Genomic DNA, 54135 nt, shown 5'->3' on the forward strand with positions numbered 1-54135 from the left:
ATCCGGCTGAATATAATGGTTTTAAATTAGCTATTGATTTTTCTGAAACTTTGGTTAGTGAGAGTATTCAAGAGTTAAGACGAATAGTTGAGAATGAAGATTACAAGCAAGCTGATACACCGGGTAAAGCCGAAAAACAGGATATTCGCCAGGCATATTTTGCTGACTTACTAAAAAGATTACCCATTAGTAAAGAATTTAAAGTTATTGTTGACCCAAGCTGTTCAACGGCCGGGGTAATTGCCCCAGATTTACTGAGACGAACAGGATGCAAGGTAGTAGAAAGTAATTGCGAACTAGATTCCTCTTTCCCTTTAGGCGCGCCAGATCCAACTGGACTTACTGTTGCCCAACGCTTGAGAGAACGAGTGTTGCAGGAAAAAGGAGATATCGGTTTTTCATATGATGCTGATGGTGATCGAATTGGAATAGTTGACGACAAAGGAAATATTATCTGGAATGATGTGCTGGTGGCACTTTTTGCGATTGATGTTTTGAATGATTACCCTGGAGCAACGATAATGTATAATACGCTTTGTTCAAAAGTTGTTGAGGAGACAATTTTAAATCATGGCGGCAAGCCCTTTATGTGGCGGACTGGCCATTCATTTTTAAAGAAAAAAAATCAAGAAATTAAGGCAGCATTTATTGGAGAACTTTCAGGACACTTCTTCTTTTCCGCTGATTTTTATAATCATGATGATGGACTTTATTCAACTTTGCGTTTGCTAAAATATCTGGCAAAAACTAATCAGTCGCTCTCGAATGCCATTGATTCACTTCCTAAATATATATCGAGTCCAGAAATAAAAATATATTGCGCCGATGAAAAGAAGGTCGCGCTGATGGAAAAAATTAGCCTGGTGCTTAAAAAAGATTTTCCAGAGGCTAAAGTTATTGATGATGAACGAGCCGGCGATGGAATCAGGCTTGATTTCACCAATGAAATGTTTGTCATTCGTTATTCCCAAAATGCCCCCTATCTTACAGTCAAATTTGAAGCAAAAACAGGAAATCGATATAATTATCTGAAAAACTATATTAACAAATTACTCCATAGTTACGAGGAAATAAACTGGAATTCAAAAATAAATTTAAACCTCAAGGCGCTTGAAGAATAAAGTTTCAAAATAGGTTCAAACAAAGCCCATTTTTTTTCTGACATTTTCCATAGTAGAGACAGCTAAAGCTTGGGCTTTTTTTGATCCTTGGTTAAGGACTTCTTTTACATAGACTTCTCTAGAGAGAAGCTCTTGCCTTTTTCTTCTAAAAGGCTCTAAAGAATTCACTAATAATCTTATCAAAGATTTTTTGAGTTCTGCATAGCCTTTATTTTTGAAATCTTTTTCTAATTGTTTAATCGGTTTTTCACTAAAAAGATGATAAACAGTTAGGAGATTAGAAATGCCTGGTTTTTTGATGGGGTCATATTTTATAACTTTTCCGGGATCAGTAACTGCTGCCATCACCTTCTTTTTAATTCCATCAGGTGTGTTGAATAGTCCGATGCATCCCCGAGGATCGTCGGTTTTGGACATTTTTTTCTTGGGGTTTTGCAAAGACATAATTTTTTCTCCAATTTTTGGCAATAGCGATTCAGGTTCTTTGAAAACTTTCCCAAATTTATTATTGAAACGACGGGCAATTTCTCGGGTTAGTTCAACGTGTTGTTTTTGATCTTTACCAACCGGAACTAAATCTGTTTGATAAAGAAGAATATCAGCTGCCATTAAGAGGGGATAGTTTAAGAGACCAGCATTAATATATTCTGGGTGTTTTTTTGCCTTTTCTTTAAATTGGGTTATTCTATTTAATTCTCCCAAAGGTGTAATTGTTCCCAACAGCCAAGCTAACTCGGTATGTTCTTTTATTTCCGACTGAACGAACAATATACATTTTTCTGGATTGAGACCCGCAGCTAAATAAACAATAGCTAAATCTTGAATGTTTTTTTGCAATTCTCCGGGCTTATAGGGCGTAGTCATAGCATGCAGATCAACAATACAAAAAACACACTCTGCTTTTTCCTGGAGTCCAATCCATTGTTTTATTGCTCCTAAATAATTTCCGATATGAAGTTCGCCGGTTGGCCTAATGCCACTAAATACCCGCATGTTTTTTCGCCCTCTCGGGCTCAGTCAAAATTGAATATTAAAGATAAAAAACAAATATGTAAAAACTGAAGAATTTTTACGTTTTGTTTGTTTTTATTTTTGGTTTTTTATTTTAGCAAAGCGTTTATACCTCTATAACAACGGGAAGAATCATGGGGCGTCTTTGTGTTTTTGTGTATAAGAATTGCCCGATTTTATTTCTGATTTCATCTTTTACATAAACCCAATTAACAGCCTTTCCAGATCCAGCCGTTTGATTGACAATAGCAATAACCTTTTTGCGCGTAGCAGCTAACAATTCTTTTGACTCTCTTAAATAAACAAAACCTCTTGAGATTATGTCTGGGGAACCTCGAACTTGGCCAGTTTGTCTATCAATTACAGCGACGATAACAAACATTCCATCTGTAGCTAGTGTTTGGCGGTCTCTAAGAACTACCTCTCCAACGTCTCCGACACCCAAACCATCAACCATAATATAATTTGAGGGGACAGTCTTTTTTGTGATAAAAGCCATTTGCTGATTTAAGTTAATAATCTGGCCATTTTCAGCTAGAATGATATTTCTTTCTGGAATTCCTTGAGATTTAGCTAGATTAGCGTTAGCAATCAACATAGATAACTGTCCATGAACTGGAAAAAAGAACCTTGGATTCATAATCCTGATCATTTGCTTTAATTCTTCTTGCTGGGCGTGACCGCCGGCATGGATATCCATCATTTGGTAATGAAAGACTTCGGCTTTTTGACGATAAAGTCCATCTTTTAAGATTTGGACCGTTCTCTCGTTTCCGGGAATAACCGACGAAGAAAAGATAACAGAATCTCCTTTTTTCAGGCGCAAGATGGGATGTTCTTTGTTGGCAATTCTCATCAAAACTGCCTGTCCTTCGCCCTGGGCTCCGGTGCAGATAATGGTTATTTTGGAATCAGGCCATTTTATTAAATCTTTAGTCTTCATTAAAGTTCCTTTTTTTGCTTTAAAATAACCTAAGTTTCGGGAGATCTCAATATTTGTTTTCATTGAATAACCCTCGACCGCTACTTTTCTTCCGTATTTTTCAGACAAAGACACTATTTGCTGGATTCTATTAATAAGAGAGGCAAAAGTAGCAGCAATGATTCTGCCTTTTGCTTCTTTAAATATTTCATCTAAATTTTTTAAAATTAGACTTTCAGAAAGAGAATGACCTTTTTCCTCGGCCCCCGTTGAATCAGACATTAGAAGCAAGATTTTTCGAGAACTCAATCTATGTAATTTTCTAAAATCGGTCGGCAAGTCATTAACTGGGGTAGAGTCAAATTTAAAATCAGAGGTATGCAAAAGATTTCCAATAGGGGTTTGGATAAAAAGACCCAAGTTGTCGGGAATATTATGATTTTGGCGGAAAAATTCCACCCCAAAAGGGCCAAGTTTTATTCTTGAGCCGTTTTTGACAGTTTGGATTTCCAGCTTTTTTCGAATCGGGAAATCTTGTTGTCTTTTCAAGATAATTCCTCGTGCCAAAGGAGAGGCGAAAAGAGGCGGATAACCCAACTTTTCTATTAAATAAGGAACCGCCCCGATATGATCGTAGTGACCATGGGTGAACACTACCCCTAAAATATTTTTTTCTTTTCCTTTCAAATAAGAGATATTCGGTATAATATAATCGACTCCTGGCATATCTTCTTCTGGCATTCGAAAACCCATATCAATAATTAAAATCTTTCCTTGCCATTCCAGAACTATCATATTCCGGCCAACCTCGCTTAATCCTCCCAGGGGGATTATTATAAGATTTGATTGTTTAAATGTTTTTTTCATAGTTAAAATGATACTGATAAGAATCCGGCACTGAAGCGAAGCCCAGAACCAGAGCAGAACTCGGTTTTGGGCTGTCCCGAACTTCGTTCTGGTTCGGGGCTCGGTGCTGGATTGGTCCTGCACCGAACGAAGTTTTGGTGCGGGAGATTTGCACTCTTTTATTTCTATTATGGGCAGGGAGGGGGTCGAACCCTCAAGCCTTTCGGCATACGACCCTGAACCGTACGTGTTTACCAGTTTCACCACCTGCCCCTACAAAATAGGTTTATTTATTCCGCCATGCCCGTCTATTTCAGACCCCGCACTAAATTTCGCAAACTGATTTTGAAGGTAGCCCGCTTCCCCGAACTATTCCTCGCTTCGCTCGTAAAGTACGGGGCATAGCGTCCAAAAGAGAAGGATGAGGCTACCTGCCCCGTATAATCCCGAAGGGATTTATATGGGGTTCGCCACACGCGGGCTACAGAATGTTAAAAATAAAATTCTATATTTAATTATTCATTCCGCGGCGAAATTAGTGCGGGGCAAGGAAATCCAAATTTTTTGGCATTTTCTTTAAAGATTTTTTAAATCGTAACTTCGGCACTTTCTTGTAATTTTTATTTTTTATCCAACCAGACCTTGTATAGTAATAACAAGCTCCCTGCCTTTTTTCGAATAGATTATAAGAATTTTTACATTTTTTAGAAATCCAGTTAGCAATTTTTAATTCTTCTTTAGAAGCATTAATAGTTATATGGCCATAATAAGGAGGAACGATAACAATAGCACCGATTTTAGCTCTAACAGCGTAAACATCTTCAATTGTCTTATTTCTATATTTCTGAAACAGAAAAATCGCTTTTCCTTTCAATACTTTGTAAACTTCCTGAAAGGTTTTAAGATGTTCGTGTCCTTTTGTTTTGGGGAATTCTTTTCCCAGCATTTTAGTTTTTATTTCTGTGATATCATACCTTAATTCACCTTTTGTTTTAATGCCCCGATACATATAATAAATCTCAAAATTGGCAGTTTTTTTTAGCCATTCTTGATCGTAGACCACTCTCTTCATGTCGTTTAAGAAACGGATTTCTGGTTTTTTTCTTATTTCCATGACCTTTTAGTTTTAATGTACCAATTTTCAATGTCGATAAATCTTTTCGAGGGATCAGCCACTATTTTTGTTTTTATTCCTTTAATCTCTTCAGAAACCAGATAGAGATAGTCCGGAGAATATAAAAATACAGCCGGAGCATCTTTAATTATAATATCTTGGAAAATGCGATATTTTTCTAATCTTTCTTTTTCATCCAAAATTTGTCGAGCCTCTTCAAGAAGTTTATCAGCCTCTTTGTTGCCATAAAGGGAAAGATTTAACCCTGGCTCTCTTTTTTGAGTAGAATGCCAGAAAGGGTAGGGATCTGGGATTAGACCCATTATTTTTCCAAAAAGAAGACTTTCGTAATCTCGAGGGTTCCAGAAATCTTGCTCCAGACTTAAGAGAGAAACTTTCTTAACCTCCAATTGTACCCCCAGAGCCTCCCATTGTTTTTTGATTAAATCAGCCGCTTGGCTGAGTTCTTCTTGGTCAATCGTTACTAAAGAGATTTTTAGTGGCAAAACTTTTTTGGGAGCATCGACACAAACTTCATTTAATTTAGCTCGAGTTGTTTTACTGACAATTCCTGTTCCTTGTGCAAATCCCCAGGGTTCTAAAATATCTTCAGAATATTTCTCTTGAAACCTAATGACCGCTTTTTGGGTTTTTTCGCCAAAGTAACCAGTTATTTCTCCTTCTGGATAAACTTGCGGATCTTTACTAAGACAACTTTGGAGATTTCTAACATCTTCGTCTTGGCTTCCTTTTTTAAGGTCTTTCTTAAATAAAATTTCCACTGCTTCTTGGATAATTTTCTCTCTTTTTCCGTCCCCATCTTCGTCCCGCCAGCCAGCTTGTTGTAAAATCTCTTTTCCTTTTTCTAAGTCAAACTGATAACCATCGGGAGCCGAGATGTTATAGATTCCCGGCACAAAAGGAGACTCTACTATTTTACCGTAACCCAAAAGAATTTCTTCCAGAAGAGCTTTTTTATTTATTCCATAGTTCAAAGCCTTCCTTACTGATTTTTCTGCCAAAATTTCAGACTTCTCTGGATTGAAAGAAATATCAAAATAGCGAGGGAAAGAAAAATTATAAACCTTAAAACCTTCACTTTTTATAGTTTTAAGATTTTTTGGAGAAACGTAATCCAGGCCTTTAATTTCTCCTCTTTGAAGGGCTTTAATTGAGTCCTGCTTATTTTCAAAAAAATGAAACGAGATTTCTGTTAGGTAGGGTTTTTTCCCAAAATAATTAGAATTCTTAACAAGAGTTAGGGAAGTGATATAGCCCGTTCTGTCATTTTTTTTCAAGTCTTTAAGCCTGAAAGGGCCTGTTCCAATTGGTTTAAAATTATAAATAGCCAAGGGGAAATTTTCAGAAGAGATATCTTGCCAGATGTGTTTTGGTAAAATTTTAAAGGTTAAGGTTTCTAAAAAAGGAGCATAGGGGTTCTTTAATTTAAATCTAACCTTGAAGTTATTTATTTTCTCTACTTCTACTCCGAATAAAGAAACCCTCAGTTGTTTGCTGTTATAATCTGGATCTTGGATTATTTTGACTGTAAAAACTACATCATCGGCTGAAAAGATCTCGCCATCATGCCAGTAAACATTTTCTAACAGATCAAATTCATATACTTTACCGTTTTCTTTAATGTTAGGGTATTCTTTGGCCAAATCCGGTACGATATCTCCGTCAGAATTATATTTCATTAAACCCGAGAAGATGAGTTCAGTTAAATCTCGATCAACATCATTGGCCGGGGCATAAATTGGATTAATGAATCTTGGTTGGCCAATTAATCCCTCACTATAGCTTCCTCCCGAAGTCGGCCGGAATTCAGTATTTTGAAAATAGAAGCTTAAGCCGAGAAAAATACCAGACCCTATAAACAAAAAACAAAAAAGAAAGAAAGCTATCTTTTCTCTCCTTTTTAGAATTTTAAAAAATTGCTTTAATTGAAAAAAAGCTGGGAATTTTCGTCCTTTTGAAAATTTTAAAGTAGCTTTTAGATTTTTGAGATTCAAATTAAAAAAAAGAGAAAATTTTCTTTGACAAACTGATATTATTAAACTTTAAGCAAGGATCAACCTCGAAAGGGCCAGAATGATAAAGAGGGCTCCAGTGATTATTGTTACCCAAAGAAGTTTTTTCTGAATACCTCTCCTGGTGCCATAAAATGCTCCTTCTCCCCCTCCCCCTCCGCCGCTACCGAAAATTGAACCCAAAGCCGTTCCTCTTTGTTGGAGTAAAATAAAAATAACCAAACAAATACTAACTATAATTTGTAATAAGAGTAGAATTTCTTTCATTTAAGATAATGTTGAGTTTAAGATTATTTTAAGAAAGATTTTTTAGGCTTAGGAAATAAAATTGAAACAACAAACCCAAGCCCCCAAATAACAAGGGTTGTCCAGAGAAGAGGTATAATTAACGGAATGGTCAGTTCAAAAAAAATAAGATCCACTGTCCAGATAATCAGCATATTAATAATTAAACTAAAAAGCCCGAAAGTCAACAGCCTTAGCGGAAGAGTTATAAAATTCAGAATCGGTTTTAAAAAGAAATTTAAGAGCCCAAGAATTAGTCCGGCTAAAAGGAGGTATTTATTCTCTCCGACAAATTCCACCCTTGGAATAAACTGAATGACCAGCCAAAGTCCTAAAATTCCGGAAACAATCTGTAAAATTAACTCTCTCATTATTTAAATATATCAAAATTTAGGTTTAAAGTCAATTTCGTCGCTCCGATCCTTAGACACCTTCGGTTTCTAACGGTCGCCTTTAGCGACCTGTTTTTCCACCACGAGAGGAAACACCAATGCGTTTCCCCCGATCCCTCCTCTGGGAATTGCCAAACGCAATTTCTCTTAATTTTCTATGATAAGCAAGAGCAAAACGGTGGGCTTCGTCGCGGAGTTGCAAAATTAAATTAAAGATTTCTCGAGGAAGACTTTTTAATAAAATCGGCTTCCCCACACCAGCCTTCGTCCCGAGGTCCTCGGCTGAGCTCGGTCGAATGCCCTCAGGCCGAGGGGAAATTTTGTTCAGGTCTCGGACTGGTCCGGCCCCGTGCCCCGAACCAGAAACTTTGTTTCGGTTCAGGACTGGTCCAGCACCGAGCTTCGCTCTGGTGCTGGGCTCGGCTCTGGTGCTGGGTTTCCGATTTTCTACAAATAGCTCGTTTTTTTTCTTCGCAAGAGCAATAACAGGAATTGCTAATTGTTGATTGCTAATCGTTGATTGAACAGCATTTAATTGGGCCTTGCCACCGTCAATTAGAATTAAATCTGGAAAGCCCCACTCAGAGTGTTTTAATCTTCGTTTAATGATTTCTTTTATCATCGCAATATCATTTGGTTTGTCTGTAATTCTAATCTTAAATTTTCGATAACAATTTTTATCGGGTTGACCATTAATAAAAGTTACCATTGAACCGGTGGCTAGTTTACCCTGAATATTAGAAATATCGTAAGCTTCGATCCGAGATATTTTTTTCTTTATTTTAAGGAGATTTTGAAGAACTTCTTGAATTTTTAGCCAGTTTTTCTCTAAACTTATCGAGATTAATTTCTTTTCCCTAAAGATTTTAGCGCGTCCTCCCAAATCCCGCCCTCTCTGGAGAGAGAGCGGGACTAGGTGGGTATGAGCAAAAACTCTTTCTATGGCGTTAATTTGGTCTCTAATTCTGGCTGCTATTTCAAAGTTTTTTAAGGCAGAAGCATTTTTCATTTCTTTTTGCAATTTTTTTAAAACCAACTGTTTTCCTCCTTTCAAAACAGTGATTAGATTTTTAATATTTTTTTTATACTTTTTTAAATCAGGGTTGGGGCCGGGGCAGAGATTTAATTGACACCAAAGACATAAAGTTTCGGGGTGCCGTTTTACGGTGTAATAGGGGAAAATTTTTCTGAGGATTCTTAAAGTTATTTTAAGGGCAGAGCCCTCTACAAAAGGCCCGATGTAAATAGATTTTGGGCTTGTCCGCCCAGTCCCGCCTCTTTTGGAAAGGGGCGGGATTTTGGCGGGTTGGTGGGTTAAGAAAACTTGGGGGAAATATTCCCCAGTTATTCCCACAAAAAAATAGTTTTTGTCGTCCCGCCACAGAATATTATATTTTGGCTGATATTTTTTGATTAGTTTGGCTTCTAAAATCAAAGCCTCAATTTCTGAGCCTGTTTTCAAGTAACCAATCTTTCGGATTTTATTTATAAAAAGAGGACTCTTGAATCCTGGCCTAGAAAAATGATTTTTTACCCTTTTTCTGATATTTGAAGCCTTGCCAATGTATAAGAATCTGTCTTTAGTAGAACCTTGATTCTTTGCTTCGTTCGGAAATAAGAACCTTGACTTCGTCAAGGACCTTGAATACTTCATATTTAAAAATTCCCTATCTTTTTTTTCGCCTACGCTTGTTGCAAGCGAGCTTCGGCGGATCCGCCGTAGCTCCGACTTTGTCGGAGCAGAGGCGGAAAAAGCATAAACTCCGGGGCCTTTTGGCAGTTCCGAGATTTTATTTTTATCTAAAAATCTAAATTTTTTCATAATCTATTTATTGTAAAATATAACTTTTGATTTTTCAATTTAAATCAAAAAAGCCATCCAATATGAAAGTTTATATCCAGACGCTAAAGAATAAATTTTAAGGAGATCGATTTATTATGGAGGTGATATTGGGAACCCCCAACTTACAAACTGGGGTGTTAAATCCACCCCCGCGTTTCCGCTTAATAAATGAGCAAAAAGCTCTACTTTTTCAAGATCGGTTGCTGGTGGAGATTCAGTTAAAGTCGCAAAATCCCGAAAAGTTTGCCGAAAAGGTTCCCAACCAATGTCTTCCTTTAATAAATAGAGAAGCCCCGTATAAGCGTCGCCCGACATATTCTGCCAGTCAGTACGGCTAGAATCTATCCAAGGGAGTGCATAACCTTCTACAAAATATTGATACGAAAATTCTCCGATAGGGACATAGCCTACAGGGCCTTGATAAAATGTTGCGGTAGGGTAGGTATTAGAAAGCACATCAGCCACATAAGTTAACTTAAAATTTGCCCAGTGTTCAGAGTTTATGGGGCTACCTCCCGCGTAGTGTTGAGATAATGCGTCAAGATCGAAATCATGGCTTAATTCATGAATCGGACCGAAGCTTAAATCGTTTTGAGTATTGATTGCTTCAAGGGCATCAGGAACATAATCTCCAAGCCAGAGAATTGGATTTCCTGCGATCATGAGACCTCCGGCATAATTAACAATTTCCTGTATTAATATTTTGTCACCATTATAAGGAGTCTGTCCAGTAAGATTATGAAGAGCAAGGTAGGCGTCGTCAAGTTTCTGAAGCCAACTGTTTGGGTCTGTTAGTAATGAACGGTGCTCAGGCAAGAAGCATATAACCACATGTTGTCCCCCAAAAGGAGGGTCAAGCTTTTCAAATGACATATCATCAAAAAAGACAGTTCCCGTGACAAGCGACCAACTATATCCGATCCGAGCAGCAACAGTTACAGTGTCTGATGCTATAGAACAGAAAAACAAGCTTTCTTCTATCCAGTCTTGAGTCCCCCAGATTCCTGGCGAACGATTAAATGATAAATAAACGGAAAGGTTAGCTCCCGTGCTCCAGCCGCCGGGTGTATCAGATAAAACAACATTTTCAGTTTTTATCCACCCCTTAAATAGATAAGAGTTATAAGGCTCTACTGAAACATTCTGTATCCACATGGCATCGTTGGGGACTGATGAAGTAATTTTAGCCGAACCCACCCCACTTCTTACAGTAGATCCGTCTGAAATCCACTCAAAAGAAGAAGGTCCGTTTCCGCCCCACTGGTTTATTGTCCAACCAGTAGGCATGCCTCCTGAGCCACTTTCAAAACCAGGATTTGCTACAAGTGAAAGGGTCGCCTCTGTTACCGTTAAATTATAAGTTACTGTTCTGGTCAGGGCAGTAACAGTAATTGGAAAGGTGCCAGCAGGAGTGTCAGGAGAGGTCATAATGGTCATTGTTGAAGAACAGGTAGGATTGCAAGAGGTTGGAGAAAAGGAGATATCCACTGTTAGGTCAACCATTATTGGCTCAGCCGAGGCAGAAAAGCCAACAGATTCAGAAGTGCCCGAAATTAAGGTGATATCAATAGGGACGGAAACTGAGTTACCTTGAATTACTGAGGTAGGGGCAACGGAACTGACCGAAAGGTCAAAAAAGAAAGGGTGAATAATGGCCAAAGTGTAAATAGCAGTTTTAGTTAATGTTCCGCTAGCACCAGTGACGGTGATATCATAAGTTCCCTCAAGAGGGATACCATCAGCAAAGGCGTTAATAGTCATGGTCGAGGAACAGGGAGATTCACAACTAGTTGGGCTTAAAGAACCCGTAGTTCCTGGAGGAAGGTCGAAAGAGAAATCAACGGTTTGAGCAAAACCACCCATAGAATCAACAGTGACCGTAGTTGAGATTGAATCACCTTCAGTCACTGTGCCAGAATTTGGACCGACCGAGAGACTAAAGGCAGGAGTAATACAGCTTTCATCTGCTTGGCATTGCTGGCCAGAGGAACAGCCACAAGTACTACAATTATTTATTAAGATTCCATTTTGGCAATATAATGGTTGATTAGTTGAACATTGGTTGTAGGAAGTACCGTCTGCACATATTAGGGCAGTGCAGACACCTTCACTGCAAGCCTCATTTGATGTGCAATCATCATAAACACTCCAATCGTCCCATTGTAAGGAACCGTCGCAGTTCGCTGAAATTCCAGAACAGTATCTATCTTGATATTTTATTCCAACATCATCTCCAAGATCGCTTCCCCAAGGACAACCGTATTCTACATTAACATTATTTTGACATTGGTAAGTGGAAGGCCTAAAGGTATTTGTCGAAGTATCGCAACAAGACCCAGAAGTACATTGAAGAGTAGCAACGTTTATGGTTACCCTGTCCTCGGTGGTCAATCCGCCTCTTTCCACAATAACCTTAGCAGTGTAGGTTCCTTCTGATGGGTAATTGCAGACATCCGTATAAGAGCTAGTGAAAACATAATCTATTCTATTATTATAACCAGGCATAACATCTGTTCCCGCATCAGAACGGTCACAATAAAAAATATAATTAGCTGGCCCAGTATCTATTCCGGAAACTTGGGCAGTAAGCTCAATATCTAAAGGGGCATTGCCGGACGAAGGATCGACAGATAAAGAAACTGAGAAGGTAGGAGTAACACAGCTTTCATCTGCTTGGCATTGCTGACCAGCGGGACAGCCGCAAGAGCTACATTTGTCAATTAGGTTACCATTCTCGCAATATATTGGTTTTATTGAGGAGCATTCGCTATAAATTGTATTATCATCACATCTTTGTATGACCTCATATTCACACTTTGAATCTTTTGTTAAAGGATTAAGACACTTATCAATGGTTTCAGAGTTCTTATCATCACAATCTACGTCTGAACAACATTCATAATTTTTACATTGGCGATTTTCGACATATTTACAATAATCACATATTATTATTTGACAAGTATTACTATCACAGACTTCATTTTCTTTGCAATCATTGTGATCTAAGCATTTTATCGGCTCAGGTGGTTCTATCGGTTCTGACATTTGTTTTGCAAGGTAAAAATATAACCCTCCGGTTATTAAGCCAGCAACAACTATAACAAAAATTATACCGATTAAAAGTTGTCCTTGATTATGAAATCTAGATTTTTCCATTTCGGACTTTTTATATAAATTTCAATATAGATTCTGTGTCTTTTCATTGTTATGATATAATAAAATTGACTTAATGAAAAATAAGAGTATAGAAAATCAACAATTTTCTTCATTACCCCCTCAGCCTGAAATTTCTTCATTGCCGGGAATTGGTGATTTGTTCAGTAGAACCTGGCAGATTTATAAGGAAAGAATTTGGGTTTTTCTCGGGATAATGATTTTACCCGTTTTTATCAATCTCGGGATTGCTTTATTCTCGGGTGGCTTATTTATATCTGTATCAGAACCAGAGCGATTATCTCCATTATTGACAATCTGGCTACCAGTCATGCCCATTTTTGTTTTAACGGCTATTATTATTAACCTTTGGGCGCCTGTAGCCTTACTTTATGCCACCAAAGAAAGAGAAGAAAAAATCAGAATTAAAGAATCTTTTGTCAGGGGTTGGCATAAAATAATTTCTTATTCTTGGATTTCTTTTTTAATGGGAATAATTATTTTTTTTGGTTTTTTGCTTTTTATTATCCCTGGTATTATTTTTATTATTTGGTTTAGTTTGGCGACTTATGTTTTGGTTGCCGAAGATTTAACCGGAACAAAAGCTTTATCGAGAAGCAAACAATTGGTTAGCGGAAATTGGTGGAAGGTTTTCTGGCGATTTTCGGTAATTACCATAATTGCTATTGTTATTTCCCTCATTATTAATTTTATTAGCAGATTAGCGGGAATTCCTCGAGAGATTGATATTTTTTCCGTAATTATTTTACTGTTCTTTGTTCCTTTTGCTGTAACCTATACCTTTCTTATCTATGAAGACTTAAGAAAACTTAAAGAAAGCGTTCCTATTTAGATTTAGCCATTGCTCAATTATTGTTTAACGTCGGGTGTTCAACATGGGCGGCCCAGCTAAGCTGGGTCGCCTTATTGATTTTTCTGAAAACTTAGAGTATGATGTAAGACTCAATATGTCCCAAGATTTTATAAAAATCAGAGGAGCTCGAGTCCATAACCTAAAAAACATTGACGTCGATATTCCTAAAAATAAATTGGTGGTTATCACCGGTATTTCAGGTTCTGGCAAATCGTCTTTAGCATTTGATATCTTATATGCTGAAGGCCAAAGAAGATATGTTGAATCATTATCTGCTTATGCCAGGCAATTTTTGGGAATAATGCAAAAGCCTGATGTGGAAAAAATAGAAGGGATATCACCTGCCATTTCTATTGACCAAAGAAAATCAGCCCATAATCCTAGATCTACCGTTGGCACAATTACCGAAATTTATGATTATCTAAGACTATTGTTTGCTAGGGCCGGTAAACCCCACTGTCCAAAGTGTAAAAAATTAGTTGCCCGTCAAACCATTGATCAAATAGTTGAACAAATCCTGAAATTGTCTAAACCCAGCACCAGAGCGAAACCCAGCACCAGAGCCGAGCACGGTGCTGGACCAGCCCGAGACCCGAACAAAGCATCTGGTGCGGGGAAAACCGAAATTACTATTTTAGGCCCAATTATTCGCAGCCAGAAAGGCGAGCATCGAGGCTTAATAGAGGAAATTCAAAGAGGAGGATTTATTCGGGTGAGAATTGATGGTATCATTTACCGAACAGAGGAGGCCTTAGAAAAATCATTAGACAAAAAGAAGAAACATGATATTGAGGTGGTGGTAGATAGATTAATGATTGAGAAAAGTTTGGATAAATCTCGGTTGGTTGATTCATTAGAGACAGCCTTGAAATTAGGAAAGGGCATCGTAATAGTAAATCAGAAACTTTTCATTGCGAAGCAATTGCCCATTGTTCGCACACAGCAAGGAGCGGAACGATTGGTTCATAAATCTAAAAATCTGAAATCTAATGACTTAATTTTCAGCGAGCATTTCGCCTGTGAGGAATGCAGTGTTTCTTTGCCGGAATTGGAGCCCCGTCTTTTTTCTTTCAATTCTCCTTATGGAGCCTGTCCGGCCTGCCATGGATTGGGGGAAAAATTAGAAGTTGACCCAAAATTAGTTATCCCTAATCATAATTTAACAATTGCTGAAGGCGCTATTAGGCCCTGGATGAAGGCTTCTCATAAGATAGGGAGACAAAGTTATTTCTGGTGGAAATTATCTGATTTGGCAGAAAGGCTTAAATTTTCTTTAACAGATTCCGTTAAAAATTTACCTCAAGAAATCATTCAGATTATTCTATATGGCGATGAGGAGTTTGAGGGAGTGATTCCTTCGTTGGAACGAAGATATCGAGAAACTGAATCAGATTACACTCGGGAAGAGATTAAGCAATACATGATAGAAAAGAAATGTGAGCAGTGCCAGGGAAAAAGGTTGAAGCCGGAAGTTTTGGCAGTAACAGTCGCTGAAAAATCAATTAATCAAATAGTTGAGACAAGCATCGAGAGATTAAAAGTGTTTCTCAGCGGGTTGTTAAGCTCTAAGTCTCGTGCCTCAAAGCCTGACGAGATAAAAATCATCCAACCAATTATTAAGGAAATTATAAATAGATTACAATTTCTGATTGATGTTGGGCTTGGTTATTTGACCCTGAACCGTAAAGCTGGCACTTTAGCTGGAGGCGAGGAACAGAGAATAAGGCTAGCCACCCAAATTGGATCAAAGCTTACCGGGGTTTTGTATATTTTAGATGAACCATCGGTAGGCCTTCATTCCCGAGACCAGGACAGACTAATTAAAATATTGAAGAAATTAAGAGATACGGGCAATACCATTGTAGTTGTTGAACATGATCCCCGGACAATAAGGGCAGCTGACTGGATTATTGATGTTGGTCCTGGGGCCGGGAAACACGGGGGAAGAATTATCTTTAAAGGCACACCAAAAAAGCTGCTTGAAGCCCATACTTTGACGGGGGATTATATGTCCGGGAGGAAGAAAGTGAAAATAAGTCATGGTAGTCAAAAAAGCCATAAGAGTTTTACAGCTGCCACAGCTCCTATGGCTCAATATCTCATAATCAAAGGCGCGCAAGAGCATAACCTTAAGAATATTGATGTGAAGATTCCTCTTGGTAAATTTATTTGTATTACCGGAGTTTCAGGGTCTGGCAAGAGTTCTTTGATGAATGATGTTTTGGCCCGGGCTTTATTGAAAAAGTTTTATAGAGCCAAAGAAGAACCAGGCAAACACAAAGAAATCTCTGGAATTGAAAATTTAAATAAAGTAGTTTTAATTGACCAATCACCAATTGGCCGTACTCCCAGGTCAAATCCCGCAACTTATACGGGATCTTTCTTTTTCATTAGAGAGCTTTTTTCACAAAGTCGGGAGGCCAGGATTAAAGGATACTTACCCGGCCGATTTAGTTTTAACGTTAAAGGAGGAAGATGTGAAAATTGCGAGGGACAGGGTCAAATTAAGATTGAAATGTATTTTTTACCGGATGTATATATTCAATGTCAAGAATGTCAGGGGAAAAGATTCAATAAAGAAACCCTAACCATTGAATATAGGGGAAAGAATATTGCCGATGTCTTAAAAATGACAGTAGAAGGAGCTTTAGATTTTTTTAAAAATATTCCCGGACTTTATCTAAAACTCAAAACTTTGAATGATGTTGGTTTAAGCTATCTTCAACTAGGACAACCTGCCCCTTCTTTGTCGGGAGGAGAAGCTCAGAGAATTAAATTAGCTGCCGAACTCTCAAAAAAGGGGACCGGCAGAACTTTATATATTTTGGACGAACCAACAACTGGCCTTCATCCAGACGATATTAAAAAATTACTTTTCGTCTTGAAAGAGTTAGTTAATAAAAACAATACTGTTCTTTGTATTGAGCATAATTTAGATGTAATAAAAAATGCTGACTGGATTTTAGATTTAGGGCCAGAGGGAGGTGAACAAGGAGGATATATCGTGGCCGAAGGAGACCCAGCTAAAATTACAAATAATAGAAAAAGCCACACCGGAAGATATTTAAAGGCCGTACTTAATGCTTAACCCTTCACCTTTCGCTAAAGGTGAAGGGGCTGATCCCGTAGAGAAGTCCCGCACTGAAAGAACTTTAGTGCGGGACTGCGCCTCCTTCGTCGCTTGTTATTCGAAACCTGCCCCGTAGTGAGCCCCGCACCAGAACGAAGTTCGGTGCGGGACTAGTCCAGAACCGAGCTCTGCTCTGGTTCTGGGCTTGTTCTACTGCGAGGTTCTTCTACCGTGATTGACAAATTATTTAAAATAAATTAAGCTTTATAGAGTATTAATCTAAACTTTCAATAGTTAACAGTCCTTAAAAGATTTTTAATATTATTTATTATTTACTGTTCACTGCTGTCTGTTTATTAATTTATGAGAATCAAACCCTTATCAGACCATATTCTTATTGAGCCAACAGAGCGAAAAAAGAAAACAACAGAAGGAATTTTACTTCCTGAAACAGCAGAAAAAGATAAACCGGAACAAGGTAAAGTGATTGCCGTGGGTCCCGGAAAAAAAACTGATTCCGGCAAAGTTGTCCCTCTCAACGTTAAGCCGGGAGATATTGTTTTGTTTACACAATATAGTCCTAATGAAATAAAAGTCGACGATAAAGAATATTTAATTGCAAAAGAGGAGGATATTTTAGCAATCATTGAATAATTATGGCTAAACAAATAAAATACGACGAAAAAGCTCGAAAACAATTAAAAGAAGGCGTTGATAAATTATCAAACGCTGTTAAAGTTACCTTGGGTCCCAGAGGACGTAATGTTGTTTTAGATAAAGGATTTGGTAGCCCAACTATTACTAATGACGGAGTAACTATTGCCAAAGAGATTGAATTAGAAGATAAGATCGAAAACCTGGGAGCCGAAATTGCAAAAGAGGTGGCCGAAAAAACTAATGATGTAGTTGGAGACGGAACTACTACTGCCGTGATATTGATTCAAGCTATGGTAACAGAGGGTTTTAAGGCCATCGGTGTCGGATTTAACCCTATGGATATAAAAAAGGGAATAGAAGATAAAGTTAAGGCAATAGTAGGAACGCTCAAAAAAAGTTCGAAAGAAATCAAGACGAAAGAAGAAAGGGCCCAAGTGGCAACTATTTCTGCTGAAAACTCAGAAATAGGAAATTTGATTGCCGAAGTAATGGAAGAAGTTGGTCAAGACGGAGTAATTACAGTTGAAGAATCAAAAGCCTTTGGCCTTCAAAAGGAGATCGTAAAAGGACTTCGTTTCGACAGAGGATATATTTCTCCTTATATGATTACTAACCCCGAAAGAATGGAAGCAGTTTATGAAGATTCTTATATTTTAATAACCGACAAAAAGATCTCGGCTATTGCAGAAATTCTCCCGCTGTTAGAGAAACTTGCCAAAACTGGAAAAAAAGAGTTAGTGATTATTGCCGATGAAGTTGACGGAGAAGCATTGGCTACTTTGGTTGTAAACAAACTAAGAGGAGTGTTTAATACATTAGCCATAAAAGCTCCGGGATTCGGGGATAGGAGAAAAGAGATGCTGCAGGATATCGCGACAGTCACCGGAGCCCAGGTAATTTCTGAAGAGGTTGGTCTAAAATTAGAAAATATCGAGTTAGATATGCTGGGATCGGCCAGAAGAGTTATTGCTACCAAAGAGAATACTACGATTGTTGAGGGGAGGGGGAACAAAGAAAAAATTGACGCCAGGATCAACCAAATCAAAAAAGAACTCAAAATTATAGAATCTGACTTTGATAAAGATAAATTACAAGAAAGATTAGCTAAATTAGCTGGCGGTGTAGCGGTCATTAAGGTTGGAGCGGCTACCGAAATTGAACAGAAAGCAAAACAACACAAAATTGAAGATGCCCTGTCTGCGACAAGATCAGCGGTTGAAGAAGGAATTGTACCGGGTGGTGGAATAGCCCTAGCTATAGCTTCTGGAATATTAACAAAACTAATTATAAAAAAGAGCTTTGAAGAAAAACCTGTCGGTAAAGAATTGTCTGCACAGGAATTAAAAGGATATATGGTGGGTCAAGACATAGTGACAAGGGCTTGCCAGGCACCGTTAAGACAGATAATAAAGAATTCCGGCGCTGACGAAGTGATTATTTATAGAATCGCCGAGGAAAGAGCAAAGGCAGGAGAAAGAACGGGAGTCATGGACTGGGCCATAGGATATAATGCTACCACCGGAGAAATTGGCAATATGTTTAAAGCTGGAATTGTCGATCCGACCAAAGTAGTCAGATCAACACTTCAGAACGCAGCTTCGGCAGCGGCAATGTTATTAACTACAGAGTGCGTAGTTGCCGAACTGCCAGAAAAAGAGACAAAAATGCCTCCAGCTAATATGCCTTCAATGCCCGAAGGATATTAAGTTTCCTGATTATTTTACCCCGCCCCCGCTTAGCGGGATGGGCGGGGCTGCGTCCCCCACGCCAACCTTTGGTAGTGGGGCTTTTGTTTTGGGGCTTATTGGCCTGCCCAGCCGCACAATCAAGTTGTGCGGCTGGGTTTGTATTTGGAATATTTTGAGGTATAATATAATCAATGATAAGATTCGGTGGAAAACCTGTGGGGGATTCAGATCCTTCGAGTGAAAAATCAAAGATTGCAGAGGTCATTTCAATTACTGCTCATCAGTTAAGACATCCGATATCAGTGATAAAAAATTATCTCGAGGCTTTGGGTTCGGAAGATTTCGGAGAGTTGAACCCGAAACAGAAAGAATACATCGGAGATGCCCTCGAAAATGTTAAACGCATGACAGAAACAGTCAATCATCTTTTAGATATCTCCAGGGTTGAAGAAGGGAGATATGAACTTAAATTAGAGCCCATATCTTTAGTAGAAGTTACTGAATCTGTAGTTCGGGAATTGGGTTTTTGGGCCGAGGCTTCTAATTGTAAAATTGTATTTCAACAACCAAGAGAAATTTTACCGTCAGTTCTTACAGATCCTTTGAAGATTAAACAGGTAGTGGAAAATTTAATTACTAATGCTATCAAATATAAGAAAGCAGGACAGGAGATAGTAGAAATAACCTTAATGAAAAAAGGGAAAGAAATGGTTTTCTCTTGTAAAGATAATGGAATAGGTATTCCCAAAGAGGATTCCAAAAAGGTCTTCTCAAAATTTTATCGTTCAGAAGAAGCAATGGAAATAGATCCTACCGGTGCCGGGCTCGGACTTTATTTAAATCAGGCAATAGTTGAGGCTAGTGGAGGAAGAATCTGGTTTTCTAGAAATAGAGATTTTGGAATGACCTTTTCTTTTAGTCTTCCTATTTTTTCAGCCTCTGTCTTTATCACCAGAAAAACTTATTAGTTTGTTTGATTTCATTTCATTCAATTATGTCTCATAACAAACCAAAGTATTAATGGTTGAGGAAGACTCCGGCACCAGAACTCACTCCGTTCGTTCGGTGCGGGGCAAGAATAAGAACTATAATACTTTTGTCTCATTTACCCATGTCTAACCCAAAGCTAAAAATCTTAATGGTTGAGGAAGACCGATTTTTAAGAAAAATCTATCGGGATAAATTCTCTCGGCTAGGTTTTGAGTTTTTGGAAGCAACCAACGGAGAAGAAGGTTTAAATAAGGTTATTTACGAGAAACCCGATTTAGTCATATTAGACTTAATGTTGCCCAAGAAAAATGGTTTTGACGTTTTAATCGATATTAAAAATAACAAAAATACCCAAAAAATCCCGGTAATTATTCTTTCTAATCTTGGCCAAGAGTCTGATATAAAAAGAGGTTTCTCTTTGGGGGCTGCAAGCTATCTAGTGAAAACTGAAGTCAGTCTATCTGGGATAGTAGAAGAAGTGAAAGAACAAATAGCCAAAAATAGATAGTTTTCTGTTAGATGATAAAAATAACCGAACAATTTCTAAAAAAAATTTTAGTAAAACCAGATTTAATTTCAAAAAAGGATTTTAATTTAATCAAGAAAAAGGCCCTGGCAGAAAAAGAATCTTTAATTGAGGTGATTCTGGACCAGGGCCTAATTTCTGATGAACAATTTGGTCGTTTAGTCGCCGACGAAATTAAATTTTCTTTCGTTGATCTCAAAAAAATAAAAATTAAAAAAGAGATACTTAATATCATTCCTGAGATCATGGCTCGCCATCAAGAGATTATCGTTTTTGAGAGGACTAAAGAGGGTTTGAAAGTTGCTCTCACTAATCCTCAGAACTTAGAATTAAGAGAATTTATTGAGAAGAAAACCGGAGAAAAGGTTTTGCCTTATTATACAACCAAAAAAAATATTCAAGAAACTTTAAAATATTACAAGAAAGAAATTCAAGAAATTTTTAATGAACTAATAGATAAAGCCTTAAAAGAATCGAAAAAAACCACCAAGGCCGAACCATTGCCTATAATTAGAATGGCCGATCTGATTTTAAATTATGGTTATGAAAATCGGGCTTCCGATATTCACTTCGAACCCTATAAGAAAAAGGCTATTTTAAGATATCGTATTGACGGGGTTTTGTACGATGTTTTAACTGTATCAAAAATTATCCACGGTTTTTTAGTATCTAGAATTAAAATTATTTCTAAACTTCGCACTGATATTCATGAGGCCGCCCAAGACGGCCATTTTTCATTTTCTGTTCCCCAAGAAAAAGTTGATGTCAGAGTTTCTATTGTTCCAATTGAAGAAGGAGAAAAAGTGGTTTTAAGACTTTTATCAGAAAGAGCTCGGAGATTCGAACTGGAGGGCTTGGGAGTGGAACAGAGAGAAATAGGAATTATCAAGAAAAATATTAAAAAATCTTGGGGAATGGTTTTAGTTTCTGGTCCGACCGGATGTGGAAAAACCACAACTTTATATGCCATTTTAAAAATTTTAAACACTCGCAAGGTTAACATTTGTACTATTGAAGATCCTATTGAATATGATATTGAAGGCGTTAATCAAATTCAGGTTAATTTCAAGACAGGCCTCACTTTCTCTAAGGGTCTAAGGGCAATAATGCGTCAGGACCCAAATATTATTATGGTTGGCGAGATTAGAGACCAAGAGACCGTCAAATTGGCAGTAAATGCGGCAATGACAGGTCATTTAGTTTTATCTACTTTTCATGCAACAGATGCAGCTACCACCTTACTCCGGCTTTTAGAGATGGGAACTGAACCGTTTTTAATTTCTACAACTCTAAATTTAATTATTGCCCAGAGACTGGTCAGGAAAATCTGTTCTAAATGTATTGAAAGTTACGAAATTTCCTTTGAAGAAGTATCTCAATTATTGGGCAGACATCTTGCCTCAAAATTTCCAAAAACAAGAGGAAAAAAAATTCGCCTTTTTCGAGGACAAGGATGTTCTCTCTGTCAAAACACAGGATACCTTGGCAGAACAGGCATTTACGAGGTTTTAGAAATGAAAGAACCAATTAAAAAGTTGATCATAGAAAGAGCTACCGCAGATCAACTTAGAGCTAAAGCTCAAAAATTAGGAATGCAGACCATGATTGAGAATGGCTTAAAGAAAGTAGAAGACGGAACTACTACTTTAGAGGAAGTCTTGAGAACTATTAAGGAATAAATAATCCTACCAATTACGAATAAACCGAAATTAACATACGAATCTACGAATGAACAGTTTTGGCTACGGATTAATATATTATTCGTAGCGGGCAGCCCAAATTCGTAAATGGCTTTCCGTGTATTCGTAATTTGAAAAGATTCGTAATTCGTATAGAAATTATGGGAGTTTCTCAAAAAGAAAAATTTTTCTTTGTCGAACATTTATCTTTAATGATTAAAGGAGGAATACCAATTTCTGAAGCCATAGAGACTCTTCGAGATGAGGCAAAATCACGAACTTTTCGAAAAATTTTATCAGATATTTCAAGAAGAACTTTAGAAGGCGGAAGTTTAGAAAAAAGTTTTGGAAAATATCCTCGGGTTTTTGATCGATTTTTCTTAAGTGTGGTAAAAATTGGTGAGACAAGCGGAACTTTAGATACAAATCTTAAATATCTTGCCTTACAACTTCGTAAAGATTACGAGTTGCGGAAGAAAATTATTGGAGCCCTTTTATATCCTTCCCTTGTTATTATTTTAGCGACAATGGTTATCTTGGGTACAATTTTTTGGGTTTTACCGAAAATAATTCCTGTTTTCCAAAATCTTCAGGCCTTGGGAATTGCTGGTGAGCTACCCTTAGCTACTAAGATTTTACTGAACCTAAACATCTTTTTAACAAAATATTGGTTTTTAATTCCTATAATCCTGATTTTGTCTTTTTCCGTTTTTAAAATTCTTCAGAAAATAAGATTTATCAGATTTTATTTTGATAAAATGGTTCTTTTACTTCCTGTCCTGGGAGGCATCTTTAGAAATATTAATTTAGCCAGATTTTCTTGGAGTTTTTACACTCTATTGAAAAGCGGCATGCCAATCTTAGAGGTTTTAGAAATTTGCTCTGATATTTCACCGAGTGAAGTTTACCGAAGGAATTTAATTTCAGTTAAATCTGAAGTGGAGCGAGGAGAAAAAGTTAGCTTTGGCCTCAAAAAAATTTCCAAAAATTTTCCACCAATTTTTTCGGAAATGATTTTGGTTGGAGAGAAAACAGGCTCTTTAGAAGAAAGTTCTTTATATTTAGCTCAATTTTACAGCCAGGAGACAGACTCTGCCATTCAAAATATTTCTGACCTCATCGGGCCAATTTTATTAATTTTTATTGGAATTTTTGTGATTTTAATCGCCTTATCAACGATTGTTCCTATTTATCAATTTATCGGAGAAATTCGTGTCCGCTAAAATCTTATCATAGACAATGAAAGGACTAAGCTTAATCGAGGTTTTATTGGTGACGATGGTTATTATGATTCTTTTTGCCTTGATTTTACCTTTTGGTTTAGATTTTTATAAAAGTCAACAACTAGAAACTCATACCCAAGGAATTTTACAGACCCTAAGAAGGGCTCAGATAAAAGCCATGGCCACCGAAGGAGATTCAAGTTTTGGTATTTATATTACTAATGATAATTACACTTTATTCAAAGGGATTTCTTACCAGAATCGCGATCCTCAATACGATGAAGTTTTTGATTTACCAACCGTCATTACCATAAATGACCAGCCAAAGGAATTTGTCTTTTCTAAATTTGAAGGAAAACCCTCACTAATTGGAAATATCGTTTTAAATAGCAATGATGAAAGTCGGATAATAAGTGTTAATAAATTTGGCACTATTTCTTTATTAATTCCAGCCGTTTCGCCATCTCATCCTTACCTTGCCCAGCTTCACTATCGCTGGAGAAACGACGATGGGATTGAATAAATCTTAGATAAATTGCTAAATTGTTACATTGCTACATTGTTACTAAAAGTCAGTTTAACAGTTGTGGTCTCTAAAATTGCTCTGGCAATTTTAGAAAGAAAACAATATAACAGTTTAACAATATAACAATGAATAAAGGACAGATATTAATTGAACTCGTGGTTGCTATGGGAATATTCGTTATTGTCGCGAACGTTTTATTTTTTTTGATTCTTGACAGTTATATTGCAGGTCGTTTGTCTGAAGAAATAACTATAGCAAATTTTTTAGCTGAGGAAGGATTAGAAGCAGCCAGGTCGATTAGAGATAATAATTGGACAGACCTTGAAAACGGAGACCATGGCCTGATAATCTCTGCTCCGGGAAATTGGCGGTTTTCCGGCACATCCGAGATGATTGATGGAAAATTTACCAGAATTATTAATGTGGGGGAAATTGATCTCAATAGGAAACAAATTATTTCTCGGATTATTTGGCAATTTACTGAAGCTAAGCCACAAGAAATTCGGTTAATTACCTATCTAACCAACTGGGCAGAGCCAATACCTCCTTACCTTGCCCAGCTTCACTATCGCTGGAGAAACGACGATGGAGGGGAGTAATATGAGGAGAATAAAAATATGTCACGTAGAGAAATTATCAACCATTCGTTTTGCTCCTTGTAATTATTTTATAATGAAGCGAAATGCGCCCTCGGCGCAGAAAGAAGCGGGGGCATAATAAAAAATTAAAATTAATATTAAGAATTTCGAGTAAACTAGATTAGCAACATCTAATTATTCGAAATTCTTCTAAGGGGGCATGAAAAGAACTATTAGAAATAATTTAGAGCATTTCTTAATTATTTTCATCATTTTTCTAATGGTGGCAGGTTGGATTTTTTCTGGCTGGCCGAAAATTTGGCAAAACCCGCCGATTCCGCCGGAGGTGAAAAAAACCCAGGCCCAGTCAGCCATCACATTAACTCCAGATGCTGACCTGGCCACCGGCACATGGGGCCTAACGCCACTTTTCTCTAAAGTTAATGAGGATATTGATAGCCCAGATGGGATTACTATCTCAACTACGTCCAGGAAAGATACCGTGAAATTCGGCTTGACCGATTCTTCTGCAGATGTAGGCACGGTCACGGCGATCAATATCCGGGTGCGCATATCAGCAACCCCGGACACCTACCATAATTTGGACACTTTCGTTAAGTCTTCTGACGGGGCTATCACCTTTGCCAGTTTCTCTTTTGACTCGTTATCTCCCACCATGACTAGTTTGACATCTGGCGATATCGCTGTGTCGATGACTAAAGCCCAGATGGACGATGCTATTTTTGAAATCAAGTCGGCTGACAAAGGAAAAGCCGATCCCGGTGACTGGGTTATTGATGCCACTAACCTTGACATTACCTACACCCCAACAGCCATCTTTCCAGCTACCTGGAGAGAAATAGAAGATACCCCAACTTCTGGTGTTAATAAAAACGAGAATATCCGTTTGAGAATTGAGGTAGCCAATACCGGATCAGAGGCCATAGACTACGATTATCTTTTAGAGTATGCCTCAAAAGTTGGAGCTGCCTGCGGGGATGATGAAAGTTTTAGCGTTGTTCCACTTTCCCCTACTATCGAGCATTTTGTGATGAGTACCAGTACTTATGTTGCTGATGGTCAGGATGTTACTGCTCAGTTGCAAAATTTGGAGGAATATACTTTTGTTACCGGTCAAATAGTTGCTGACCCTTCCAATTCCTCAGGGAACATTACTTTATCATTTGAAAATTATACTGAAATTGAATTTGTTTTTCAAGCTACGGTGAATGCTACCGATGGCGGTAGTTATTGTTTCCGGGTAACAAACGCTGGAGTGGTTTTAGATGAATATAGCGTGTTTCCTGAGTTACAAATTGCCGGGCCTTAAGATACAAACCAGTCGTCGCTTCGCTCCTCCTTGTAATTGCTACCGCAATTAAGCAAACCAGTCGTCGCTTCGCTCCTCCTTGTAATATTTCGTATTAAGACAGTATTATGAAGAATAAAGGTTTCACCTTAGTCGAACTTATAATTTATATTGCGATTATTGGAACAATATTCATTGTAATGACGGGATTTTTATGGAACGTTATTCTCGGGAACATAAAGGAAACCGCCTATCAAGAAACTCAACAAAATAGTAGATTTGCCATGATCAAAATAACTCAGGAAATAAAGAAAGCTACCGGTATCAATATCCCTCTTCCTGGTAATTCTGCAAATTCCCTTTCTCTGGCTATGTCAGCTGCCCATCTAAATCCTACAGTATTCGATGTGGTGGGAGGGAAGTTAAGGATCACTCAAGGCATTAGTGGGCCCCATGAATTAACCAGCGACCAGGTGATAGTAAGCAACCTTCAATTCGATAATCTTTCTTATCCGGATACTCCTGGGACAATCAGGATAGAAATGATTGTTGACCATATTAACCCTGGTGCTCGGGTCGAATACGAAGCTTCGATTAGTTTAAGATCAAGTATTAGTTTGATTCCGGGTGGGGCAGAAGCTCGGCCTTACCTTGCTCAGTTTCATTATCGCTGGAGAAACGATGATGGGGGTGAATAAATATTTATCCACGCACCAGAAGATCACGGGTTTTCTTGTGATGGGTGATGATTTTCAGTGCGGGATTCCGCCCCGCGCACAAGCCGGTGGGGAACGAGATCTCGTAACCATGGATATTATACGCTTGTGCCCGGAGTTTCATATTTTCAATGAAAGGTTTCATTGCCTTGATGGCAGTTTTAATAATTTTAGGTATAGTTCTGATGATTGGATTAAGCATTAGTTTCCTTAGTATTGGAGAAGTTAGTATGAGCCTGCAAAAAAGCCAGTCTTCCCAGGCTCATTATCTGGCCAGTCTTTGTGCAGAAGATGCTTTAATGAAGCTAAAAGAAGACCTTAATTATCCCGGAGGCGAAACTATTAACATTGAAAATGGGAGCTGCCAGATTCTATCGATTGAAGGTAATTGGACCATAAAAGTCTCAGCCAGTTTTCAAAATCAAACAAGAAAAATAGCAATAATGATAAACCAAATTAGTCCGGAAATAATCATTGATTCTTGGCAGGAAGTAGCCGATTTTTAGTATGCGAATAGCGTAGCTTCCCGAGCGCCGAGCACATAATACTTTATGTTCTCCGGTGCTTCGGTCAGCTTATACGAATAATGTTCAATTTTTTTAAAAAAACGATCTTTGGATTAAATATTTCCGATTACTCTATTAAGATAATTTCTTTGGAAGATCCCATTAAAGAGCCTAAGCTTTTGGCCATGGGAGGAGAAATTCTAGAACCGGGCATTATTAAAAGCGGAAAAATTATTGACAAAAAAAGGTTCGAGATTATTCTTAGATCTTTGGTCGAAGGCTTAAAATTTGGCAAGACAAAGACAGGAAAACTGATTTTCACTCTGCCGGAATCAAAAACCTTTATTCATTTTTTCGAATTACCAAAAGCTTTGGGAAGAGAAAAAATGAAGAAAGAAATAGAGCTTCAGGCCATTAACAATTTCCCTTTTTCCTTGAGCGAGCTCTATTTTGATTCTAGGGTTAGAAATAAGGGAGTTCTTTTGGCGGCCATCCAAAAAGATATTGTTGAGGATTATTTAGAGATATTTAAGAAATTAAAACTTTGGCCAATAGTTTTAGAAACAGAATCAATGAGCCTGGCTAGAGCTCTTATTGGCGAAAGCCAAAACACTATTTTAATCACAGATATTGGAGCAAGAACTACTAATTTCAGTATTTTTACTGAAAACTTTCTCAAGCTAAGTATTTCAATTGATATTGCCGGAGATAAATTCAGCCAGGTCTTAATGGAAAAATTAAGTATTCCTTTTCAGGAGGCCGAAAACATGAAAAAAGAAATTGGCCTTGATCCAGAAAAAAAAGAAGGCAAAGTTTTTTTAATTTTGCAAAAAGAGATCCAGGAAATCACTTCGGAGATTAAAAAAATTGAAGAATATTTTCAAAATAAATCTGGCAAAGTTATTGAAAAGATAATTTTAACCGGAGGATCCGCTGCTCTTCCTTATTTAACTGAATATTTTACAGAGAACTTAGAAAAACCTATTTCTGTTGGGGATCCTTGGAATAAAATCAATATTGATATTCTAAAGACAAAAGAATATTTCAAAGAAGCCCAAAAAGTCAATCCGATTTTATATACCACAGCCATTGGTTCGGCTCTCCGGGGACTAATGAAAAACCCGAAGATGATTGAAATAAATTTATTGCCAAAAAACTAAAATTTAGAGGGTTTAGTTTTCCACAAGACCTTTAATCTAGGAATTGGTATAATAAAAAAAGAAAAAAGGTCAAATCCCTCGCCACTTTTAGCCAAATCGCGTTTCGCAGTATTTAACCTCTCTAAAAGTGGTGGGGGAAAAGGTCGACTTTTAAAAATTTAAACTTCAAGTCGAAAAATGAAAATTTTTAATAAGAAAAGAGGGTTTACACTGATTGAATTATTAATAGTAATTGGTATTATTGCCGTTTTGATGGCCATAGCTATTGTAGCCATAAATCCTGCCCGTCAATTTGCCAAAGCTAATGATGCTAAACGTTGGGGAGATGTTTCTGCTATTGCCAATGCCATTTCCATAAAAATAGTTGACGAAAAAGGAGGTTGGAACACAACTGGCAATTGCGAAAATTTACTTGCCTTTACAAGTACCGACATTGCCCTTGCTTGGGATGGTACCGGAGCTGATGCCGCCGCTTTCGATATTTGCGATTGCATTGTTCCAGATTATTTGGGCTCTATGCCCTTGGATCCGTCAAATGGAGTAACACCAGATACGTTGCCTTGCGGCACTGCTTCTTATGATACAGGTTACAAAATTTCCAGAAATGCAGCTGGCCGAATTACTATTTCTGCTCCAGGTTATGAGTTCGAAGGTCCAATCTCGATTGGTCGCTAATAAATTTTCCCTAAATTAAAAGCGCTCCCCAGAAAGGAATTTTTCAATCCGGAGCAAATTTTGATTTTTTGATTAATGTGCAGAGCTAAGCTCTGCACATTTTGTTTACCCCCACACCATAACGAGCACTGACGCCGGAGGCGTAAAATACGAAGTATGTACTCGTTTGGTGTGGGGGTTGAAAAAATCCAGGAACAATCTATCATAAACGAAAGGTCGCTGAAAAAAGATAATTTTATTATTATGATTTCGACTCCAATTATTTTATTAGTTATTTCAGCAGTTATTGTTCTATGGGCGATTTTAACTTATAATCGTTTAATCACTCTTCGCAGTCGAACAAGGGAAGCCTGGTCGGATATTGATGTTCAGCTAAAAAGAAGATATAACTTAATCCCTAATTTAGTTGAGACAGTCAAAGGTTATGCCACCCATGAAAGAGAGGTCTTTGAAAAAGTGACCGAAGCCAGAGGCAGGGCAATGGGAGCTCAGACAATCAAAGAAAAAGGAGAAGCTGAAAATTTTCTTTCCAATACTTTGAAGAGTCTTTTTGCCGTAGCCGAAAATTACCCACAATTACGGGCTGCTGAAAACTTTTTGGAGCTTCAAAGAGAATTACGCGACACCGAAGACAAAGTTCAGGCCGCTAGAAGATTCTATAATGGAAATGTTAGAGATCTAAACATCAAAATTGAGAGTTTTCCAGCAAACGTAATCGCCAATACTTTCCGATTCACTAAAATGGACTTTTTTGAAATAGAAGAAGCTGCGTCTCGGGAACCGGTATCCGTTAAATTTTAAATCCGAAATGCTAAATTCTAAACAATATCTAAATTCGAATTTCGAATAAAAAAAGTTTCGAATTTTGGTTATTCGAATTTGTTTCGGATTTCGATATTCGAATTTCAGACTTTAAGAGGCTATGCCGACATTATATTCTCAGGCTGAATCCAACACTAGAAAAACTTGGCTTTATTTAATATTTTTTTTACTCTTTATAACTGGTTTAGGTTGGTTTTTCAGCTACTTATTTGACAGTCCGGTAATTTTGATTTTTGCTGTAATCTTCAGTGTCTTTATGAGTTTTGGCAGCTACTGGTATTCTGATAAGATTGTCCTGTCTTTGAGCAAAGCAAAACCGATTAAGAAGAAAGACAACCCCGAGCTTTATAGAATTGTCGAAAATTTATCTATTACCGCCGGTCTTCCTTTGCCCAAGATTTATATCATTGAAGAGGCCCAGCCCAATGCTTTTGCTACCGGTCGTGATAAAAATCACGCCGTTGTGGCTGTAACCCGGGGGCTTCTGGAAAAATTAGACAGAGCAGAATTAGAAGGAGTAATTGCTCATGAACTTTCTCACATTGGCAACAGAGATATTCTTTTAAGCACCATTATTGTTGTTTTGGTCGGAACAGTGGTTATCCTTTCTAGTGTGTTTTTAAGGATAAGTTTTTTTGGAGGAGGGAGAAGAAATAATAGGGGATCTGGAGGAGTAATTTTATTGGTTTTGGGGATTGCAGCTGCCATTTTAGCTCCCATTGCTGCCACTTTAATTCAGTTGGCAATTTCCAGAAAGAGAGAATTTCTAGCCGATGCTTCAGGATCTTTGCTAACTCGTTACCCCGAAGGCTTAGCCAGAGCTTTAGTTAAAATTTCTGCCGATCCCCATAATTTGAGAGTAGCCAATAATTCGACTGCCCATTTATACATTGCTTCACCCTTCCGGGGTAAAGAAAAAACTTCCCGGTTCCGCCGACTTTTTTTGACCCATCCACCGATAGAGGATAGGATAGAAGCACTCAGAGGGATGAATGTGTGAAATAATTAAATTGTTTACTTGCCCCGTAGTTAAACGAAGTTTATACTTCGGGGTGACACATCCTTCGATAGAGGAAAGAATTAAGGCCCTAAGGGGAATGAAAGCATCCGAATAACGGCAACCCTCGCCTTCATTTCATTTAGGCTCGGGGTATCCGAATGCGTCCATCCGAATATTTATTCGTAGCATTCGGATAATATTCGCCCCGAACCAATCCTCGCTTCGTTCGGATGGTACGGGGCGAGCACCTCTCGAAATAAAGCAAATATTTAAGTATTATTGGCCCCGTACTCAAATCCAACAGGATTTGTAGTACCGGGGTAGATTAGGATTATATTTTTATGACTTGTCCTTTTTGTCAAGAAAGTTTAGAGAAAACAATCTTTTATGGAGCAGAAATAGACTATTGCCCAAAATGTCTTGGTTTATGGTTTGAAGAGGATGAGTTAAATTTAGCTAAAGACAAGAAAGACGAGGGTTTAAGCTGGCTGGATATCGATCTTTGGAAAGAGAAGAGAAAATTTAAAATATCCCGAGATTCAAAGATTTGCCCTTTTTGCCGTTTACCTCTCTATAAGGTTAATTATGGAGATTCGAATATTAAGATTGATCTCTGCAACTTATGTCATGGGATTTGGCTGAACAGGGGAGAATTTAAGAAAATAATTGAGTATTTAAAAAAGAGAAAGGATTACGAAATTTTTAACAATTTTAATAAGAGGGCGATTAAAGAATTCTGGGAAATTTTCGTTGGACCCAAAGGCTTAGAAGAAGAGATTTCTGATTTTTTAGCAGTTCTGAAAATTTTAATTTATAAATTTTCTGCCCATCATCCTGCTATCATCAAAATAATTGCTAATTTGCCTCTAAAGTAGAAAGAGAGATCAGGAGAGGTCGCATAGTGGACTAGTGCAGTTGCTTGGAGAGCAACCGAGCCTTAACAGGTTCCGTGGGTTCAAATCCCACCCTCTCCGCCATCCTTCGCTAAAGCTACGGACTGGCTAAGCCCCGTAGGTTTGGCAAAGAAAGATGAGAGTGAATAGGTATTCCGAAGTCTTGACTTCGCCCAAACGACACCGCCTTGCAAAGGTTCGAGTTTTACCCCGCATATAAACTAAGTTTGCTGTGCGGGGCCCACCTCCTTCGCCTTCTATCAATTATTAACTAAAATAAAACTATGATCTTCCAAAACATCGATCTTCAAAACATTCTTCAAAGTTTAATTGTCTGGCTTTCATCCCATGGTATAAAAATCATTTTAATCTTAATTGCCGCTTATTTTGTTAATCGGGTCTTGAGAGTTTTCATTGAAAAAGCAATTAAAAGAGCAATTACAGATAAACTGGACGGAGCTGGAAAAAAAAGAGCGGAAACCTTAATTGGTGTTTTTGGCGGAACTTTAAAATTTATAATTTGGGCGGTAGCCCTTTTGACGATTCTTCCTGAATTTGGAATAAATATTGCTCCGATATTAGCTGGTGTTGGTCTAATGGGATTAGCCGTGGGTATGGCATCCAAAGATATAATTTCAGATTTTATATCTGGCCTTTTTATTCTTTTAGAAAATCAATACCAGATTGGGGACAAAGTTAAAATTGCCGGAGTGGAAGGAGTCATTGAAGAAATAACTTTAAGAAGAACCATTCTAAAAGATTCAGAAGGCGTTTTGCATTATATTCCCAACAGTCAAATAAAAGGAGTAGCCAAAAAATTAAAAAAGACTTAACTTATGAATTTACCTGCCTTTCTTACCCAGCAGAACATTCTTCAAAATTTGATGCCTTGGTTTTTATCCCACGGTTTGAAAATAATTTTAATTTTAATTGGGGCTTGGTTAATTAACCGATTTGCCAGAATGTTCATTTCCAAGTTAGCGAAAAAATTTGTTGGGCGGACTTATAAAATCAGGGACGGACAGGCCCAAGAAAAAAGAGCAAAAACCTTAGAAAGTGTTTTGGGTTCTGCCCTAAGCGTTTTAATCTGGTTAATGACAGGCCTAATGATTATTTCTGAGTTTGGCGTAAATATTGGGCCACTCCTGGCAATAGCTGGAGTAGCTGGCATAGCTTTTGGTTTTGGCGGCCAATATTTAATTCGAGATTTAATTTCCGGATTCTTCATTATTTTAGAGGATCAATATCGAGTAGGGGATGTGGCCTGTGTGGCAGATACCTGCGGCTTAGTGGAAGATATAAATTTAAGAAGAACAATTTTGCGAGACTTGGACGGAGTAGTTCACTATATTCCCAATGGAGAAATTACCAAGGCCTCTAATCTAAGCAAACAATTTTCCCGAGTTAATCTAAATATCGGGGTAAGCTATAGCTCAGACCTTGAGAAAGTGATTAGAGTGGTCAATAAAGTCGGTCAAGAGATGGCCAAAGACCCAAAATGGGCAAAAGATATTCTAAAGCCGCCTCAGTTCCTGAGAGTAGATGATTTCGCAGATTCTGCCATTACTATTAAGATTTTGGGCGATACCAAACCCTTAAGACAATGGGACGTGACCGGCGAGCTTCGCAAAAGATTAAAAATCGCTTTTGATAAAGCAGGAATCGAAATTCCATTTCCTCAAAGAGTCATTCATAAGGCCAAAGACTAAAACAAAGTTTTCCGAAATCAAAAACAAAAAAGCCCTTTAAAGGGCTTTTTTAAAATTAGATTATCTACTTAAGATTTCTTGATAGACTTTTTCGTAGCCATCAACCATTTTCTCAATAGTAAAATTTTTTTCAACTCGTTCTCTGCACTTTTTTCTGTTAATTTTATCTATATCTTTAATTGCCCCGGCCATTTCCAATGTATTTTTAACAATAAATCCTGTCTCATTATTTTTCACTATTTCGGGAACACTCCCTTGGTTAAAAGCAATCACCGGACAACCGCAAGCCAAAGCCTCTATCATTACCAGCCCAAAAGGCTCTTCCCAGGAAATAGGGTAAAGCAAGGCTTTGGCATTTTTTAAGAGTTTAACTTTCTTTTGGTAGTTAACCGGCCCAATAAAGAATATTAATTTATTATCGATTTTAGGTTTTATTTCTTTTCTAAAATACTCTCGGTCTCTGGGATTAACGGTGCCGGCAATAACTAATTTGTTTTTTGTTTTTTTAGCCACTTTAATTGCTTCCAATAGTCCTTTTTTCTTTGTAATTCTTCCTAGCCAGGCTAAATAATTTTGATGCTCTTGAGAGAAAGGAAAATTTTCTATTGGCACCCCGTGATAGATAACTTTCAAAAAGTTTAATTTTGTTTTAACCTGATTTTTCTGGCTTTTAGAAATGGCTGTCCAAAAATTTTTCTTATATTTTTCTAAAATTAATTTCTCTATTCGACTTCGTTCGGCTGTAGCGAAATCCCCGTGATAAGTAGTAAGAACGGGAGTTTTTATTAAAGACGAAAAGAACAGCCCATAGTAATGAAAGTGATTATGAATAATATCAAATTGACTAGCTTTCTCAAAAGGCAAAACAGCATGATAAAGAGAGGGGAGAGCATGGGCCCAAGAAAGTTTTTGTGCTAATCCAGAAAGCAGATTTTTCATCATCCCAAGGCCCAAAGCTTTCTTAAAAGCATATTCTAAATTAGCCGAAGTTTTCGAATTCTTAGTGGCAAATAAAGTTACTTTATGTCCCCTTCGAACTAATTCTTTAGTGAGATTATAAACTACCAATTCTGTTCCACCATAAGTTTTCGGTGGCACATTAATAAAAGGGGTAGAGAGTTGGGCGATTTTGAGTTTTTTTGGTTTCATGTTTTACTTCTAATTTCTTTATAAGCTTTTTCATAATTTTCCACCATTTTTTTTAAGCTAAAGTTTTTTTCAATATGCTTTCGGCAATCTCGAGGATTTATTTCATCAATTTTGTTTAAAGCTTTTTTCAACCCCTCAATACCTTCTTTTGGTTTGACCACAAAACCGGTTTTTCCATTAGCTACCAGTTCAGATACTGCGCCCCTATCAAAACCAATAACTGGTGTTCCACAACTCATACTTTCTGCCACCACCAAACCAAAGGGTTCATACCAGTTGACTGTCATTAAAAATGTTTTTGCTTTTTGCATTAATTTCACAACCTCCTTTTTGCTTAGGGGCTGTTCAGAAGAGATGGGGCCTATCCATTTAATTTTATTGTTCAAATAGGGTTTAATATCTTTTTTAAAAAATTCTGGGTCTTCAACGTTGCCAGATAGCAAAAGCCTTGAATTAGTTTTTTTAGCCAATTTAATCGCCCATCTTACTCCTTTTGGGTCTAAGAAATTTCCTCTTTTGTCTTTAGCTTTACTTAATCTTCCGATCCATAAAAGATAATCATCTTTTTTTAGAGAGAAACGATAGAGATTTGTATCTACTCCATTATGAATGACTTTCCATATTTTAGTCTTTTCGGCTAATTTTTTATGGGCATAAGAAATAGAAATAAAATAACAGTTTTTTAAGTCATTAAATTGAGACAGAACTTCATCTAACTGGGGAGTCATTTGGGCATGAATAGTGGTTAAAACGGGTACTTTTAATTTGTCTATCACCAAGAGGTTTATAAATTCAGGATAGCTGTGGTTATGGATAATATCGAATTGATTACCGATTTTCTCCAAAATTTTAGCCTGCTTTACTAAAAAACCAGTTTCAGCATAAAAAGGATTTTCAAAAGATTTCAGCTCGCCAAAAGCCTTGGGAATTATTGGAATAATTTTTGCTCCTGAAACAAAGCTGTTTTTTGTCCCCAAAATTGAAACCATATGCCCAGCCTTAATAAGTCCTAAACTTAAATCAAAAATAACCCTTGGTCTTGCGGCTGTGATTTCGGGTCCAACTTTCCTTTTTAAGGGGGCAACAATAAGAATTTTCATAAAAATTTCTCCGTTTTATTTTATTCTTTTATTATTGCTACCTATTTTTCGGTAAAGGCGATGAAATTTAAAAGCTATTTTCTTCCAGGCAAATTTTTCTTCAACTATTTTCTTGGCTGCTTCCCCCATTTTCTTTCTTAGCTCATCGTTTTCTAAAAGTTTATTACAGGCTCCGGCAATTTGTTTTGAATTATGGGGTCTGACAAAAAAACCATTAACGCCTTGTTTAACTAAAAGGGGAATACCTCCTTTTCTGGTAGCTACTACTGGAGTTTTGGCGGCCATTGCCTCTAAAATTGTTAGGCCCAGAGGTTCGTCCCAAACAGATGGAGCCACAAAAACATCAGCTCGATAATAAAAATTAATTAAGTCTTGACCGCTTAAATATCCTATAAGATGAACGTTTTTTAATTGTTTTTTGGCGGTAAGGTCTAAAAGATATTGTTTTTCTGGCCCTTCCCCTAATAAAAATATTTCACCCTTAATATCTTTTGCAGCATTAACTAGGTAGCGCGCTCCCTTATGAGAAATAAGCCTGCCGGTAAAAAGCACAACCTTTTTATCCTTAATTTTATATTTTTTATCCATAGCTGAGGTGTCTAACTTTAGGGGAAAAAGACTTATATCAACTCCGCCGGGAATAACGTGAAGATTTTTTTTATAACTCCGGCCAAATATTTTTAGGAATTTACTTCTTGAGTCTCCACTGACAACTGTAATTGCTTTGGCTTGCCTTACTGCATCTTCAGACAATGGAAGATATCTTTTATCGGAAAGCAGGCCGTAGAGGCAGCTTCCATGGGAAGTGATAATGTATTTAACTTTTTTTAAAGCGCTGATATATCTTGCTACCCAACTAGTTAAAGAAAGGTGGTGAACATGAATTAGGTCTGGCCGAAAGTTAGATACCGCTTCCAGGGTTGTATCTAAGTAGGATTTGTAAATTTCAGTCATTTCTCTCTCGCTTAGTTCTGAATATCTTTTAGCTCCCTTTAATTCCGGGTGATCTACGAATACCGGGACTTGGGGCGGAGTAGCCCGATATTGTTTTATTTTATCTGCCAAAAATCGCCTCTCCTCGGGGGCAATAATTCCTATTTTGTGGTTTAATTTTTCTAATTCTTTAATTAAATGTCGGACATAAGTTCCAGAGCCTGATCCCCACAAAGGAAAATCATAAAGGAAAAGTATTTTCATAACGAATCTATTTCTAAAATCCCGCCATTGACGGGATCGTTAGTTTATAATTTACTTAATCCACCTCTTCTTAATCCACCTCTTATTGTATCTTTGGCGAAAAGGTTGTGTCAACTCTTCACCTTTAGCAAAAGGTGAAGGGTTGATCTCCATACCAATTTAAGGATGAACGGAAATTGCCCGCTTCGAAAATTTATGTTATGATAATTTTGTTATAAAGATGGATTTAAAGGGATTTCCTTATGTTAAGTTATGTTAAGCTCGCCAATCGATGAAATAAAGAACCGTTTGGATATAGTTGAAGTTATTCAGGGTTATATTAGGCTTCAAAAAGCCGGAGCAAATTTCAGAGCTCTCTGTCCCTTTCATTCAGAAAAAAAACCTTCTCTTTTTGTTAGTCCGGCCCGTCAAATTTGGCATTGTTTTGGGTGTGCCAAGGGCGGCAATATTTTTCAATTTGTGATGGAAATTGAAGGGGTTGAATTTGGTGATGCCTTAAGAATTCTAGCTCAAAAAGCCGGAGTGGAACTAAAAAGGCAGGACCCAAAATTGAAAACTGAACGTCAAAGACTCTATGAGATAGTAGAGCTGGCTACTAAATTTTTTGAAAAACAGCTCATAGACAGCAAAACAGGTAAAGATGCTGAAAAATATCTTTTGAAAAGAGGAGTTAACGAAGGCAGTATTAAGAAATGGCGTTTAGGCTATGCTCCCGATACCTGGCAGGGGCTTTCTGATTTTTTGGTTAGCCGAGGTTATCACAGAGAAGAAATAGTTAAAACCGGCTTGGCCATTAAAAAAGAGAACACCGGAGGAGATTCGGGAGAAATTCGCGAGAATTTAAGAAATACATATGACCGTTTCCGGGGCAGAATAATTTTTCCGATTTTTGATTTAAATTCTCAGATAGTTGGTTTTGGTAGTCGAATTGTCAACGTAGAGCAACGAAACCATTCCTCAGGATTTGTTTCTTCTGAGATCGCAAAATACGTTAACACTCCTATCACTCTCTTATATGACAAAAGTCGAATTTTGTACGGTTTAGATAAAGCCAGGGTAGCTATTAGAAGAAATGATTCATGTATTTTAGTTGAAGGCTATATTGATGCTATTTTATCTCACCAAGCAGGTCAGGAGAATACGGCAGCTACCTCAGGAACGGCTCTAACCCCTTATCAATTAAAAATTCTTCGTCGTTACTCAGAAAACTTACTCACTGCCTTTGATATGGATATTGCCGGGGATACAGCCACCAAAAGAGGAATTAACTTAGCTCAAAATCAAGGATTTAGTGTTAAGGTTATAGTGATGCCAAAAGGAGAAGATCCTGCCGACGTAATCTCCAAAGATCCTAAAAAATGGGAAAAACTTATCGGAAAAGCAAGGGCTGTTGTTGATTTCTATTTTGAAACAGCTTTTTCTTCTGTTCTAGACAAAGGAGAAGATTTGACTCCAGAAGCGAAGAAAGAAATTTCCAAAATTCTTTTACCGATTTTAAAAAGAATTCCCAACAAAATAGAGCAGTCTCATTGGATTCAACAACTGGCCAGACGTCTTCAAGTAAAAGAAGAAGATATTGTAGAAGAAATGAATAAAACATCTTCTCAAAGAATTGATGCAGTTCAAGGGGATAAAGAATTTACTTCTGAAATTAAAAAAGAACCAAAATCACGAAAAGAGATGCTCGAAGAGAATATTGCTGCTATAGTTTTAAAGCACCCGGAAAAATTAAATCTAATCAAACCAAACATAATTAGTTATTTTTCCTCGGGCATAAAAGAAATAGTGACCGCGCTTAAAAAAAATCCTGATGGTAATATTGAAGGAAAGATTTCTCCGGATTTCATGGATTTATATAATTATCTTTCCCTTAAATCAGAGATCGAGGAAATAGAAGATACCGACGAAGAAATTAAGATTTGCAGCCGGGAACTTCGGTTTTTAGAGAAAAAAAATAAACTGAACCTACTTGGTCAGGAAGTTAAAAGAGCTGAAGAAAAAAAGGATTTTAAAAAAGTTAACACTTTGATTAAGAAGTTTAATAAACTTAGCCAGGAATTAACCGATTGATTATGGAAAAAACTAAAAAAATTAAAAAGAGTAAAAAAAGGAAGAAAAGCAGAAACAGGAGAGAAAAAAGCAAGAGCAATATCCCCAAGAAGAGAAAATTAAGAAAAAAAGGCCAAAGAAAGCAACGCAGAGGAACAAAGAGAGAAAAAAGGAGAAAACCTCGGAAGGTTAAAAGAAGAAAAAGAAAGAGACTTCACCGTAAAACAAAAATAGTTGCTCTCAAAAAAGAGATATTTAACCCCGAAGATTTGGCGGTTTTAACTAAAAAAGGGGAATTGCGGGGTTTTGTTACCTTCAGCGAAATTCTGTCTTATTTTCCCGAAGTAGAAAAAGATATCCAGGGCTTAGAACAGGTTTATGAAGAATTCGAAAGGCGGGGAATTAAAATTCAAGAGGCTCCAGAATTTTTAGAAACAAAAAAGAAGATTAAAAACGATAAATTAAAAACAAGCATAGGGGAAAGAATAGATTCAGTCCAGATATATTTAAGAGAAATAGGAAAGGTTTCTTTTTTGACCGCTGATCAAGAAAAAGAATTAGCTAGAAAAATTGAGAAAGGCGATGAAGAGGCCAAAAAGAGCTTAGCTCAGGCCAATTTAAGGTTAGTAGTTTCGATTGCTAAAAGATATATAGGTAGATCGCCCAACCTAACTCTATTAGACTTAATTCAGGAAGGGAACTTAGGCCTCTTTCGGGCAGTAGAAAAGTTTGACTGGAGGAGAGGCTATAAGTTTTCCACTTATGCCACTTGGTGGATTCGCCAGGCTATTACCCGGGCCTTAGCCGATCAAGCTCGAACCATCAGAATTCCTGTTCATATGGTTGAAACTATTTCTAGATATACTCAAATGAGAAGAAGGCTAGTGCAGGACCTGGGCAGAGAGCCTTTGCCGGAGGAAATTGCAGCTGAAATGGGAATAGAAGTTGAAAAAGTTCACCACATAATGAAAATTTCCCAAGAGGCAGTTTCTTTAGAGACTCCGGTCGGTGACGATGAAGACGACAGCGTCTTATCTGAATTCATTGAAGACGACAAAGAGATTTCTCCTTCTTTGGCTGCAGCCAGAACTTTGCTTCGGAGTAGAATTGAGGAAATTCTGATTGACTTAACCCCAAGAGAACAAAAAATTTTATCAATGAGATTTGGTTTAAATGATGGCATTACTCATACCTTAGAGGAGGTTGGCCAGGAATTTGGGGTAACCAGAGAACGAATTCGTCAAATTGAAGCCAAATCCCTTGAAAAAATTAGAGAACATAGAGGTTTAAAAAAATTAAGAGGATACTAACAGATAATTTCTAATTTCCCTGGATGCCGTGAGGCAGACTCCCCGGAGGGTTGCCCCCTAATTTCTAAACAATTTTTCGAATAGTTGAAAAATTTTTAATTTTTCCTATAATTAAAACATATTCCGCGGTGGCGCAATGGTAGCGCGGGTGCCTGTTAAGCACTAGGTTGTAGGTTCGAATCCTACCCGCGGAGCACCCAAAATCAAGACACCCTTTAGGGGTGTTTTTGGTTTGGGATAGTTGCGAAGGGGTAGGATGAGGACCACACAGAGGGGGTCGGGGAGATTGGGTATCTCCCCGTGTAGGAAAACAGGCTTCCGCCGTTGAGGCGGAAACGTTAGAAACCGTGGGTTTCTAAGGAGCGGAACGAAGCCCAGAAGGGGCGCTCGAGCAAAGCGAGAGAGAGTGGAGCGACGTTCGATTCCTACCCCGAAAACAAAAAAGCCCACAACTGGGCAATTTTTATTTTAAATCAGCTTGTTTTTTAGGTAAAAAAGTGATAAATTTATAAAAAATAGAGGGTATGAATAAAAATATATCTGATAATTTAAAATACTTTTCTGAAGCTCCAAAAGGTGTTAAATTTTGGGAAGGAAAAAAATATGAATTTAATCTTGCTCTTTCTGTAATAATAGAACTACAGGGTGAAAAGTGTGTACAAAAAATAGAAAAACGTCAAGACGAAATAATAAATCAACTCAAAAACACAAAAATTATAGATAACCCTTATAGTATAAAAAAGAGTGGTTTATATAAGTATCCTCCTAAAAATTTACACTTTACTCTTATTAATTTTCTAAAATGTAAGTTTGATAATAAAGATAAGCTAACAGAATTCAAAAATCTGTTGAAATATACTAACTATGAAGAAATACAGGAAAATATTATTGGAATAATTAAGCACAAGCAGATACGAAGAATAAAAACTGATTTAAGATGGATATATTCTGGCGATAATGAAGGGATAGACTCCTTTTCTTTGCAGGCATTTCCACATCCAGTACTTATAAAGAAACTAAATGAGATAAACAAAGAAGCAGAAAAGAAAACCTATGAATTTCCTTGTAATGCCGTAGGTATCAAGGCATATCCCAAAGACACCAAAAGCGCTTTTACTATGAATATTCTTCGTTTTATGAGAAAAGATAAAAGTTCCGAATCAATAGAATATGCAATTAAGGATGACGGAAAAAAAGCAATTGATATCGTAAAAACAATAAATATAAAGGATAATCGTAAACCCTTAAAATCTCTAACAATAAAAAAACTTTGTCTGGTTGAATCTGACCCATTCTTGCGTGAACATGAAATAATAAAAACTTTTAATTTAATAAATAAATTTTATAAAAACTAACATCGTCCACTTATAGGAGCTAATTTTAAACCCCTATAAAACCTCTTAATTTCTAACAACTTCTCCTTCATCATCGCCATATAATCCCTGTTCTCTAGAATTATAATAAGCTTTGAACTGGGGAGCTATTACACTTCAAGCCATTAAGGATTGATTTTTTAGGAAAATACGGTAATGTGGGAAATAGCACCTAATAAAAAGAGGAGGGTAAAATAATGAAAGTTGGCATTATTGGATTTGGGCGAATAGGGTCAGAACTTTCTGAAAGAATTCTTAAAAGGGATTGGGAAATCCCAGCAATTGCAAGAACTTCAGGAATATACAAAAGCCCTGGCGGAATAAAGATTGGACAACTTAATAACTGGATGGAACATTTTCAAAAAGTGGATGTTGTTTGCTTGTGTATCACAACTTTAGATAACGGTGAGGCTGCTTATGGATACATAAGGCCGTTGGTTGAAAGAGGAATATCAGTTGTAACCTGTGAAAAAGGAGCATTGGGCAATTATTTCCCAGAGCTCCAACCTTGGATGGGTAATATCGGATATTCTGCCACAGTTGGTGGCGGAACTAGGCTCTTACGTTGGTTAAAGGAAAGATTGGGTCCTAATACGAAAGAAATCCATTTAATTGTTAACGGCACCTTGAATTATATTTTTGATGGATTAAGTAGAGGAAGAACACTTGATGAAGTGGTGGATGAGGCGAAGACACTAGGCTATGCTGAGCCAGAGGCAGAAGAGCCAGTTGAACTGATTAATACCGAAGCCAATAAAGATGTTCCCAGCAAAGTTTCAGTTTTACTTAATGTCTGCGGTTTCGGTGAGATCCGAGCAAGAGACATTGATGTTAAGACAATTTCTGAGAGCGACTTGAAGAGATTAGTTAGAGAAGCGACTTTCAGAAGATATATAGTCTCAATCACAAAAGAAGCGAATGAAGAAGATGTAATTGGAGGGTTCAAACTTTCTGTAAATGACTGGCATATCTCTGCTGGATTTAAAAATCGTTCCCAAAACCCACTCTTTCTGCAACTAGTCCCCCCAGGAGTGAACAATGTAGTTTTGATTTACGGTTCCGATGGCACTTATATTCTCACTGGCCCTGGTGCAGGAGCGGTCCCTACCGTAGGAAGTATGATGAAAGACATTGGAAATTTATTAAACCAATAATACCTTTTTAATCGCGTCCCTTAACAGTCAGTTAAGGGACCTTTTTCTTTTACAAACAGATTCTAACATCCTTTCTTCATCAAGATTTCGGAAGGGCAAAGCGTCCGACCATAGGCATCCTAATCCTTAATTTTTCCAATTCTCCTCTCATTTCCCTCCAATCAAAAGTTCTAAGTGCGTTCTGTAGGGGGAGTTAGCTTAAAAAATCGCCAAGAAGGCGGTTTTTTGTTTTGAGGGCTTGACTTATTAAATAGATTATTAGAGTATACAATCACAAAGAAGGAGGTGAAGCACCTTGACAAAGGGAAAGAAAACTAGTTTTGCAAGGCAAATTGCTATAGACGGCACCCCTATCACCAAACCCGGTTATGCGAGGCATTTAGACGATAATCAGTATATTTGGTATTTAGAAAATGCTCAACAGATTCACGAAGAAGGTTATATTACAGCTTGGATGGGAGGAACGGTAACTAATCCAGAGGAAAAGTTGCTAGAGAGACTTGCGAAAGACAGGAATTTCCTTGTTTTTCTGGAAAGCGTCATCAGAAATGGTGAACACCCCCACAATTTATCAAAATTTGCTTCTTATCTCGCCGACTGTCTTATAAATAACGGTCAAGCAGTAGAAATCATTGTTCCAGAGCTAGACCAGGGTTCGCTTTTGGATTCGGGCAGGACGCAAAAAACAAGAAAAGGCAAAAGCAAGGCGTTAGTTCGCTCAAAAGTCGCAAGGTCTACTCTCCCGACACTAGGAACCTTTCTTGATAAAGGAGTGGTTATTTGCCACGGGAACATTGAAGAGGTCTCTGCTCTAAGTGGAGGAACTCTGTATGTTGATGGGGACGTTAACAGCCTAACTCAATGCGATTACGGCGTAGTATACGTCAACGGAGATGTTCACCACCTTGGAGAATCTGAAAAGGTTATATTAATTGTGACTGGCAAAATTCACGAATATGTTACGTCCAGATATTCTGCAGGAGGCTTGCAGCAAGAGGTAACACCCTCGCCCTTCATTTTTACTTCTCATCCTCTTGTTGGTCAAAGAGTTGGTCAAAAAGTTGGACGTCACGTAACGATTACAAACAAGGCTAATGAATTTGATGGGAGTTATGTTGTAGAAAAAGCACGGTTAATAGGCTGGACACCTCAAGAAACAACTCAAAAAGCACTTGAGCTTTGCAGAGAAAAGATAGAGGTTGACCTTACTAGAATGAGGAAAATTGCCGCAGAAATAACAACTGCTCAAGGGATAGCTGAGTTCTATCGTAAATTTATTTTAGGCTACATAGAAGGTAGAGTTGAAGGTTATTATAGTCATGCTACTAGTTCTCCGTCATATGACGACTGAAATTCTTGAAAATATTTTCAAAGCGGTGCGATAATTTCAAACCGCCTTTTTGTTTATACAGAGCCAAATTCTATATGACATTATGGTATTCAATGAGTTGCTACAGCAGGAGATAATTTCAGATTCCTGTAGAACCTCTTAATCTCTAACAGCCTTTCCTTCACCATTGCCATATACCCAAAGTCCTCTAAAGTTCGTTTAAGGTTTGAACTGGGGAGCTACTACCCGAGAGTGAATATCTCGGGTTTTTGTTTTGCAGGGAAGGAGGTATAATGAGAAAAGATGAGATTTTTATTAACCATTTTATCAATTTTATTAACCATTTTATCAATTAGCCTAAAAGCTCTTTTTATTTTAATTTATCCCTATTTTTTATTTTTCTTATTTCAAGATGGTATTCCTTTTTCTATAACTGAGGTAGTTTTAGTTATTTTTGCTATTTTTCTTATCTATCCTTTTATTATTGTATTGCGTTCTTTTATCAAAGAAGACATAGAGCAAAACAAGAAGGCTCTTAAGCTTTTCTTGAAAGTCTCTCTAATGTTTTCCTTGCTGGGTCCCACCATATCCTATTTTGTCATAGGGTTGCCTTTTTACTCTCAGGCCTTTGAATTTTATAGTATTATTGCTGTTATAGCCGTTGGACTATCAGCCGCTTTATTTTTTGCCACCATATTAGCTATCTATTCTATGAAGTTACACTTAAAAGGCCTCGTAAAGGAAAAAGATTAAACGCTTAATAGGTAAATAATTATGCCATTCATTACTCAGGGTAAAACTAACCTAACATACATCTTAATTGTTGTTGTTTTGGCTGTTATTGTTGGTGGAGGGATTTTGGGTTATTACTACTCTTGGATAAAGGAGTTGGAGGTTAAATTAGCTGAATTGGAATTAAAACTGCCAGAGGTAAAACCGCCAGAAGACGAAACCGTCAATTGGAAGACTTATAAAAACGATGAGTATGGATTTGAGATAAAATATCCAAGTGATTTTACTTTTCAAGAATTCGACGCAGAACTTAATACAGACCAAATGAGCGTTGTTGTTAGGTTTACAAAAAAAGATACAACGATTAACTATCCGGTTTTTGATGTATCTTTAGCTAAAACGTTCTCAACCCCAGAAGAATGGATAGAGGACGGAAATTATTGCCCTGAATCATTTGCATCATGTTCCTCTTTTGTCTCTAGTCCTATTCCAGGTTCTATAAAATTTGATAAACTTGAAAGACATTATGGTTCGACACATACTTTTTTCAAAAATAATGGTATTTTATTTGAAATTGCAGTAGGCGCTACAGATCCTAATGAGCCTATACCAGAGAGTGCTTATTCTATTTACAACCAGATTCTTTCTACTTTTAAGTTTATTGAAAAAACTACAGTTAATCCAGTCGGGGATATAATTGATCCAGAGTTCACCGAATATTTTAATACAATCATTGAGGTTAACCCTGAATTGAAATTTACCGAAAAAGAAACAAAGCAAATAATATATGGCGAGGAAACAACCTTTCCTTCTCCACCTTCTAATAAAAAAGATCCTAAATGGATATTTTCACCAAATGAAACAAAAGCTGTCTCTATTTTTGGTTATTTCGGAGAACCTGATTCAAGATTAGATATTTACAACCGTAATAATAATGGAATGGTAGAAAATCTTAAGATATGCGGCACACCTTGTAGCTATTGGATTGCTTTTTGGTTAAACAATGATCAATTTATCTTTATTCAGTCTGCGATTTTAAATCGTTACCCTGCGTTGCACATTTCTCTTTATGATATTGTAAAAAACACCGAGACTATTTATAAATCTGAAGCACTAGAAGGATTAACTATACCAGAAGATCCCGAGTGGTTGAAGGAAAGAATAGACATAATTCAGAAAGAATTATTCGGAACCTAATAACTTTTTTAAGCTAAACTTGCTGTTTTTACTCCACAACTCTCCAACCACCAGGTTCTCCTCCTTCGCCCTTCGGGTTTCGGAAGGACACAGTAACTTTGTTCAAGGTCCCCAGCTACGAAAAGAAATCGCCAATAAGGCGGTTTTTTGATAGAATAGGAGAATGAATATTAAAATTTTAATTGTTTTAATAGTTTTAATCGGTTTAGGTATAGGAGGATTTTTTGTTTGGAAAAACACTTCTGGTCCCGAAGAAAAAGAAGAAGAGAAGAAAGAAGAAATTATTCCGAAGGAAGAAGGTCCTAGAGAGGTTTCTAATACCACAAGGAAAGGAACTGTCTTTGAAGATGAAATTTGGAGGGGGAAAATCCATATTATCGGCGACATTATTGTTGAAGAGGGGGTCACACTGACCATTGAGCCGGGCACCATAGTGCTCATTGCCGCTAATCAGGACGTGGAGAATCTGTTCGATTGGCCGTTCGATATGCAGCAAGGTATCCGACAAGAACACCCAGATGAAGATCCGTATTATCGAGGTGTTCACTTTGGCGAACCATTCCGGGACGAGGGCAATCATATCTCTATACGCATCCATGGCACTTTACATGCGGTGGGGACACCCGAGCAAATGATCACCATCACCTCAGACAGCCCAACCCCCAGTATCTACGACTGGAACTCCTTTCAGTTTGATCATGGCATTTTCTCTTATTTCACAATGGAGTACTACCGTCACTTTGATCCTGGCAACGGCACAGTGGTCAGCCATAATATTCTGAGACATGTAGGTGAGTGTGCAGTGTGCGCTAATAGTTCCGTGGTGGTTGAGAATAACATGATTTACGATGCTGGCCATGAGTTAGTTGATATGCATAACGCTTCTCCTACGATTCGAAATAACACTATTGGCCCGAACAAGAATCGTCCCTGTGTTATCATCGATGGCGGTTCGCCGCTTATCACCGGTAACATCATTAAAGATTGCGGAAGCGGTCTTTCCTTTCTTGTTCCGCCGAAAGATCCAAATCTCAAAGACAATATCCTCAAGAATAATACGTTCTTAAATAATGGACAAAATGTCTGGTATGAATACTAAACTAGGCAAATTTCCCCGGTTGCCATAGCCCTAGTGCGACCGAGACGGGTTCGAGTCCTGCCCGCGGAAGTTAGCTTCAGAAAATCGCCAACCTGTCCGCCCATGGAGGAGAAGGCGGTTTTTTTTGGTAAAATATGCTATAATAAAAAAATGAAGCCGTTAAATATTTTAGGATTAACATTTTTTTTCGCAGGTTCACTTGCTATAGTCGGTTTTGGTTTATATAAATTTTTTGATGATTCAACTATTCCCATCGTGGTCAGGTTGGGAATTGTAGCTATAATATTAGGAGTAATTATTATTTTAATCTCTCTCATTAAAGAAAGGTTAAAAGAAAAAGATTTATGATACTTGTAACTTCAGATAAAATTCCTGGAAAAGAAATCAAAGAAACCTTGGGATTGGTTAAGGGAAACACTATTAAAGCTAAGCATATTGGTAAGGACATTTTAGCTGGTTTAAGAAATATAGTCGGAGGAGAAATTAAAGAATACACAGAGGTATTAAACGAAGCAAGAGAAACAGCGGTTAAAAGAATGACTAAGGAAGCAGAAAAATTAGAAGCAGATGCAATTGTTTGTGTTCGTTTCACAACCTCTCAAGTTATGAGCGGTGCAGCTGAACTTTTAGCCTATGGAACGGCAGTAAGATTAGTAAAATAGCTTCTAACATCGTCCCACCAGGGACGCTAACTTACAATTCTTATAAAATCTCTTAATCTCTAACAGCCTTTCTTTAAGCATTGCCATATATTCCCAGTTTTCAAGAATTATAATAAGCTTTGAACTGAGGAGCAGGCTAGCCTCGGTTCTTGCGACCGAGCCGCCTATGATTTTTCGCCCGAGATTTCTCTCGGGTTTTTATTATGGTAAAATGAAAATAAAATTGTCTTTCATTATGAAAAAACAAATTATTGAAATTTTTGGGTGGTATGGAGCGGCTGCAATTGTAGGAGCATATGCGTTAGTAAGTTTTAGTGTTTTAGAATCAACAGACTTGGTTTTTCAATTACTAAATATCACAGGTGCTATCGGGATTGTAGTTGTTTCATTCTATAAGAGGGCTTACCAGCCAGGAGCATTGAATATCATCTGGGCACTTATTGCATTGGTGGCAATCTTAAAGATATTGAATAGTCTTTAATTTTGGAGGGCCAAACTGACTGAGTGACCTCTAACGCCGTCCAGCCAAGGGAGTCAGATAAATACCCATAAGAGGTTCCAAATCTCTAAGTCTTTCTTTAATCTTACCCCAATCAATGGTTCTGAACGCGTCTAGTAGGGGGAACCCTTCGACAAGCTTAGTGTAAACTAATGCCCGTCTTAATCGGCGGACTAGCCCCATAACAATTTATTGTTATTGGGGTTTTTGTTTTACGGGGGGAAGGGGATTTGACAAATTCTGTGGGGTTGCTATAACACTATTGGCTGACAGTTGACAGGTGGGGCGATCTGAATGAGACGTGCCAGTTCGTCTCTACTGACATCTGTCGGCCCCAGCACTTTTTGAGGACTTATGTCCTCACACTCGCAAGGGCCACCACACAACAACATCGGTGGCTCTTTTCATTTCTACCTATCTTTCAGATGGATTTTTTGTTTGGAAAGAACTGAATTTAACAAATGAAATCGCCAAGAAGGCGATTTTTTGGTAGAATAAAGTATATGAAAGAAACAAATCTTGAAGAAATCGTTGAAATAGCAGAATCTTATTGTAAGAATGGAGTGCCTTGGCATCATCACTTTTTGACTTTAGAGTGTATGTTTAATAAAAGTGATAAATTTCAAATAATCTTAGAGAATGAAAAGATTGGAGAATCTTTTGTTGCTACGTTTGACTACAAACCAATGAAAGAACTGGAATTTCTTGAGAATCTGTTTTTCAATAGGAAAAAGTAAAACTCAATCGTAACTTCATCTATTGCTTAGAAACTGCCGCCCGAGGGTTGTTGCCTCGGGCTTTTACTTGTTTTTTTTCTGAGATTTTGTAGAATAGGGAATAGAACATTACACAGCCATACAAAACAAACGATGGAGGAGGGAGATGCCCAAGAAGTCAGAAGAGAGGAAAGTCATTCGGATTGAGGGAGAACTGAGTTGTCCAGAATGCAGAAAGCCTTTGAAGTTTATCGGTGATACCCTTAATTACATGTATTTTGAATGCGAATGCCCAGAAGAAAAGATGTGGGTTTTACTCAAAACTGAAGAATTAAAGGAGGCTTATTGGAGTAAACAATAAGAAGCCTCTGGCTCTCGCCGAGGCCTTTTTATTTTGCGGGCTTGTTCCAAACTTTTAATTATATTAAAATAAAACATCTGGGGATATGGCTTCTGTTACACAACACACCACAATAAATGAATATCAGGATTTTGTTCAAAAGGTTTATAGGCTACCTAACGATAGATTCTTTAGTTCATGGGACATGCTTACTAATATAGAGCGTTTCATAACAAGAGGACTCAAAGGTATTAGGAAAGAAGACAGAGACAAAACCAAAGTTAATTTATTAATTTCTTTTAGCTGGTTAATGTCCATGATGAACCAATTTCACATAGGTTTAGAGAACGAAGTTTGGAAAAGATTCCCTTATTTATGCTCTTATTGTGCTTCGTGCCCTTGCTCTTGTAAAAAAAATAAAGTAGGAAAAAGACAAAAAGTTTTTGTAGACGAAGAAAAACGTCCAAAAACGCTTAAAGACTTCCAAGTCATGTTTAGTGAAATATATCCGTCAGAAACTCGAACCTTAGAACACGTAGGCATTCATTTAGCAGAAGAAATCGGTGAATTTGCAGAAGCAATCTTAGCTTATAGAGGAGGACACAAGGAAGAGGATTTTAATAATATTCCATTAGAGGCCGCAGATTTATTCTCCTGTTTTATGGGCGTTTTTAATTCAATAGAAGAAAGTATGGCAAAAGAACTTTCTATTATGTTTTCTAATAATTGCTACATGTGTAAAAATGCTCCTTGCACATGCAGTTTTAAAACTATAGCTGAGTTTAAGTCTTAAATCTTCACAAAAAAGGTTCTCCTCCTATGTCCCGCAGAACGGGACCACGGACGGATAAGTCCTCCTTCGTTCCTTCAGAACTTCGGACGGACAGGGAAAGCTGTCGTTCGTCTTCCGAAGTCTTGACGAAGGAAACCTGCCGACGAGCATTTTGAACAGGTCAGAATCTGGTTCTGGAAAAACTTCTCCAGAGTAGAACCAATTAGAGTACCGATTTTAAGCTTTGGAAAATTATAATAAGACTGCCTACGGGGTTTGTAAGTAGCAAAATGGTAGGTTAAAATAATATCGTACTGAATTTATGGTTCGACCCATTCAACAAGTTCCCGTTCGAGGGCCTGAGCGGCCCCTCAGGGCCAGTCGAAGGCAGGGTCGTCCTGAACGAGTTGAAGGACGACGGAGTTCACTATCATGAGCTTGTCGAATGATTGAAATATGAGTCAAAAACATTTTCTTTTATTTGTTGCTATAATTCTCTTGCTCTTTATTGTGCCGAGTATTACTGGCATTGTTGGTTTGATTTCTGATTGGTTTTGGTTTCAGGAAATTGGTTTTGAGAATATTTTTACCACCATTCTGGGAACTAAAATTATCCTGGGGGTTATTATCGGTCTGCTGACCTTTAGTTTTATATATATTAATTTTAGGTTAGCCACACATTTTACCAAAGGAAAACCGATTCTCATAAAACTGGACGAGAAAGGAGGAGAAATTGACATCGGAAAACATATAAACAAATTCGGTTTGGTTATTTCTGCAGTTCTTGGATTTTTTACCGGTTTAGCCGGCGGGAGTAGTTGGGACACCGTTCTTAAATATTTTAACAAAACCAGTTTTGGCATCCTAGACCCGGTTTTCCAGAGGGATATTTCTTTTTATTTCTTTGATTTACCTTTCTGGCAGTGGATTTCGGGAGTTTTGTTTTGGATTATTTTTGTTTCCCTGATTGGAGCCGGTCTTATTTATTTTTTCCGAGGCAGTCTTTCTCTCCCTCGAGCCTACCTAAATTTTGCGAAGCAAAATTTAGGCGGGCGAGCCAATCCCGAACCTCTTCGTTATTCGAACGAGGGAAAGCTCATGAGAGTTGGAATAGCAAAACCGGCCAAAATTCACCTCTCGGTGTTGATCTTTTTCCTTGTTCTGGTGGCGGCTGCCACAACTTATTTTATAAAAATACCCAGCCTTCTTTATTCGACTACCGGTCCTTTCACCGGAGCCTCCTATACCGATCTTCACGCTACTTTGCCGGTTTTAAAAATACTTACATTTGTTCTGCTTTTGGGAGCTTTGTTTGTAATTATCAATATTTTTAGGTCCGAGAAACGTTTTTTGTTTATGACAGTTGGTTTATATCTTGGAGTTTCTGTCATCGGCGGCTGGCTTTACCCAGCTCTTTTGCAAAAATTTATCGTTGCTCCCAATGAATTGGTTAAAGAATCTCCTTACATTATCAATAATATTGCTGCCACCCAAAAAGCTTTTGGGTTAGATAGAATTGAAAAGCGTGATCTTGGAGGAGAAACGACTCTGACCATGGCTGATATCCAAAACAACCAATCTACGATTAAAAATATTCGGCTTTGGGACCGAGAACCTCTTCTTGATACCTTCGGCCAAATTCAGGAAATTCGCACCTACTACGATTTTATTTCCATTGACAACGATCGCTATCAAATTGATGGAGAATATCGCCAGATTATGCTCTCTCCCCGAGAGTTAAATACCGAGAACCTGCCCCATCGGACGTTTATTAACACTCGTTTAACTTTCACCCACGGTTTTGGAATTGCTCTGGGACCGGTTAACGAAGCAACCAAAGAGGGGCTGCCGGTTTTGTTTATAAAAGATCTACCGCCAGTCTCTACTAAGGAATCCCTCCAAGTTACTCGTCCGGAAATATATTTTGGGGAACTTTCTTCCGATTATGTTTTTGTTAAAACCAAAGCCAAAGAGTTTGATTATCCTTCCGGTGAAGAAAATGTTTTCACTACTTATACTGGCAAAGGAGGGGTAGTGGTTGATGGTCTTGTCAAGAAAGCCTTATTTGCTGCCCGGTTTAATTCTTTAAAAATTCTTTTGTCAAACGATATTACTCCAGAAAGCCGGATTCTCTATTACCGGAATATCCAGGAAAGAGTGAGAAAAGTTTTGCCTTTTCTGCGTTTTGACAGCGATCCTTATTTGGTAGTTACTGATTCGGGAAGGTTAAAATGGATTTATGACGCCTATACCACGAGCAACCGTTATCCTTATGCTCAACTTATAGAGGGTTTCTTGCCGTGGGATAAAGGATTAAATTATATCCGAAACTCTTTGAAAGTAGTTATCGATGCTTATGACGGGGAGATGCAGTTTTATGTTGCTGACCCCGCTGATCCGTTAATCCGAACTTATGCCAAAATTTTTAAAGGGAGCTTTCTCTCCCTTGAAGAGATGCCCGAGGATTTAAGAAGGCATCTCCGTTATCCCGAGGATATTTTTGCTTACCAGACCGCCCTTTATACCGTTTATCATATGGCAGAACCCCAGATTTTTTACAATAAAGAAGATCAGTGGCAGATTCCAGTAATAGCTGAAGGAAGAGGAGATCCGATGATGCGTCATATCATAATGAAATTACCAGGAGAAACCAAAGAAGAATTCATCTTGATGATTCCCTTTACTCCTCGAGGGAAAGATAATTTATCTGCCTGGATGGTAGCCAGGTCAGACGGTGAAAATTACGGAAAATTGGTAGTTTACCGTTTTCCTAAGCAAAAATTAGTTTTCGGCCCCAAGCAGATTATTAACCGGATTAATCAGGATGCTGAAATTTCCCGCCAAATTTCTCTTTGGGATCAAAGAGGTTCGGAAGTAATTCTGGGAAACCTTCTGGTTATTCCGATCGAAGAATCATTGCTTTATGTCCGGCCTTTGTATCTTCGGGCCGAAGGCGGTAAAATTCCGGAATTAAAACGAGTGATTGTAGCCTACGAGAACCGGATTGCTATGGAAAAAACCTTAGAGGAAAGCCTTTGGCAGATCTTTGAAGGAGCTGAAGAGAAAGTGCCGGAAAAAGAAATTAAGAAGGAAAAAACAAAGGAAGAACTAATAGCTGAAGCCAAGCGAATTTTTGACCGAGCCCTGCAAGCCCAAAAAGAAGGCAACTGGGCCCTTTACGGTCAAGAGATCGAGGCCCTGGGCAGGATTCTCAGTAAACTCCAACAATAAACGGAGCTAAAAAAGTCCGAGAACGGTTCTTGAAGCACGCTTGTGCTTAGTTCAAGCGACCGCCCCGTTAGAAATCTTTGGCAACGAAAGCTTGATTATAATTCGAATTAGGTTTTTAGTTTGTCATTCGTAGATTTCTAATGGGGCAAGCCGTCTATGTATACAGGACGACCGGGACGGGTTCGAATCCTACCTGTGCCCCTACCAGAAAAGAAAGAATGGCAAAGTATAATAGGTTGTTGAAAATTGAAGAAGAGTTAAAAATTCAAAATTCTAAATAAAGACATGGATCCATATATAATCAATTTCAACAAATCTCTAAGGTTAGGCCTAATTAGTTTTGCCAAGAGAGAGAAAAAACGTTTTCTTTTTTCCCTTCTTATCTTTTCCTTCCTTGCATCTTATTCCCTCGCATTTCTCCCGTTGTCCATCCTTGCCGCTAATCCAGCCGCTGAAATCCAGACCGAGGTTCGCGCTGATCATCCCGAGGCCGTAGTTGTTGAGCGCGATCGCAACTCCATCAAGCACCGTATTGCCGATACGCCCGATGGCAGACAACGGTTCACCCTGGATGTTTCAATGGGCCCTCTCCACTATGGCCCCGATAATGACCAGGAGATAGATACGACATTCGTCCCCTCTACCGTCCCTTGGGACTGGGAGATGACCAAGGCTGACTTCGAGGTGAGGGCCCTGTCGCAGCTAAACGCGGGTCGGGTCGTTGAGTACCGCAAGGGTGATGAATGGGTCAAGTTCCAGCCGATGGCCTTGCAATACTCCAACGACCTTGGCCGGATACAGCAGATAGCCATGCCCCAGGCCGTGGACGCGGTGCTCAACGACGACACCCTCACCTGGACGGATGGCTACGGCCCTGGTTTGGACTTTTCCTGGCAGGTGCAGA

49 protein-coding genes and 3 tRNA genes (1 of these 52 cut by a window edge) are annotated in these 54135 nt (G+C 37.9%); 40 read left to right on the forward strand and 12 right to left on the reverse strand.

Annotation, left to right across the window (positions count from 1 at the left end; all coding sequences use genetic code 11):
• Positions 1-1121 carry the 3' portion of a phosphomannomutase/phosphoglucomutase gene (locus ENH66_03855; protein ID HDZ54800.1) on the forward strand. Its footprint begins 310 nt before the window's first position, so the window shows 1121 of its 1431 coding nt (coding positions 311-1431); its start codon lies beyond the left edge, outside the window; its stop codon occupies positions 1119-1121.
• A 15-nt stretch (positions 1122-1136) separates the two neighbouring features.
• Here ENH66_03855 and trpS read toward each other — a convergent pair whose 3' ends face one another.
• The 9 genes from trpS to ENH66_03900 form a co-directional block, all read right to left on the reverse strand.
• Complete coding sequence (gene trpS / locus ENH66_03860) at positions 1137-2114, reverse strand: tryptophan--tRNA ligase (GenBank protein ID HDZ54801.1); 978 nt, start codon at positions 2112-2114, stop codon at positions 1137-1139.
• Between the two features lie 124 nt (positions 2115-2238).
• Positions 2239-3921 carry a ribonuclease J gene (locus ENH66_03865; protein ID HDZ54802.1) on the reverse strand — a complete coding sequence of 561 codons (1683 nt, stop codon included), beginning with the start codon at positions 3919-3921 and terminating at the stop codon, positions 2239-2241.
• 170 nt (positions 3922-4091) lie between these two features.
• Positions 4092-4173 (reverse strand) — tRNA-Leu (locus ENH66_03870).
• A gap of 262 nt (positions 4174-4435) precedes the next feature.
• The gene (locus ENH66_03875) at positions 4436-5014 is read right to left on the reverse strand and encodes a glucose-6-phosphate isomerase (protein HDZ54803.1); all 579 of its coding nucleotides are present in this window, start codon (positions 5012-5014) and stop codon (positions 4436-4438) included.
• Positions 5005-7029 (reverse strand): hypothetical protein, encoded by a 2025-nt coding sequence (locus tag ENH66_03880; GenBank protein HDZ54804.1) that lies wholly within the window; start codon positions 7027-7029, stop codon positions 5005-5007. The genes ENH66_03875 and ENH66_03880 overlap by 10 nt, the downstream gene beginning before the upstream one ends.
• 48 nt (positions 7030-7077) lie before the next feature.
• On the reverse strand, positions 7078-7314 hold the full coding sequence (gene secG, locus ENH66_03885; protein ID HDZ54805.1) for a preprotein translocase subunit SecG: 237 nt from the start codon (positions 7312-7314) through the stop codon (positions 7078-7080).
• 23 nt (positions 7315-7337) lie between these two features.
• Positions 7338-7703 (reverse strand): hypothetical protein, encoded by a 366-nt coding sequence (locus ENH66_03890; protein ID HDZ54806.1) that lies wholly within the window; start codon positions 7701-7703, stop codon positions 7338-7340.
• A gap of 82 nt (positions 7704-7785) precedes the next feature.
• Complete coding sequence (locus ENH66_03895; GenBank protein HDZ54807.1) at positions 7786-9546, reverse strand: hypothetical protein; 1761 nt, start codon at positions 9544-9546, stop codon at positions 7786-7788.
• Between the two features lie 114 nt (positions 9547-9660).
• Positions 9661-12723, reverse strand: a complete 3063-nt coding sequence (locus ENH66_03900) for a hypothetical protein (protein HDZ54808.1) — start codon at positions 12721-12723, stop codon at positions 9661-9663.
• A gap of 73 nt (positions 12724-12796) precedes the next feature.
• On the opposite strand from ENH66_03900, the gene ENH66_03905 reads away from it, so the two are divergent.
• The 21 genes from ENH66_03905 to ENH66_04005 all read left to right on the forward strand — a co-directional run bounded on the left by ENH66_03905 (position 12797) and on the right by ENH66_04005 (position 33321).
• On the forward strand, positions 12797-13573 hold the full coding sequence (locus ENH66_03905) for a hypothetical protein (protein ID HDZ54809.1): 777 nt from the start codon (positions 12797-12799) through the stop codon (positions 13571-13573).
• A gap of 115 nt (positions 13574-13688) precedes the next feature.
• Positions 13689-16682: an excinuclease ABC subunit A gene (gene uvrA, locus ENH66_03910; GenBank protein HDZ54810.1), complete on the forward strand. Its 2994-nt coding sequence runs from the start codon at positions 13689-13691 to the stop codon at positions 16680-16682.
• A 345-nt stretch (positions 16683-17027) separates the two neighbouring features.
• Complete coding sequence (locus ENH66_03915) at positions 17028-17318, forward strand: co-chaperone GroES (protein ID HDZ54811.1); 291 nt, start codon at positions 17028-17030, stop codon at positions 17316-17318.
• Positions 17319-17320: 2 nt separating this feature from the next.
• Positions 17321-19027 (forward strand): chaperonin GroEL, encoded by a 1707-nt coding sequence (gene groL, locus ENH66_03920; protein ID HDZ54812.1) that lies wholly within the window; start codon positions 17321-17323, stop codon positions 19025-19027.
• Between the two features lie 173 nt (positions 19028-19200).
• Entirely contained in the window at positions 19201-19977 is a 777-nt protein-coding gene (locus ENH66_03925) for a HAMP domain-containing histidine kinase (GenBank protein ID HDZ54813.1), read from the forward strand.
• A gap of 143 nt (positions 19978-20120) precedes the next feature.
• Positions 20121-20507, forward strand: a complete 387-nt coding sequence (locus tag ENH66_03930; protein HDZ54814.1) for a response regulator — start codon at positions 20121-20123, stop codon at positions 20505-20507.
• Between the two features lie 11 nt (positions 20508-20518).
• Complete coding sequence (locus ENH66_03935) at positions 20519-22204, forward strand: hypothetical protein (GenBank protein HDZ54815.1); 1686 nt, start codon at positions 20519-20521, stop codon at positions 22202-22204.
• A gap of 131 nt (positions 22205-22335) precedes the next feature.
• Positions 22336-23427, forward strand: a complete 1092-nt coding sequence (locus ENH66_03940; GenBank protein HDZ54816.1) for a type II secretion system F family protein — start codon at positions 22336-22338, stop codon at positions 23425-23427.
• A 16-nt stretch (positions 23428-23443) separates the two neighbouring features.
• Positions 23444-23950: a hypothetical protein gene (locus tag ENH66_03945; protein HDZ54817.1), complete on the forward strand. Its 507-nt coding sequence runs from the start codon at positions 23444-23446 to the stop codon at positions 23948-23950.
• A 128-nt stretch (positions 23951-24078) separates the two neighbouring features.
• Positions 24079-24552: a hypothetical protein gene (locus ENH66_03950; GenBank protein HDZ54818.1), complete on the forward strand. Its 474-nt coding sequence runs from the start codon at positions 24079-24081 to the stop codon at positions 24550-24552.
• 199 nt (positions 24553-24751) lie between these two features.
• Positions 24752-25861 (forward strand): hypothetical protein, encoded by a 1110-nt coding sequence (locus tag ENH66_03955; GenBank protein HDZ54819.1) that lies wholly within the window; start codon positions 24752-24754, stop codon positions 25859-25861.
• Positions 25862-25968: 107 nt separating this feature from the next.
• Complete coding sequence (locus tag ENH66_03960) at positions 25969-26538, forward strand: hypothetical protein (GenBank protein ID HDZ54820.1); 570 nt, start codon at positions 25969-25971, stop codon at positions 26536-26538.
• A 149-nt stretch (positions 26539-26687) separates the two neighbouring features.
• Complete coding sequence (locus ENH66_03965; GenBank protein HDZ54821.1) at positions 26688-27062, forward strand: hypothetical protein; 375 nt, start codon at positions 26688-26690, stop codon at positions 27060-27062.
• Between the two features lie 80 nt (positions 27063-27142).
• Positions 27143-28222 (forward strand): hypothetical protein, encoded by a 1080-nt coding sequence (locus ENH66_03970; GenBank protein ID HDZ54822.1) that lies wholly within the window; start codon positions 27143-27145, stop codon positions 28220-28222.
• Positions 28223-28399: 177 nt separating this feature from the next.
• Positions 28400-28897 (forward strand): type II secretion system protein, encoded by a 498-nt coding sequence (locus ENH66_03975; protein HDZ54823.1) that lies wholly within the window; start codon positions 28400-28402, stop codon positions 28895-28897.
• Positions 28898-29140: 243 nt separating this feature from the next.
• Positions 29141-29698 (forward strand): LemA family protein, encoded by a 558-nt coding sequence (locus ENH66_03980; protein HDZ54824.1) that lies wholly within the window; start codon positions 29141-29143, stop codon positions 29696-29698.
• Positions 29699-29819: 121 nt separating this feature from the next.
• The gene (locus ENH66_03985) at positions 29820-30719 is read left to right on the forward strand and encodes a zinc metalloprotease HtpX (GenBank protein ID HDZ54825.1); all 900 of its coding nucleotides are present in this window, start codon (positions 29820-29822) and stop codon (positions 30717-30719) included.
• Positions 30720-31060: 341 nt separating this feature from the next.
• Positions 31061-31594 carry a hypothetical protein gene (locus ENH66_03990; GenBank protein HDZ54826.1) on the forward strand — a complete coding sequence of 178 codons (534 nt, stop codon included), beginning with the start codon at positions 31061-31063 and terminating at the stop codon, positions 31592-31594.
• A 12-nt stretch (positions 31595-31606) separates the two neighbouring features.
• Positions 31607-31696: transfer RNA gene (locus ENH66_03995), tRNA-Ser, on the forward strand.
• Between the two features lie 200 nt (positions 31697-31896).
• Positions 31897-32445 (forward strand): mechanosensitive ion channel, encoded by a 549-nt coding sequence (locus ENH66_04000; GenBank protein HDZ54827.1) that lies wholly within the window; start codon positions 31897-31899, stop codon positions 32443-32445.
• Positions 32446-32448: 3 nt separating this feature from the next.
• On the forward strand, positions 32449-33321 hold the full coding sequence (locus ENH66_04005) for a mechanosensitive ion channel family protein (GenBank protein ID HDZ54828.1): 873 nt from the start codon (positions 32449-32451) through the stop codon (positions 33319-33321).
• Positions 33322-33381: 60 nt separating this feature from the next.
• On the opposite strand, the gene ENH66_04010 is transcribed toward ENH66_04005, so the two are convergent.
• From ENH66_04010 to ENH66_04020, 3 genes are read right to left on the reverse strand one after another with little or no spacing between them, the layout of a single operon-like run.
• Complete coding sequence (locus ENH66_04010) at positions 33382-34470, reverse strand: glycosyltransferase family 4 protein (GenBank protein ID HDZ54829.1); 1089 nt, start codon at positions 34468-34470, stop codon at positions 33382-33384.
• On the reverse strand, positions 34467-35570 hold the full coding sequence (locus ENH66_04015) for a glycosyltransferase family 4 protein (GenBank protein HDZ54830.1): 1104 nt from the start codon (positions 35568-35570) through the stop codon (positions 34467-34469). Before ENH66_04015 ends, ENH66_04010 begins: the two co-directional genes overlap by 4 nt.
• A 15-nt stretch (positions 35571-35585) precedes the next feature.
• On the reverse strand, positions 35586-36767 hold the full coding sequence (locus ENH66_04020) for a glycosyltransferase family 1 protein (GenBank protein HDZ54831.1): 1182 nt from the start codon (positions 36765-36767) through the stop codon (positions 35586-35588).
• Between the two features lie 252 nt (positions 36768-37019).
• Here ENH66_04020 and ENH66_04025 point away from each other — a divergent pair, with 252 nt between their 5' ends.
• From ENH66_04025 to ENH66_04110, 18 genes are all read left to right on the forward strand, one after another.
• The gene (locus tag ENH66_04025; GenBank protein HDZ54832.1) at positions 37020-38837 is read left to right on the forward strand and encodes a DNA primase; all 1818 of its coding nucleotides are present in this window, start codon (positions 37020-37022) and stop codon (positions 38835-38837) included.
• A gap of 2 nt (positions 38838-38839) precedes the next feature.
• The gene (locus tag ENH66_04030) at positions 38840-40126 is read left to right on the forward strand and encodes a sigma-70 family RNA polymerase sigma factor (protein HDZ54833.1); all 1287 of its coding nucleotides are present in this window, start codon (positions 38840-38842) and stop codon (positions 40124-40126) included.
• 122 nt (positions 40127-40248) lie between these two features.
• Positions 40249-40320 (forward strand) — tRNA-Asn (locus ENH66_04035).
• A gap of 330 nt (positions 40321-40650) precedes the next feature.
• Positions 40651-41481, forward strand: coding sequence for a hypothetical protein (locus ENH66_04040; protein ID HDZ54834.1), 831 nt, complete (start codon positions 40651-40653; stop codon positions 41479-41481).
• 215 nt (positions 41482-41696) lie between these two features.
• Positions 41697-42653 (forward strand): hypothetical protein, encoded by a 957-nt coding sequence (locus tag ENH66_04045; GenBank protein HDZ54835.1) that lies wholly within the window; start codon positions 41697-41699, stop codon positions 42651-42653.
• 295 nt (positions 42654-42948) lie between these two features.
• Positions 42949-44004, forward strand: coding sequence for a hypothetical protein (locus tag ENH66_04050; GenBank protein ID HDZ54836.1), 1056 nt, complete (start codon positions 42949-42951; stop codon positions 44002-44004).
• Between the two features lie 282 nt (positions 44005-44286).
• Positions 44287-44736, forward strand: a complete 450-nt coding sequence (locus ENH66_04055) for a hypothetical protein (protein HDZ54837.1) — start codon at positions 44287-44289, stop codon at positions 44734-44736.
• 21 nt (positions 44737-44757) lie between these two features.
• Positions 44758-45912, forward strand: coding sequence for a hypothetical protein (locus tag ENH66_04060; protein HDZ54838.1), 1155 nt, complete (start codon positions 44758-44760; stop codon positions 45910-45912).
• A 163-nt stretch (positions 45913-46075) separates the two neighbouring features.
• Positions 46076-47011 carry a right-handed parallel beta-helix repeat-containing protein gene (locus ENH66_04065; protein ID HDZ54839.1) on the forward strand — a complete coding sequence of 312 codons (936 nt, stop codon included), beginning with the start codon at positions 46076-46078 and terminating at the stop codon, positions 47009-47011.
• Between the two features lie 150 nt (positions 47012-47161).
• Positions 47162-47359 (forward strand): hypothetical protein, encoded by a 198-nt coding sequence (locus tag ENH66_04070; protein ID HDZ54840.1) that lies wholly within the window; start codon positions 47162-47164, stop codon positions 47357-47359.
• Complete coding sequence (locus tag ENH66_04075) at positions 47356-47673, forward strand: YbjQ family protein (GenBank protein ID HDZ54841.1); 318 nt, start codon at positions 47356-47358, stop codon at positions 47671-47673. The genes ENH66_04070 and ENH66_04075 overlap by 4 nt, the downstream gene beginning before the upstream one ends.
• Before the next feature lie 235 nt (positions 47674-47908).
• On the forward strand, positions 47909-48154 hold the full coding sequence (locus tag ENH66_04080) for a hypothetical protein (protein ID HDZ54842.1): 246 nt from the start codon (positions 47909-47911) through the stop codon (positions 48152-48154).
• Between the two features lie 521 nt (positions 48155-48675).
• The gene (locus ENH66_04085) at positions 48676-48909 is read left to right on the forward strand and encodes a hypothetical protein (GenBank protein ID HDZ54843.1); all 234 of its coding nucleotides are present in this window, start codon (positions 48676-48678) and stop codon (positions 48907-48909) included.
• Positions 48910-49054: 145 nt separating this feature from the next.
• Positions 49055-49249, forward strand: a complete 195-nt coding sequence (locus ENH66_04090) for a hypothetical protein (protein ID HDZ54844.1) — start codon at positions 49055-49057, stop codon at positions 49247-49249.
• An 85-nt stretch (positions 49250-49334) separates the two neighbouring features.
• Positions 49335-50021 (forward strand): hypothetical protein, encoded by a 687-nt coding sequence (locus ENH66_04095; GenBank protein HDZ54845.1) that lies wholly within the window; start codon positions 49335-49337, stop codon positions 50019-50021.
• 435 nt (positions 50022-50456) lie between these two features.
• Complete coding sequence (locus ENH66_04100) at positions 50457-53231, forward strand: UPF0182 family protein (protein ID HDZ54846.1); 2775 nt, start codon at positions 50457-50459, stop codon at positions 53229-53231.
• 140 nt (positions 53232-53371) lie between these two features.
• On the forward strand, positions 53372-53512 hold the full coding sequence (locus tag ENH66_04105) for a hypothetical protein (GenBank protein ID HDZ54847.1): 141 nt from the start codon (positions 53372-53374) through the stop codon (positions 53510-53512).
• A gap of 4 nt (positions 53513-53516) precedes the next feature.
• On the forward strand, positions 53517-54135 hold a 619-nt coding region (locus ENH66_04110; protein ID HDZ54848.1), incomplete at its 3' end, for a hypothetical protein.

This window comes from Candidatus Nealsonbacteria bacterium, assembly GCA_011050465.1.
In the GTDB taxonomy this organism is placed as follows: Bacteria; Patescibacteriota; Minisyncoccia; order Minisyncoccales; family RBG-13-36-15; genus RBG-13-36-15.

Coding starts and splice junctions, on each gene's coding strand:
- ENH66_03930 (HDZ54814.1), top strand. CDS start 20,121: ATGTCTAACCCAAAGCTAAAAATCTTAATGGTTGAGGAAGACCGATTT.
- ENH66_03905 (HDZ54809.1), top strand. CDS start 12,797: ATGAAAAATAAGAGTATAGAAAATCAACAATTTTCTTCATTACCCCCT.
- ENH66_03990 (HDZ54826.1), top strand. CDS start 31,061: ATGACTTGTCCTTTTTGTCAAGAAAGTTTAGAGAAAACAATCTTTTAT.
- ENH66_04065 (HDZ54839.1), top strand. CDS start 46,076: ATGAATATTAAAATTTTAATTGTTTTAATAGTTTTAATCGGTTTAGGT.
- ENH66_04030 (HDZ54833.1), top strand. CDS start 38,840: ATGGAAAAAACTAAAAAAATTAAAAAGAGTAAAAAAAGGAAGAAAAGC.
- ENH66_03970 (HDZ54822.1), top strand. CDS start 27,143: ATGTTCAATTTTTTTAAAAAAACGATCTTTGGATTAAATATTTCCGAT.
- ENH66_04000 (HDZ54827.1), top strand. CDS start 31,897: ATGATCTTCCAAAACATCGATCTTCAAAACATTCTTCAAAGTTTAATT.
- ENH66_04025 (HDZ54832.1), top strand. CDS start 37,020: ATGTTAAGCTCGCCAATCGATGAAATAAAGAACCGTTTGGATATAGTT.
- ENH66_03945 (HDZ54817.1), top strand. CDS start 23,444: ATGAAAGGACTAAGCTTAATCGAGGTTTTATTGGTGACGATGGTTATT.
- ENH66_03900 (HDZ54808.1), bottom strand. CDS start 12,723: ATGGAAAAATCTAGATTTCATAATCAAGGACAACTTTTAATCGGTATA.
- ENH66_03965 (HDZ54821.1), top strand. CDS start 26,688: ATGAAAGGTTTCATTGCCTTGATGGCAGTTTTAATAATTTTAGGTATA.
- ENH66_04020 (HDZ54831.1), bottom strand. CDS start 36,767: ATGAAAATACTTTTCCTTTATGATTTTCCTTTGTGGGGATCAGGCTCT.
- ENH66_04055 (HDZ54837.1), top strand. CDS start 44,287: ATGAGATTTTTATTAACCATTTTATCAATTTTATTAACCATTTTATCA.
- ENH66_04095 (HDZ54845.1), top strand. CDS start 49,335: ATGGCTTCTGTTACACAACACACCACAATAAATGAATATCAGGATTTT.
- ENH66_03865 (HDZ54802.1), bottom strand. CDS start 3,921: ATGAAAAAAACATTTAAACAATCAAATCTTATAATAATCCCCCTGGGA.
- ENH66_04005 (HDZ54828.1), top strand. CDS start 32,449: ATGAATTTACCTGCCTTTCTTACCCAGCAGAACATTCTTCAAAATTTG.
- ENH66_04010 (HDZ54829.1), bottom strand. CDS start 34,470: ATGAAACCAAAAAAACTCAAAATCGCCCAACTCTCTACCCCTTTTATT.
- ENH66_04060 (HDZ54838.1), top strand. CDS start 44,758: ATGCCATTCATTACTCAGGGTAAAACTAACCTAACATACATCTTAATT.
- ENH66_03950 (HDZ54818.1), top strand. CDS start 24,079: ATGAATAAAGGACAGATATTAATTGAACTCGTGGTTGCTATGGGAATA.
- ENH66_03890 (HDZ54806.1), bottom strand. CDS start 7,703: ATGAGAGAGTTAATTTTACAGATTGTTTCCGGAATTTTAGGACTTTGG.
- ENH66_04090 (HDZ54844.1), top strand. CDS start 49,055: ATGCCCAAGAAGTCAGAAGAGAGGAAAGTCATTCGGATTGAGGGAGAA.
- ENH66_03935 (HDZ54815.1), top strand. CDS start 20,519: ATGATAAAAATAACCGAACAATTTCTAAAAAAAATTTTAGTAAAACCA.
- ENH66_04075 (HDZ54841.1), top strand. CDS start 47,356: ATGATACTTGTAACTTCAGATAAAATTCCTGGAAAAGAAATCAAAGAA.
- ENH66_03980 (HDZ54824.1), top strand. CDS start 29,141: ATGATTTCGACTCCAATTATTTTATTAGTTATTTCAGCAGTTATTGTT.
- ENH66_04015 (HDZ54830.1), bottom strand. CDS start 35,570: ATGAAAATTCTTATTGTTGCCCCCTTAAAAAGGAAAGTTGGACCCGAA.
- ENH66_03925 (HDZ54813.1), top strand. CDS start 19,201: ATGATAAGATTCGGTGGAAAACCTGTGGGGGATTCAGATCCTTCGAGT.
- ENH66_03975 (HDZ54823.1), top strand. CDS start 28,400: ATGAAAATTTTTAATAAGAAAAGAGGGTTTACACTGATTGAATTATTA.
- groL (HDZ54812.1), top strand. CDS start 17,321: ATGGCTAAACAAATAAAATACGACGAAAAAGCTCGAAAACAATTAAAA.
- ENH66_04085 (HDZ54843.1), top strand. CDS start 48,676: ATGAAAGAAACAAATCTTGAAGAAATCGTTGAAATAGCAGAATCTTAT.
- ENH66_04045 (HDZ54835.1), top strand. CDS start 41,697: ATGAAAGTTGGCATTATTGGATTTGGGCGAATAGGGTCAGAACTTTCT.
- ENH66_04080 (HDZ54842.1), top strand. CDS start 47,909: ATGAAAAAACAAATTATTGAAATTTTTGGGTGGTATGGAGCGGCTGCA.
- ENH66_04070 (HDZ54840.1), top strand. CDS start 47,162: ATGAAGCCGTTAAATATTTTAGGATTAACATTTTTTTTCGCAGGTTCA.
- secG (HDZ54805.1), bottom strand. CDS start 7,314: ATGAAAGAAATTCTACTCTTATTACAAATTATAGTTAGTATTTGTTTG.
- ENH66_03915 (HDZ54811.1), top strand. CDS start 17,028: ATGAGAATCAAACCCTTATCAGACCATATTCTTATTGAGCCAACAGAG.
- ENH66_03955 (HDZ54819.1), top strand. CDS start 24,752: ATGAAAAGAACTATTAGAAATAATTTAGAGCATTTCTTAATTATTTTC.
- ENH66_04100 (HDZ54846.1), top strand. CDS start 50,457: ATGAGTCAAAAACATTTTCTTTTATTTGTTGCTATAATTCTCTTGCTC.
- ENH66_03895 (HDZ54807.1), bottom strand. CDS start 9,546: ATGAAAAAATTTAGATTTTTAGATAAAAATAAAATCTCGGAACTGCCA.
- uvrA (HDZ54810.1), top strand. CDS start 13,689: ATGTCCCAAGATTTTATAAAAATCAGAGGAGCTCGAGTCCATAACCTA.
- ENH66_04105 (HDZ54847.1), top strand. CDS start 53,372: ATGGGGCAAGCCGTCTATGTATACAGGACGACCGGGACGGGTTCGAAT.
- ENH66_04040 (HDZ54834.1), top strand. CDS start 40,651: ATGAATAAAAATATATCTGATAATTTAAAATACTTTTCTGAAGCTCCA.
- ENH66_03985 (HDZ54825.1), top strand. CDS start 29,820: ATGCCGACATTATATTCTCAGGCTGAATCCAACACTAGAAAAACTTGG.
- trpS (HDZ54801.1), bottom strand. CDS start 2,114: ATGCGGGTATTTAGTGGCATTAGGCCAACCGGCGAACTTCATATCGGA.
- ENH66_03875 (HDZ54803.1), bottom strand. CDS start 5,014: ATGGAAATAAGAAAAAAACCAGAAATCCGTTTCTTAAACGACATGAAG.
- ENH66_03960 (HDZ54820.1), top strand. CDS start 25,969: ATGAAGAATAAAGGTTTCACCTTAGTCGAACTTATAATTTATATTGCG.